30 protein-coding genes and 1 pseudogene (2 of these 31 running past the window's edge) are annotated in these 57,671 nt (G+C 40.9%); 19 read left to right on the forward strand and 12 right to left on the reverse strand.

Annotated elements, in window-relative coordinates:
- The 4 genes in view from NSTC745_RS29015 to NSTC745_RS29030 are tightly spaced (at most 35 nt apart) and all read left to right on the forward strand, a layout consistent with a single transcriptional unit that may run on beyond the window.
- A protein-coding gene (locus NSTC745_RS29015) for a sigma-70 family RNA polymerase sigma factor (RefSeq protein WP_445634090.1) crosses the window boundary here: on the forward strand, positions 1–1,551 show its 3' portion. Its footprint begins 93 nt before the window's first position; only the last 1,551 of its 1,644 coding nucleotides appear in the window; the start codon falls outside the window, past its left edge; its stop codon occupies positions 1,549–1,551.
- A 13-nt stretch (positions 1,552–1,564) separates the two neighbouring features.
- A complete protein-coding gene (locus NSTC745_RS29020) occupies positions 1,565–2,809 on the forward strand; it encodes a DUF1822 family protein (RefSeq protein ID WP_445634091.1) in 1,245 nt (414 codons plus the stop codon).
- Positions 2,810–2,844: 35 nt separating this feature from the next.
- Positions 2,845–5,166 carry a CHASE2 domain-containing protein gene (locus NSTC745_RS29025; RefSeq protein WP_445634092.1) on the forward strand — a complete coding sequence of 774 codons (2,322 nt, stop codon included), beginning with the start codon at positions 2,845–2,847 and terminating at the stop codon, positions 5,164–5,166.
- Positions 5,167–5,178: 12 nt separating this feature from the next.
- Positions 5,179–6,048 (forward strand): DUF928 domain-containing protein, encoded by an 870-nt coding sequence (locus NSTC745_RS29030; RefSeq protein WP_445634093.1) that lies wholly within the window; start codon positions 5,179–5,181, stop codon positions 6,046–6,048.
- Positions 6,049–6,647: 599 nt separating this feature from the next.
- On the opposite strand, the gene NSTC745_RS29035 is transcribed toward NSTC745_RS29030, so the two are convergent.
- The 3 genes from NSTC745_RS29035 to NSTC745_RS29045 all read right to left on the reverse strand — a co-directional run bounded on the left by NSTC745_RS29035 (position 6,648) and on the right by NSTC745_RS29045 (position 9,678).
- Positions 6,648–7,250 (reverse strand): HPP family protein, encoded by a 603-nt coding sequence (locus NSTC745_RS29035; protein WP_445634094.1) that lies wholly within the window; start codon positions 7,248–7,250, stop codon positions 6,648–6,650.
- Between the two features lie 351 nt (positions 7,251–7,601).
- Positions 7,602–8,668 (reverse strand): ISKra4 family transposase gene (locus NSTC745_RS29040; protein WP_445634095.1). Its coding sequence is split into 2 segments (ribosomal slippage): positions 7,602–8,512 and positions 8,512–8,668, totalling 1,068 coding nucleotides; the frame shifts between segments, so codons are not numbered across the junction.
- 404 nt (positions 8,669–9,072) lie between these two features.
- The gene (locus tag NSTC745_RS29045; RefSeq protein WP_445634096.1) at positions 9,073–9,678 is read right to left on the reverse strand and encodes a hypothetical protein; all 606 of its coding nucleotides are present in this window, start codon (positions 9,676–9,678) and stop codon (positions 9,073–9,075) included.
- 60 nt (positions 9,679–9,738) lie between these two features.
- Here NSTC745_RS29045 and NSTC745_RS29050 point away from each other — a divergent pair, with 60 nt between their 5' ends.
- Positions 9,739–9,870 (forward strand): hypothetical protein, encoded by a 132-nt coding sequence (locus tag NSTC745_RS29050; RefSeq protein WP_445634097.1) that lies wholly within the window; start codon positions 9,739–9,741, stop codon positions 9,868–9,870.
- Here NSTC745_RS29050 and NSTC745_RS29055 read toward each other — a convergent pair.
- The gene (locus NSTC745_RS29055; RefSeq protein ID WP_445634098.1) at positions 9,859–12,972 is read right to left on the reverse strand and encodes an ATP-binding protein; all 3,114 of its coding nucleotides are present in this window, start codon (positions 12,970–12,972) and stop codon (positions 9,859–9,861) included. The genes NSTC745_RS29050 and NSTC745_RS29055 overlap by 12 nt on opposite strands.
- Positions 12,973–13,337: 365 nt before the next feature.
- Here NSTC745_RS29055 and NSTC745_RS29060 point away from each other — a divergent pair, with 365 nt between their 5' ends.
- The 4 genes from NSTC745_RS29060 (at position 13,338) to NSTC745_RS29075 (ending at position 23,326) form a co-directional block, all read left to right on the forward strand.
- Positions 13,338–16,283, forward strand: a complete 2,946-nt coding sequence (locus NSTC745_RS29060) for an NHLP bacteriocin export ABC transporter permease/ATPase subunit (protein WP_445634099.1) — start codon at positions 13,338–13,340, stop codon at positions 16,281–16,283.
- A gap of 366 nt (positions 16,284–16,649) precedes the next feature.
- Complete coding sequence (locus NSTC745_RS29065; protein WP_445634100.1) at positions 16,650–17,630, forward strand: phytanoyl-CoA dioxygenase family protein; 981 nt, start codon at positions 16,650–16,652, stop codon at positions 17,628–17,630.
- Between the two features lie 70 nt (positions 17,631–17,700).
- Positions 17,701–19,956, forward strand: a complete 2,256-nt coding sequence (locus NSTC745_RS29070) for a hypothetical protein (RefSeq protein ID WP_445634101.1) — start codon at positions 17,701–17,703, stop codon at positions 19,954–19,956.
- Between the two features lies 1 nt (position 19,957).
- Positions 19,958–23,326, forward strand: a complete 3,369-nt coding sequence (locus tag NSTC745_RS29075) for a type 2 lanthipeptide synthetase LanM family protein (protein WP_445634102.1) — start codon at positions 19,958–19,960, stop codon at positions 23,324–23,326.
- Positions 23,327–24,019: 693 nt separating this feature from the next.
- On the opposite strand, the gene NSTC745_RS29080 is transcribed toward NSTC745_RS29075, so the two are convergent.
- Positions 24,020–24,925, reverse strand: a complete 906-nt coding sequence (locus NSTC745_RS29080; protein ID WP_445634103.1) for a hypothetical protein — start codon at positions 24,923–24,925, stop codon at positions 24,020–24,022.
- 1,201 nt (positions 24,926–26,126) lie between these two features.
- Between NSTC745_RS29080 and NSTC745_RS29085 the strand changes: the two genes are divergently transcribed.
- Positions 26,127–26,669 (forward strand): sigma-70 family RNA polymerase sigma factor, encoded by a 543-nt coding sequence (locus tag NSTC745_RS29085; RefSeq protein ID WP_445634104.1) that lies wholly within the window; start codon positions 26,127–26,129, stop codon positions 26,667–26,669.
- Between the two features lie 1,714 nt (positions 26,670–28,383).
- The gene (locus tag NSTC745_RS29090; protein WP_445634105.1) at positions 28,384–28,815 is read left to right on the forward strand and encodes a hypothetical protein; all 432 of its coding nucleotides are present in this window, start codon (positions 28,384–28,386) and stop codon (positions 28,813–28,815) included.
- A 583-nt stretch (positions 28,816–29,398) separates the two neighbouring features.
- Here the strand turns inward: NSTC745_RS29090 and NSTC745_RS29095 are convergent.
- Positions 29,399–29,611 carry a hypothetical protein gene (locus NSTC745_RS29095; RefSeq protein ID WP_445634106.1) on the reverse strand — a complete coding sequence of 71 codons (213 nt, stop codon included), beginning with the start codon at positions 29,609–29,611 and terminating at the stop codon, positions 29,399–29,401.
- 929 nt (positions 29,612–30,540) lie between these two features.
- Between NSTC745_RS29095 and NSTC745_RS29100 the strand changes: the two genes are divergently transcribed.
- Entirely contained in the window at positions 30,541–34,230 is a 3,690-nt protein-coding gene (locus tag NSTC745_RS29100; RefSeq protein WP_445634107.1) for a two-partner secretion domain-containing protein, read from the forward strand.
- Positions 34,231–34,292: 62 nt separating this feature from the next.
- Here NSTC745_RS29100 and NSTC745_RS29105 read toward each other — a convergent pair whose 3' ends face one another.
- Positions 34,293–35,600 (reverse strand): Nramp family divalent metal transporter, encoded by a 1,308-nt coding sequence (locus NSTC745_RS29105; protein WP_445638714.1) that lies wholly within the window; start codon positions 35,598–35,600, stop codon positions 34,293–34,295.
- A 265-nt stretch (positions 35,601–35,865) separates the two neighbouring features.
- On the opposite strand from NSTC745_RS29105, the gene NSTC745_RS29110 reads away from it, so the two are divergent.
- The gene (locus NSTC745_RS29110) at positions 35,866–36,777 is read left to right on the forward strand and encodes a cation diffusion facilitator family transporter (protein ID WP_445634108.1); all 912 of its coding nucleotides are present in this window, start codon (positions 35,866–35,868) and stop codon (positions 36,775–36,777) included.
- Positions 36,778–36,868: 91 nt separating this feature from the next.
- On the opposite strand, the pseudogene NSTC745_RS29115 reads toward NSTC745_RS29110, so the two are convergent.
- From NSTC745_RS29115 to NSTC745_RS29125, 3 genes and pseudogenes are all read right to left on the reverse strand, one after another.
- Positions 36,869–36,952 (reverse strand): annotated as a pseudogene (locus NSTC745_RS29115) (DUF2267 domain-containing protein); the annotation flags it as partial.
- 197 nt (positions 36,953–37,149) lie between these two features.
- A complete protein-coding gene (locus NSTC745_RS29120; protein WP_445634109.1) occupies positions 37,150–38,682 on the reverse strand; it encodes a hybrid sensor histidine kinase/response regulator in 1,533 nt (510 codons plus the stop codon).
- A 2-nt stretch (positions 38,683–38,684) separates the two neighbouring features.
- On the reverse strand, positions 38,685–44,705 hold the full coding sequence (locus NSTC745_RS29125) for an AAA family ATPase (RefSeq protein ID WP_445634110.1): 6,021 nt from the start codon (positions 44,703–44,705) through the stop codon (positions 38,685–38,687).
- 1,244 nt (positions 44,706–45,949) lie between these two features.
- Here NSTC745_RS29125 and NSTC745_RS29130 point away from each other — a divergent pair.
- The 4 genes from NSTC745_RS29130 (at position 45,950) to NSTC745_RS29145 (ending at position 50,961) form a co-directional block, all read left to right on the forward strand.
- Positions 45,950–47,068, forward strand: coding sequence for a mechanosensitive ion channel family protein (locus NSTC745_RS29130; RefSeq protein WP_445634111.1), 1,119 nt, complete (start codon positions 45,950–45,952; stop codon positions 47,066–47,068).
- Positions 47,043–47,705 carry a hypothetical protein gene (locus NSTC745_RS29135; protein WP_445634112.1) on the forward strand — a complete coding sequence of 221 codons (663 nt, stop codon included), beginning with the start codon at positions 47,043–47,045 and terminating at the stop codon, positions 47,703–47,705. The genes NSTC745_RS29130 and NSTC745_RS29135 overlap by 26 nt, the downstream gene beginning before the upstream one ends.
- Positions 47,706–47,794: 89 nt before the next feature.
- On the forward strand, positions 47,795–48,805 hold the full coding sequence (locus tag NSTC745_RS29140) for a substrate-binding domain-containing protein (RefSeq protein WP_445634113.1): 1,011 nt from the start codon (positions 47,795–47,797) through the stop codon (positions 48,803–48,805).
- A 305-nt stretch (positions 48,806–49,110) separates the two neighbouring features.
- On the forward strand, positions 49,111–50,961 hold the full coding sequence (locus NSTC745_RS29145; protein WP_445634114.1) for an iron uptake porin: 1,851 nt from the start codon (positions 49,111–49,113) through the stop codon (positions 50,959–50,961).
- 678 nt (positions 50,962–51,639) lie between these two features.
- Here NSTC745_RS29145 and NSTC745_RS29150 read toward each other — a convergent pair.
- Both NSTC745_RS29150 and NSTC745_RS29155 read right to left on the reverse strand, forming a co-directional pair.
- Positions 51,640–53,205 carry a serine hydrolase gene (locus tag NSTC745_RS29150; RefSeq protein WP_445634115.1) on the reverse strand — a complete coding sequence of 522 codons (1,566 nt, stop codon included), beginning with the start codon at positions 53,203–53,205 and terminating at the stop codon, positions 51,640–51,642.
- A gap of 171 nt (positions 53,206–53,376) precedes the next feature.
- Positions 53,377–54,117: an RNA methyltransferase gene (locus tag NSTC745_RS29155; protein ID WP_445638715.1), complete on the reverse strand. Its 741-nt coding sequence runs from the start codon at positions 54,115–54,117 to the stop codon at positions 53,377–53,379.
- A gap of 558 nt (positions 54,118–54,675) precedes the next feature.
- Between NSTC745_RS29155 and NSTC745_RS29160 the strand changes: the two genes are divergently transcribed.
- Positions 54,676–57,318 carry a penicillin acylase family protein gene (locus NSTC745_RS29160; protein WP_445634116.1) on the forward strand — a complete coding sequence of 881 codons (2,643 nt, stop codon included), beginning with the start codon at positions 54,676–54,678 and terminating at the stop codon, positions 57,316–57,318.
- Positions 57,319–57,575: 257 nt separating this feature from the next.
- Positions 57,576–57,671, forward strand: partial view of a hypothetical protein gene (locus tag NSTC745_RS29165; RefSeq protein WP_445634117.1) — the beginning only. 357 nt of this gene lie beyond the right edge of the window; 96 of the gene's 453 nt are visible here — the first part of the coding sequence; it begins with the start codon at positions 57,576–57,578; the stop codon falls past the right edge of the window.

The raw sequence follows: 57,671 nt of genomic DNA on the forward strand, positions 1-57,671 counted from the left end.
CAAAATGGTCGGTTAACACTGCAATGGAAATATCAACCTTATTTAAAACGCAACATTGAGCTATACGTACAAAAAAATGAGAAAGTTTATAGTTTATCGAGGCAACAAGATAAAGGAAATGGTCTAGCGCAGTTTTGGCATACTGTAGCTCTTAAAGAATCTCAAAAAATAGCAGAATGGGAACCAGGAAATAAACAACAACTAGCATTGGAGCATCTAGCAAGTTATTTTGAAGAAAAATGCTATTGGGCAGTTAAAAATATCTGTAAATATCAGAACCAAGAAAATTGGGAAGAATATCTCTGTTTTGCCAGAGTGATAATTTACGATCCACTGAAATTAGCAGAAATATTGTCCAAATATAATTCGCAGCAATCTAATATTGAGACGTATGTAACAACCGCCCTAGAAAACAATATTAAAGATGAAATGCGAGTTAAAAAGTTTTCTAAGTGGCGAATGTTATCTAAAAAGAGCGATAAAGAGTTAAAAGAAGCACTGCAAGTATCAGGACTGGACGAACCTAATATTTCTCAGATTCTTTTTGCTAAAAAATATTTTAAACAAGTTTATTTATTTAACAAAGTTCAAAATCCTGCTAGAAAAAATGGTCAAAAATGGCCCGATCCAGATAGAGAAGATTTTGAACAAGCTGCTCGGTGTTACAATGCAGAGAAAGTTTTGTCTTCTGCACCTCATGAGGTATCTGCTTCGACTAATATTACCGCCAAGCAGATGCAATCTTGGATGGAAAATTCTATTGCAGCATTACAAAACTATCCCAAATCTATAGTACCTCAATGGTCTCTTGATGCCTTACAAACTGCTGGATATGAAGCAAAATCTGACATCCAAGAAGAAGCTTTAGAACTGGAATGGCACGACTCAGCAGAAGAAGTAGGAGAAAGTCAGCAATTTCTTAACAAAAAAACTAGTTTGTCTTTGCGCGAACAACTAGAAGCGATGAAACCTGAATTTCAAAAACTTTTGCTGCTTTACTATGGGTTTGGGCTTAATCAACAACAGTTAGCAGCTAGATTAGAAATTAATCAAAGTACAATTTCTCGATATTTGAAAAAATCTACAATTACGCTGTTAGAAACTTTAGCAGGCATATCGCAATCTCAACAATGGGTTAATGATTATGTGACAAATTGGTTAGCGAAAGATTACACTAATCCCTTACACTCAGATTTGATTCAAGCAGCTTTAGTCTCTGCAATTAAAAAACTATCTAGGGAAGAAAAAGAAATTTTTCAACTTTGTTACGGTCAACACTTGAGTGAAATCAAAATCGCTAATCAATTAGGGATTACTCAAACTGAAGTCAAGGAAAAACTTTCTCAAACTCAGTATAAACTGCAAGCTAATTTGCTCGAACAAATAGATATTTGGGTGAAAGAGTATGTAGAAAAATGGTTGACAAAGCACTATAAATCTCTAATTAAATCAATTATAAAACAAAGAGATAATTCAGGCAAAAAGTTAGAAATAGAAGAAACAATTAATATCGTTGTTGACGCATATTTTCCCAAATCTAAGCAAATATAATTAGGTAAAATCAATGTTTAACTTAATGGAATTAGCAAGTAATAACACAAAGCATCTTTGGTTAAAGATTGCAGAAGCAGAGCAAAAAAGAGCGTGGCAATATAGCCAGCAACACCACTCTAATCCTATCGCTCGTTACAATTCATATCTCAATCATATTTGCTTGGATAGTTTTATCAGTTGGCTTGAAGATTGGCTGCAAGAAGAATCCGCGCCACAACCCTCAATTTGGACTGGAAAAGATATACCTACTATTTTAGAAGTAGTGAATGGTATAGCTATTCAATTAGGTGAAACACGATTAATACTATTACCAACTGAAACCACAGATTTAGAAGAATTATCTGTACCGCAGGAGTGGGTAGATATCCCCAGTTGGGTAGCTGACTATTATTTAGCAGTACAGGTAAATTTGGATGATGAAGATGAATGTTGGATGGCGGTACGCGGCTTTGCGACTCATCGTCAATTGAAGAATGAAGCTAGATATAATCAAAGCGATCGCACTTATTCTTTATCAGTTGATGAGTTAACAGAAAATTTTACCATACTGTTAGCGACGCTAGGACTAAATTTTCGAGAAGAAGTGCCACCTTTAGCAACTTTATCAACAGCGGAAGCTCAAAATTTGTTACGAATTTTAGCTAATCCATCTATTTATTCACCGCGTTTACATGCAGACGTATCATTTAGCCAATGGGCAGCATTAATTGGTAACGAACAATGGCGACAGCAACTTTACAATCAGCGTTTAGGTTTATTGCAAAGTGAGGTTTCACCTATTACCGATATTGTACCCAACAAAATACAAGTAAATTTGAGTCAATGGTTCGACAGAGTTTTTGAGATAGGTTGGCAGTCTATTGATACGCTAATCAATACGTCACAGTTGGGAAATTTAGCGTTTGCTACTAGAAGTTTTGATACTTCTAGGATATCTGGTGCTAATGGGGCTAAACTCATCGATTTAGGAATGCAATTAGGAGAACAATCTGTAGTACTGCTAGTTGTTCTTACCGAAGAAGCAGAAGGAAAAATTGGTGTTTTAGTGCAAGTGCATCCTGTTGGTAATCAAAAGTATTTGCTACCCCATTTAAAGCTAGTACTTTCTAGTTCAGGGGAGACTTTACAAGTAGTTGAATCTAGAACTCAAGATTACTATATTTCACTAAATCGTTTTAAATGTATGCGTGAAACTAGCTTTAGTATTCAATTGATTCTAGGTGATTTTAGCATTACAGAAGATTTTGTGGTTTGATAATTAGAAGGCAGGGAAGGGTTTAGTAATTAACGATGGGTAAGTTAGTTGTTATAAATTTAGATAAAGGTAACTTAAATGATGGCTTCTCAATTGTGAATGCACAATTGTGGGATAACAACTCTCGTCCGATGCAATTTACAGGTAGTTTACCCCCAGCCCCACAAATTGCTGAACTTTATAAACGCTATCAATTAATATATCAGGCACTCCAACAACGATTTCACGGTCGGGCTTTAATTGAAATAGAACCAGTTGGCTTGACTAATATTAGTGAAACCGATTTTAATGAAGTTTGTCAGGAATTACATCAGCAAATTAATAGTTGGTTAAACTCAAATTCATTTCGCAAAATTGACCAACAATTACGAGCCAGATTGACTTTAGATGAAGAATTTCAGGTGATTATTGAAACAAGCGATCGCCTGGTAAGAAGACTACCTTGGCATCTATGGAACTTTTTTGACGATTACCAAAAAGCAGAAGTAGCTTTAACTCCTCCAAGTTATGAGCGAGTTAAAGTATTACCTAAAAAAAATCATAGACAAGTTAGAATATTGGCGATATTAGGTAATAGCAAAGGAATTGATATCCAGAAAGACCAAACATTACTAAAGCAATTACCTAATGCATCAACAGTATTTTTAGTAGAGCCTTCACGCCAAGAATTAGATAAGTGGTTATGGGATAAACAAGGCTGGGATATTCTATTTTTTGCAGGGCATAGCCAAAGTCAAGAAGATACAGGTTTAATACATATTAACCAAACCAGCAGTTTAACCATACCAGAATTAAAAAACGCTTTAAAATATGCAGTTGCACAGGGTTTAAAACTTGCTATATTTAACTCCTGCGATGGTTTGGGATTGGCATGGCAGTTAGCCGATTTGCACATTCCCGAAGTTATTATCATGCGAGAGAATGTGCCGGATTTTGTTGCTCAAGAGTTTTTAAAGAATTTCCTCTCAGCTTTAGCAGGAGGCCAATCTTACTATTTGGCAGCACGTTACGCACGAGAAAGATTACAAGGTCTAGAAGATGAATTTCCTACTGCTTCTTGGTTGCCATTGATTTACCAAAACCCAGCAGAAGAACCGCTGACATGGAACGGGTTACGCGGACAAACACAAGCAATATCTTCTCCTTGGTTCAAAAAAAACAGACTGCAAACAGCATTAGTGGCAAGTATAGCCATCGCACTTGCAACAGCAACCCTGCGATCGCTAGGAATCATGCAGCAATGGGAACTGTCGGCTTTCGATTCGATGATGCAGATTAGACCAGATGAAGGCCCAGACCAACGCCTATTAATAGTAAAAATCACAGAAGCAGACATTCAAGCCCAAAAGCAACGGCAAAAATCCTCGTTATCAGATGAGGTATTGCAACAGTTAATGCAGAAATTGGAATTATACCAACCAAGAGCGATCGGTTTAGATCTCTATCGTGATTTTACAGTAGAACCTCAATACAAAGATTTAGCAACTCGCTTGCATAAAAGCGACAAGTTTTTTGGTATATGTAAACTCAGTGGAGACAACACACAAGCGACTGGCATTGCACCTCCGCCAGAAATTACAGGCGATCGCGTCGGTTTTAGTGATGTTGTGCTAGATAGTGATTTTGTAGTTCGCCGTCAGCTATTAGCCGTAACTCCAGACCCACAATCCCCATGTAAAACACGCTACTCCTTAAGCTGGCAACTGGCAAGTTACTATTTAGCAAAAGAAGGCATTCAATTTCAAATTAACAATCAAGGATATTTGCAACTTGGCAATGTTGTCTTTAAACCTATAGATATTCCTACAGGTGGTTATCAACAATTTGACGCAGGAGGTCATCAATTACTGCTCAATTATCGCTCCTCACGCGAGGTTGCTCGACAAGTTACTCTCGCACAAGTTCTCAAAAGTCAATTAAATCCCGATTGGGTAAGAAATCGGATTGTGCTAATCGGTGTTGATGCTGACAGTGTTAAAGATTCTTTCTTCACACCTTACAGTACAAAAACTAGACCCTACCAAGAAGTACCAGGTATAGTAATTCACGCTCACATGGTTAGCCAGATACTTAGTGCCGTTATGAATCGCCGACCATTGTTATGGGTATGGCCTGCATGGGGTGAAGTTCTCTGGCTGTGCGGTTGGTCATTAGTCGGAGGAATAATCGCTGTCTATCGTTGGCCGCGATCGCAACTAGCAGCGATAATTGCTGTTGCACTAATTACCTTATACGGCTGCTGCTTTATCCTCTTACTATTCGGTGGTTGGGTGCCGTTTGTTCCTACTGTTTTTGCTTTTATAACAACTGCTTTCGGAATTCATCTTTCTACTAAAGTTTATCAACCAAATACTTAACTAAACTCCATTATGACTAGAATAAATTTTCGATTTCCGCAGATATTAGTGTTTAGTCTTAGTTTTATAGTAGTTAGTTTTACACAACCCGCACAAACTCAACAACCACCTAACAATAACTCGAATAGTACTAAAATTCGCTTTATTCAGCCAACTTTAGAAAAAGAACCAGAAAACCGGGGTGCGCCTGGCGATCGCCAAGGAGCAGGAACGCGTGGTGATTGTCCAAATGTCAGCAAACCTCTAACTGCATTAGTACCCTTGATACCAAGAAATTTGAGTTTAAAGCAACAAACAACTACAGACAAACCCTTATCAAAATTTGTTTTAGGCTTAACAACTGCTGAATATCCTACCTTTTGGTTTTACGTTCCTTACCAAATTAAAGATATCGATGTTGTCAAGTTTGTAGTACTAGATGAAAATAATAATTCCATCACCAAAGAGCCTCTGTTAATTAACTTATCAGGAACGCCCGGAGTAATTAGCGTCCGCGTTCCCACAACAGAGAAACCACTAGAAATTGGTAAATATTATCATTGGTACTTCTTAGTTGATTGCAAATCACAAACCTCCTCTGAAGAATCAGAAGATATTGCTGTCGAAGGGTTAGTACAACGAATAGAACCGAACCCCGATTTAGTTCGTCGCTTAGGAACAGCAACACCGCAAGAACGTGTCGCCCTTTATGCTCAAGCGGGCATCTGGCAAGACGCACTGACACTTTTAAGCGAACTCCGCCTTGCTAAACCAAAAGATACCGTCCTAGCCTCTGACTGGCAAGACCTGTTAGAGTCTGTTGGCTTGGAAGACGTTGCCAGCGAAACTATTACACAGTGCTGTACTCCAATACAGGACTTACGCACTCAGGCTACTTTTTGAGGCTGGGTATTGATATCAAGTCTGGGAAATTAGTAGGACTTACACACTGTACAAATTAATCATGGTGTGCGTTTCTATGCATAGGTCGTTTCAGACCTTTATTAATCATTCTTTGATGATAAATAGACCTTGGGTGTAGGGGTACAGCACTGCTCATTGGTGTCAACTTAAGCTCAAACGCTTATCCCACATACGTTTTACCCCACCCCCAACCCCTCCCCTTGCCAAGGGGAGGGGCGGTTTTGCGTCAGCAAAGCCGGGGTGGGGTAACGCGGATCTTGATGGTAATACCATTTCACCAAATTCAAGATACAAATAATTTCTCCTCCGCTCCTCTGCTCCCCTGCCCCTCTGCTTGCCTAAATGTATCAAACTTAAAGTGAAACGGTATAACTGAGTAGAACTCGCTCATCACGTTTTCATCAGGGTTTCACGTTAAGTTGACACCTATGAGCACTGCTGTGCCCACACCTTTCCCCGCTTGCGTAGCTACCGTGTACGCACAAGTCTTTTAGAGCTGCTGTGTAAGAAACAGAAAATTAATTTTTGCTCTTCGATGCAACAAAGGTGCTGAATCAGTACGCTGTTTTCCTTTATCTTTAGATAATTTCTTTTTCTTTAAATTGCGGGGTTTTACGCATCATGCCCCATAACCAGTGTTTTGGATACGTCCTCTCTTCGGCTAAATTATTAAATATCACAGCGCATAGCACTAGAATCATCGATCCCTCAAAGGCAGGTGTTAGTAGAAATTGCCAGTCGGGTTTGGTCATCATGACGACTAATGCAACAGCACCCGAAGGTGGGTGTAGAGTTCCGGTAAGCTGCATGATTCCAATTGCACTAGATACAGCCATTCCCATTGCCAAGGGAGAAGAACCAAGAAAATGCAGAATTATCAGACTCACGATAGCAGCTAAAAGATTACCCCCAATAACATTGCGAGGTTGAGCCAAAGGACTTTCAGGAACACCAAATATCAAGACACTTGTAGCACCAAAAGGAGCCATCAGCAAAGGAGAATTAGTTTTTACAGCAAGGTAAGACGTTGCAGTGATAGCCAAGAAACTACCAATCCAACTCCAAAAAACGTGCCGATGATGAGGTCTGTCTATTGGACAGGTTAGCGGACACGATCGCCATCTGCCAAAGGTTTTAAACCAATAATTTTCCCATTTCAACCGAACTTTTTTATAGTCCATCGTGAATGAACCACTCGATAATTATGATTCCCTGAATTGACTGAGCAAGACTCGATCAAAGTTACAATAACATGACATTTCTCAAAAAAGCAGTAAAAAGTATCTAAAGATACAGATTTTTCTATTTGATTGGAAAATAGGTTAAATGGATAAATTTAATTCGCGTAAAATCAGGGCTAAAAATCTTACTGCAAACTAATTACTCAGTGAAATAAATAGACGCTTTTAGCGGCTTGTCGCTTTCCATCGCTTATTTGAAGGAAGCAATACGGGTAAGGATTGGAAGCAAGTCACCGGAGACTGTGGAAAGTTGGTGCTTGTAAAGGGGAGCATCTCAGTTTTTGAAGTACCTCAAACCGACAATAATCCATTAAGGTAGGCACAGCGATGGGCAAGGACTTGAGGCACATTTTCTCGTTTCCATTGTGCCCCGGAAATCTTTGTTCGACGGTCAACCTGTTTAACGGCAGATTCAACCGAACCAGAACCAATTGAACAAATTTGTTCAGCTTGATGATATTCGTAGTTAATAATGCGATCGCGATGCTTATCAAGATAACGGCAAAAGTTTTGTGCTTGTTTACCCTTACAATCAGTGAATAGGGCAATAGTAGCATCAACTTGCCCTTTCCATAGTAGAGCTTGTGCTTGTTTGAGGCGTTTTTGTGAACCCCCAACTTTGTGGAGGTTTTCTATCAAATGGAACCAATCAAGTACTTCTCGACGTTGCACATCAGGTGCTAGTTGGTCAATTATATTCCAGATGCCGTCATGTCCATCACCAATACAAGTGAGTGGGCTAGCCAGTGTTTGGTCATTAACCCAATCAATGACAACCTGATTATCTTGAAAGGACGTTCCAACCATTCCATTGTGATGTAAGCTAATCGCTTTATAGCCAAGCCAAGCACATATTTCACCTTCAGTAGTGCGGACACGAATGTTTCCACCATCGACGCTTAATTCTTCAACCGTCTCTTCTGGCATTGGCAATCCAAAGTTTTGACGATGCACCAATCTCTGCTGACTGCTGCGGGAAACCTGGATGCCTGTAAAATATTCGATATCTGCTGCTGCATGTTCATAGCTGACATTGGCACTCACACGTAGACAGCAAATTTCCAGATACGGACTTAGTTGATTGCTAGAAGCGACTCCCAATTGCTGCGTCTGCTTACTTGTAATTGGCAACTCTCCTAGAATACTTTTTAGTCGTCGTTGATACCCTGCACTTGTTCCCGTAACCGTTTCGATAAAAAAACCCCGACTTCTGGCATGACATGCTTTTGCATTTGACTTCGCACTGCCTCTTCAATTCCTGCAAGGCTTGTTAGTCTTTCTGGTGACGTATCTTCGTATAGTATTTTAGCGATCGCTTGAACATGTTCTTCAAGAGCTTGCTTTTGTTCTGGGGTCATCGGTAAGTAAATACACTCGTCTTACTTATCCTGACTGATTTTCGTCCTCTTTGCAAAAAACTGGGATGCTCCCCTTGTAAAGAGGGGAGGAAAACGGAAGTACAATAAGTTAATAAGAGTGCGATCGCTTGAGAACCCAGTGATGAAAGTAAGCTAAATTGCCTTATGCTTTTGGCATGGTAGAGTAAACCGACTGACGTAGATGCAATACCTTTTGAGACAGGGTTTAATTTTGAGGGTCAATCCTTGTTAGCTGTATCAAGATAGCCCCAAGCTGATTGAGTGCAGCGTTAGTGGTTCGCTGGTGCTGTTCGTGACTATCATGTAGTTCCAGCAGCAGTTCACAAAGGAGTTCGCAAACAAGTTTTAGAAGGGAATGTCGATTTTTGTGTAAAAAGATTAATTCACCCCAGCAGCCCTAGCAATATTTTGAACAATATTTCTAACTGCTCTGGCACTATGTACAAGTTTAAATCCTCATAAATTAAATTTTCTTGCTGCTGGAGAAAACCAAATCTCCAGATATTACCAATTGTTACAGCCCCATAAATTTTGGTTGCTTCCGACTCATTAATTTGTGCCAATGCTATCAATTCTACAGCTAATTGAGTAAAACCTCTGGTCAAGTCAGCATTTTTAGCTTCCACTACCAACAGTTGTTTGCTGTTTTTGATGTAGTAGTCTAATGTCCCTTTTAAGTATTCACCAGCATTCACCGGATACTCAATGTTGAGCTTAGTTTGGTAATAATCGCAGACTTCAAATAATATAGGAGCGATCGCCGCTTGTTTCCTAGCATCCTCCGTCAACAAACTAGTTAGCCGCAGATTTCTGTTGATAGTTGTATTTAACTGCTCAAAGCTACTTGGAAGGTTCTCAACAACAGGTAATTCTAATTTTTGACTAATATAATTGTAGTTAAGCTCTTTTAATATCTCTTCTATTGGAAAAGACATTTGGAAGTAATTATTAAAAGTGTAGCTTTGTCCTGGTTGTAATATTTTAGTCATCTAATTTCCTTCCTGGAGACTCCTACCATAGCTAGAAATGGGGCGTTACATAATTCAAGTGTGAATTCTAACGTTCGCTATGCAATATCCAAGGTGTACATCAACTCATATTCGGAAGAAGTGCGATCGCTTTTCTTGAGGCGATCGCTTGATTCATACTTCAATTATGTAACGCCGAATTTATTGCCCTGATGGGGTTGGATTCGGGTTGAGTTCAGCATTGATTAATGGTAGTCGAACCGTAAACGTTGCACCTCGCCCCTCTCCTTCGCTGGCTACTTCGATCGTACCGTGATGTAATTCAACCAGATGCCGGGCGATCGCCAATCCAATTCCCACTCCGCCCGGTGTATGGCGACTGGGCACTTCTGCTTGGGTAAAGCGATCGAAGACGGAGCGCAGAAAATCAGGACGAATGCCAATTCCGCTATCGCTGACCGTAATTTGAACGTAGTTAGTCATTAGTCCTTTGTCATTTGTCAAAAGTCCTTCTACCGATGACGAATGACCAGCGACCAATGACAATTTAACTTCTACCTTTCCTCCCTCTGGCGTGAATTTGATGGCGTTTTCTAGTAGGTTAGCAATAACTTGTTTAAGGCGATCGCCATCCGCAAACATATTGGTTGGCACTTCATTGGATATCGTTTCAACCAGTTTAATATTCTTTGACTTAGCCGTTTCTCGAAAGTTTGTTGTTACATACCGAATCAGAGAGGCGAGATCGATCGTTTGAGACTTCAGGCGCAGCTTGCCAGAGAGAATGCTTGCCACATCTAGCAAATTCTTGACCAGTTTGGCTTCAATCGTGGCGTTACGCTCGATCGTTGCTAACGCTCGTGCCATTGCATCGGGATCGAGGGATTGGGTTTGGAGGAATCGCACCCATCCCAAAACGATCGCCAGTGGCGATTGCAGTTCGTGTGTAACTGTCATGAGAAACTCATTTTTGAAGCGGTTGGCAGATAGTTCCTGGCGGAGTCGAGACATTTGCAGTTGAGTTTCCACCCGCGCTATTAGTTCGCGGGCTGAGAAGGGTTTGATCAGGTAATCATCGGCTCCGGCTTCTAGTCCTTCCACCGTTGCATCTTCCCCTGCTCGTGCTGACAGGAGAATAATTGGAATACTTTGGGTAATGGGATCGGCCCGCAAAATTTTGAGCAGTTGAAAGCCGTCTACTTCCGGCATCATCACATCTGCTAGCACGAGAACGGGCAGTTGTTGTTGGATCGCTTCGAGAGCGATCGCGCCATTGGCAGCCGTCTCGACCTGCCACCGTTCGCTCAGTAACCGCTTCAGGTAGTTCCGCATATCGGCATTGTCATCCACCAGCAAAATTCGGTTGGATGCAGAGGGGGGAATGTGGGTATATGTTGGTGCAAAGTTAATTTCTCTCCCTTCCTCAATTGAGACCGCTTGCGTGCTTTCATTTTCTTCGGTCAACCATCGTAACGCTTCCTCTACGTAGGGGGATGTCCCAGTTGCGGTTGATGCTAATGTGTGGGTTGCTCCAATCCGTTGGGCGGGTAAATGAGCGCAGCCAGTCGGAATGCAGACGCGAAAGCAACTGCCTTCTCCCTCAACACTGCTCACCTCAACCGTGCCTCCATGCAATTTGACCAATTCCTGTACCAGGGATAAACCAATTCCCGATCCTTCAAACGTCCGTCCCTGCGCTCCTTTGGCTCTGTAGAATCGCTCAAATAGATGTCCAATTTCTGCGGCTGGAATGCCAATGCCGGTGTCTTGTACCGCTAGTTCAACAGAGTTGCCAACCAGATGTAAACGAACCGTAATTGCGCCTGTAAATGTAAATTTAAATGCATTCGAGATTAGATTAAATACAATCTTTTCCCACATCTGGCGATCGACATAAATTGGCTCTCTCAGAGCCGGACAATCTATTACAAAGCGTAAAGAAGCTCGTTCAATTGCAGAACGGAAGACACTGGCTAACTCTGCTGTGAAGGTTGCTAAGTCTGTTGGTTCGTAAACGGCAGAGATGCGATCGCTCTCAATCCGGGAAAAATCCAAAAGCGTATTCACCAGTTTCAGCAATCGCAATCCATTCCGCTGGATTAATTTGAGCCGCTGCCGTTGATCTGGTGAAAGGGGACGATCTGAATCGCTCAACGCATCTTCAAGAGGCCCCAGCATCAGCGTTAGCGGGGTGCGAAATTCATGAGATACGTTGCTAAAGAAAGTCGTTTTGGCGCGATCGAGTTCTGCTAATGCCTCTGCTCGTTTTCGCTCTTCCTCATAGCTGCGAGCCGTAGCGATCGCACTTTCAACCTGTTGCGCCACCAGTTCCAGAAAGGAGCGGTACGCTGCATTAAACGCGAGACGGGGGCTGATTCCGGCCACCAGCAGGCATTCCACAATTTCTTTGTTGCTCGATAAGATTGGCACAATGAAAGCAGAATGGGGACTGTCGTTCCACGGTTCCATCGGTAGCGATCCGAAGCGCTCGATGACATCGGTCATCAGCAGCGGTTCACGGCTTTGCAGCACCTCCGCCAGCCGCCACCCTAAATCCGTTGAGGACAACCTACTCGCGTCAGCAGGCACGGTTAGCGCCACCGTTGCGGGGGCAGCGGCACTGTCTGGGGTTAGTCCACTGAGGGCTACCCGTTCTACCCGAGCGCCTTGAGAATGAACCTGATAAAACACGGCAAAGGGAATATCGTAAGGGTTGAGCGTAGCGGCGGCAGCGAGGCAGGCAGACTGTAGCGTTTTTGCCCCATTGCCAGCGATCGACAACTCTCGCAGGATCGTCAAGCGCCGTCGGTTCAGCACTTGCTCGGTGGTTTCATTGGTTGCAGTAGAAATTAACCCTCTGAACGTGCCTGTCTCATCCCGAATCGGGCTATTGGAGAACGTGAAATAAGCCTCCTCCAAATAGCCAGAGCGGAGGAGTTGAAAAAGTAAATCTTCCGCATAGAAAGCCTCACCCGTATCCCTGATTCCACTAAACATCGGGTTCATTTGGTCATCCCAAATTTCTGCCCAAGTCTCGCGTATGGGTTGCGCCAGTGCCTTTGGGTGATTTGCTCCATATATCGGAATGAAGCCATCGTTATAAAGCTGGAGGTAGTCATCCCCCCAAAGAATGGTCTGGGGAAAGCGAGACACGAGAATGGTGCTGACTAGCGATCGCAGCGTTGGCGGCCAGTTCTCCACGGGGCCTAAGGGCGTGCTCGACCAGTCCTTGCGTCGCATCAAAGCTCCCATTTCGCCACCGCCTGCAAGCAAAGTTTCAGATAAGGGCTTGGGAGATTCGGAAGCGATCGTCATACATGGCTATCCTCAATCGTGATGGAGTTTTAAGTAAATTCTACCGAAATTTATGGGGTTAGAGCCTTGCCCATAAGCGGGCAACTTTATCCTAAAAACGGCATTGTTGCATGAATAGGGAAAATGGTAAATTTTACTTATCCTCTATAGTGGCTAAACCTTGCACTGATTACGCAGAAATGGTTTGCAACCGTGACGTGAGAAAATAACTAAGCGGTAAATTTTTGCACCTAGCTCAAAAGCATAAATCAACCCAGGTTTTCCCAATAAAGCATATAACCAACATCAAAGAGTCAAAACAAATGCAAGAGAGCCTTGTATTTGTTTACAAACATCTTTGCATAACTTTTTAGTAGGTTAAAAAGATGCTTATTGAAAACAAAATTCCGCTACCAGGAGAGTACTATCGATTTAAAGGCAATCAACCTTTACTATTAGATGACCCCCAGACAGTTTGGATAGTGCGATCGGGTTCCATGTCGCTATTTGCCATTGCGGTTAACAATGGTAACCCAGAAGGAAAACGGCGTTACTTATTTAATGTCAAATCCGCAGAAGCGATGTTTTCAATAGCATCTGAGTTTCAAAGCCAGCAATTGCAAATTTTAGCAGTGTCCCTTGAAGAAACAGAACTGCTCAAAATCTCTCGCAAAGATTTTGAGTCGATTTTCCCAGACAAACAAGACTATGCAGTGAATTTGGTAAAGCGTTGGATATATCAATTGGGTTCGGCTGTGGCTTGCGAACCTAATCGTAACTTGAAAATTTTAAAGCCAGGAACTCAGTTCTTCTCCTTAACTCCTGGCGAAATATTCCAACCAGAACAAGGCAGCATATCTTGGGTACGAATTCAAAGTGGTTATGCTAATTTAATGGGATTTGCCGAACTAATTGTTGATGCTGCGTCTGGTCTGTTACCTGTGAGTGCTGATATGTGGTTGCAGGCAAAGAGCATATTAGAATTAGAAATTTTTCGTGCTGAAGATATCCAAGAAGCAGACACTTTAATGGTTAGTCTGGCTCAATTGCAAATGAATTTCCTGCAAATAATTAACTTGCTCTCTGAGCAAGAAATCCAGCAAGAAATCCAAAGGTGTCGGCAAAGAGAACACCTGAAGCGTCAAGTGATGAATGAAACTTTGGAGGAACTGTCATCTGTAGTGCAACCGCAGGAAACAGCCACTTCTTCACAGATAATACATGGCAATAATTCCTCAGACCAAGCTCTATTAGTTGCAGCAGGAGCAGTGGGACGTGCTTTAGGCATTGCGATTCGCCCTCCAGCTCGCTCGGAAGACCTCAAACGCCTTAAACACCCAATAGATGCGATCGCCCGTGCTTCACGAATTCGGATGCGTCGCTTGCATCTAATTGGCAACTGGTGGAAAAGTGACTGCGGCCCGATGCTGGGATACACTTTAGAAGACGAAAGTCCGGTGGCTCTGTTACCAGTTAAGAATCGTACAAGAGGTAACAGTTATGAGATTTTCGATCCCCTCAAGCAGACTCGCACTCCTGTAAACGAACAAAGTGCTGCTAGGCTCTGCACCACCGCCTATGTATTTTATCGACCTTTGCCCGACAAACACCTCAAAACCTGGGATATACTTCTATTTGCACTACAGGGCCATTTTCAGGATCTAGTTATCATCCTATTAAGCGCAATTGCTGTTTCTTTATTAGGGATGGTAACGCCCCAAGCTATTGCTATTCTCATAGATAACGCCGTTCCCGATAGCGATCGCGGACTATTGTTACAAATCGCTTTAGGTCTTTGTGCAACAGCTTTTGGAGGTACAATTTTTCAACTAGCTCAAGGGCTTGCCCTCATGAGACTAGAAACTTTTGCCGACTCATCCACTCAAACTGCGGTGTGGGACAGGCTATTGAAGCTAAGTGTATCTTTTTTTAATCAGTATTCTATCGGTGACTTAGAATCTAGGGTTTCTAGCATCAGCGAGATCCGTTCCATACTCAGTGGCACAGTTCTCAAAACTATTTTCTCTGGCGTGTTTGCCCTCTTAAACTTGGGATTGCTAATTTACTACAACGGTTCGTTAACCGCGATCGCTCTTGTTGCAGCTGTTGTAAATATTGCCCTGACTTTCTTCTCTGGTATGCTCACCCTGGGCAAGGTTCGTCCCTTATTGGAGCAACAAGGACAAATCTTTGGCGTGATGGTGCAGCTAATCAACGGGGTTGCCAAATTGCGAGTCGCAGGAGCTGAAGAACGCGCTTTTGCTTACTGGGGTAAACAGTATAGCCAGCAAATAAAATTAGTGTTGAGTACCCAAGCGATTGAAGACGTTCTCAACGTCTGCAATAAAGTTTTGCCCATATTCACATCTGGCGTGCTTTTTTGGTTTACTGCCACATTACTACAGCAGAGCCAGCAGACGGGAACTCAAGCACTATCCATTGGTACTTTCCTCGCGTTCAACTCTGCCTTTGGTACCTTTATTAGCGGTGCAACCAGCTTGAGTACAACCGTTGTCGATGTTCTGAAAGTCATACCTTTGTGGAAGCGTGCCCAGCCAATTTTGCAAGCCGAACCAGAAGTTAATAATAGTAAAGCAGACCCCGGCAGGTTATCGGGCAGAATTGTTGTAGACCATCTGGCTTTTCGCTACCGCGATGATAGACCCTTAATCTTAAATAATGTGAATATTCAAGCTGAACCTGGGGAATTTATTGCTCTGGTGGGGACTTCTGGGAGTGGGAAATCAACTTTGTTTCGCTTATTACTCGGATTTGAGACTCCGGAATCTGGCAGTATTTACTATGATGGACAGGAGTTGACAGGACTAGACATTCATGCTGTGCGCCGACAGATAGGTGTTGTCTTGCAAAATAGCCGATTAATGTCAGCTTCTATCTTTGAAAACATTGCCAGTGGTGCTTTAGTCACAATTGATGAGGCATGGGAAGCCGCGCGGATGGCGGGTTTAGCAGATGATATCCAAGCTATGCCAATGGGTATGCACACTGTTGTCAGTGAAGGAGGTGGTAATATCTCTGGCGGACAACGGCAAAGGCTGTTAATTGCTAGGGCATTAGTATTGAAACCACGGATTTTACTGTTCGATGAGGCTACCAGTGCCTTAGATAACAAAACCCAGGCTATTGTAAGTGAAAGCCTCGATCGCCTAAAGGTGACGCGCATAGTCATTGCTCACCGACTCAGTACAATCCACAATGCTGACCGTATCTATATGCTTCAGGATGGCCGGGTTGTAGAGCAGGGCAGTTTTGAGCGACTAGTCAATCAGCAAGGGCCATTCGCTCAACTGATGATGCGGCAAAAGCTATAAGCTTTATTCTCTTTTTCCTCTGCCTAGAGTGGCAAAAGAAACATATTATGACTTTTACTAAAAAAAATCTGCTCTAAAAAAGGGAGAGGCTATCGACGGCAGCCTCTCCCTTCGCTTTTTGTAGTGAATTAGTTAAGCTCATCCTACCCCTTTAAGGAGTGAAAGGGACAGTCGCTTTTGATACTCAGAGAGTTTTAATTGCCTGATGTCAGAGGTTTTCGAGCATTGTGATGCAACTGAACTATTCTTCACAATCTCAAAGGTTGCATATTTTGATTTCAGTTCTCCCAAGAAGTAATACAGAAGGCAATCAAACGATTACTTCAAACCAAATCAAACATCATTTCTCATCTAAATCTAAAATATATGCCTAACCCAAATTTGACAGACAGTGCAAACAATCCAATTGTATATGCGCCTACGCAGACTGAGCCAGCAAACAAATATGCAAATTACTCACAAGCGAGTTCAGCGTTTGATAATTCTGAGGTAGATAACTTCCCCTTGGACAGCGATTATGACCTCACAACCGAGCAAATTCATAACTTTCAGCACGATGGACATTTGCTGGTGCGCGGTGTAGTTTCTCCCAAAGAAATAGCTGTCTACAAACCTGCGTTAGTAGAAACGGTTGACCGCCACGATCGCGAACAGCAGGCGATGGAAAAGACTGTTAGCGGTCAAAGTCAAGGATGGCAGTTTGTTGAAAACCTTTACCTACTAGATTTAGTTGCCCAACGCTTTGTTTTAGCTCATCGGTTTGGCAAGATTGCTGCCGATTTATTAGGAGTTGATACTGTCCGCTTATTCCGCGACCAATCTTATTTCAAAAAACCGGGAGGCGGCAATACACCTTGGCATCAAGATGGTTACTTTATGCCCCTAGATACAACTCAAATACTCACAATGTGGATTGCTCTGTCGGAGGTTTCCCCAGAAATGGCACCGATGACTTTTGCTACCGGTTCCCACAAACAGGGCTATATCGGGGCTTCAATGCCGCTAGATGAGTCAATGGATGAGTTTGAGCAATCCATTATTAAATCGGGGTTTCAACTCAAAAATTATGGAGCAATGGCAGCCGGAGATGCGAGTTTTCATTCTGGCTGGACGCCGCACAGTTCGCGCAAAAACACAAGCGATCGCACCCGCGAAGCCTTAGTGATTGTTTATTACGCCGATGGAGCCAGGGTAACAATGCCCCCTGTACCCGCCGATGCTCTACCGCAGGAGCAGTTTGCCGCTGTAATTCGCCAACGCAACTTATCTACCTGTTTGCCAGGATTGAAACCCGGAGACTTGGCTGAAACTTCCATGAATCCAATTGTTTACCGAAGAACGACTTAAATTATTTTCTTATCTCAAACCTAGCAAAAGCCGAAACTAATCCGATCGCTTACTCATCTTTGTTTCTGTCATGGTTTACCAACGCACTAATACCTGGCTGTACTCTTTAAAAGACTCTCTGCAACCCATCAAGCCGCATCTCACCCCCCTAGTCTGCCCACAAGCGATAGAACAACTCGACTCTGTAAGCAGTTACTTTCCAGATGCGATCGCTTCCACTTATGGTTTTGAATATCGCCTGCAACCTTCTGCTCCAGTAGTTGACTTTGCTTTTCAAGTTACCGAAACCGGTCGAGAAATTTTAGCAGGCTTAAACCCCCACACACGTCTGTCGGAGGATTTTAACAAACATCTTGTTTGGCAACAAATTCAGAAGTTCTCTACCGAATGGGCAGATCCATCTTCCTTACTCCATTACTTCATTAGCGATCTTTGGTTAGAGTTTGATTTAAAGCTGGATAGCGATACTAGTGGTTTAGCAAACCAAAATTGCTGTGTAGACCCAGCAAGGGAGCAGGGGAGCAGGGGAGCAGGGGGGAATGAAGGTACTCTCTCCTCTGCCCCTCTGCCCCTCTGCCCCTCTGCTGGTCATCAGACTACTAGTACAAATAATATCCCCATACCTGCGTTATTTTTCGGAGTGACTAGCCCACCAGATAATTCAGGAATCTCCTTCAACTACTCCTGGATTTGGGAACAAGCTATGCCTTTATTATTAGGCACGCCCCTACCTCCCGCCTTAGAGAAAAAATTCATCGACTGTATCAAGCGGTTGCCTCCCCGAACCAGCATTTTTCAGGTTGGGCTGATGTTTTCCCGAAGCGTGGAAGCGATAAGACTCTGCCTTGTCGGTTCTGCCTCAGAATTGCTGCCATACTTGACTGAAATAGGCTGGACAGGACAACTTGCAGAGGTAGAAAAGCTCGTCAACTCCCTTTCTGGCTATGTTGATGGCATTATCCTCGACCTTGATATTGGCGAACAGATTTATCCGCGAATTGGCATTGAAGGAATTTTTCTCACCCGCTACCAAGCCTGCGTCAACGGACAATGGGAATCGCTCTTAGATTATCTCACTTCCCAAGGTTTATGTGCCAAAGAAACCAAGGATGCTTTGCTCAAATACTCCGGCTATAGCCTTGTAAAGCGTCTGGGCGATCGCATTTATGTCCGGGGGTTGAACCATATCAAACTCATTTATCAATCAGGGCAACCCCTAGCGAGTAAAATTTATTTTGGTGCAATGCATCAACCCCTGAGTAAAATACCTGGGCGTTCTGCTGGGACAGTAAGTACAGAGGACGCAACCAAGCAAGAACGTGGTGACGCAGACACTATCGAATCAGCCGTTACTTTTTTGCTAACTGCACGCAACTCCGAGGGGTGGTGGATTGATTTTCACCTAGCAGCTGGCTTGAGCGATGAATGGGTGACGGGTTATGTAGGAACAATGTTAGCGAATATACCCGATTCCCGCGTTCCTAAAGCTGTTTCTACAGCTTGGAATCTGCTCAATAGTCGCCGTCATCGCGTCAATGGCAAATGGGGTTACAATCGCTTGCCTCCTGGCGATGCAGATAGTACTGGTTGGGTACTCCAGCTTGCCCGCGCTATTGGTGAGAGTGATTCAGAACGGGCGTGTCAAGCGATGCAATCCCTAACAGATCATAAGCGGCCGGATGGAGGCATTTGCACCTATGAGAGTGAGGAATCGATTCGGGCTTTTATTCATGCTTCTCCTGAAATAGGATTTGCGGGTTGGTGCGGTTCCCATACTTGCGTGAGTGCGGCAATTGCAGCTTTGCCTGAATACCGCTCTCAGCTTCAGGATTATTTGCGATCGACTCAGCAAAATGATGGTAGCTGGCTGGCTTACTGGTGGCAAGATTCCGAATATGTAACGGCTCTAGCGGCTGAGGCGATCGCCGCTTGTTATCCCAATTCTGATTGTATTACCAACGCCGTGGTGTGGGGAATGAACCGCCTCAATTCCCAAGGATTTGTCGCAACTAGCGATAACCCCTCTGGTTCGCCATTTGCCACAGCTTGGTGCTTGCGACTGCTGATACTGAGACGGCAAGATACCGCAGTACAAGCAGCAATGACCAAAGCAACTGATTGGTTATTAGCACAGCAACAGCCCAATGGTTCTTGGGTTTCGTCAGCCCGGTTGCAAGTTCCATTACCGGATGACCTAAATCCCAATCAGTTTAATCAGTGGATTTACCACGGCACGATTCAAGGCAGTCTAGCGTTTGACAAGCATTGCGTCTTTACCACTGCCACCGTATTACAAGCTCTACATCGTAGTTTATTTGGTAAATAAGATGAACGCAGTTATTTCTAGTATCTCTACACAGCAATTGCCCGCGATCGCCAACCCGGTTATTTCCACAGCCCAGTTGCACAGTATCGTTACTCGCGCTAGCAGTCTGTTTGAACGACTCGATCGCCAGATTTTCTCACCCTCCGCTGAAACTGATGAAAAACTCTTGCAATCGCGTCTTGATACCTGGTGTCAGACAGTAGCGAAAGGAAATTTCGAGCATTTTCAACAATACTTGCAATGGGATGGGCTGAATTTAGAGACAGCAAAAGCCGCGATCGCACCTGTATATTTGCGCCACGATGCTCCCCTACCCAACTGGGCAAAGACACTCTCATCTGTTCTCAATCTTGCCTTTTCTCAGGCGGCAACAAATCCTGATGCGACGACTTCACGGCGCTTTTTGATTTCCCAGTCTCCCCTCCCCTTTGAAGAGATTCTCGCCCCATTTGTTCTATTTGCTCAACAAGAACTGATTGCTAGAACTGGCGAGTCTTACCAGAGATTAACCGATGAGGTTCATGGCGTGTTCGAGCGCAGCTTGCTCGGTCAGTTAATTGACATCGCCACACAGCCTTTACAGATAGCTTTTACCAGTTGGCGAGTCGCTCAACAATCTTCTTTTACCCGTCTACTGACACAGACACAAGAACTCCAAAGCCGCAGCCTCTATATCCGGTTTGTTCGGGAAATGTTGCAGGGCAAACTAACTTCTTTTTTTGTAGAATATGCTGCTTTAGCAAGGTTACTGGCTACGACAACCGAGCTTTGGGTAGAATCCCAGCTAGAATTTCTGCATCACTTGGACGCAGACTGGTCAGAAATTGCAGAGAAATTTAACAACGGCGTACCTCTTGGTCAGGTGACATCGGTGCAGCCTCTCCGATCTGACCCCCATCGGGGCAGACGCTCTGTAATTACGCTGAAAATTGAGCCAAATCTGCACTTAGTTTACAAACCCAAGCATTTAGGCATTGAACAGGCGTACAATCAGCTTTTAACTTGGTTAAACGAACAGGGTTCTCCTCTGCCTCTAAAAACCTTGCAAGTAATTAACCGCGATAGTCACGGCTGGGTGGAGTTTGTCACCTCCCAAGCCTGTGAAGATACAGCCCAAATAAAACGCCATTACCAACGGGCAGGAATGTTACTTTGTTTGGTTTACGTGCTAGATGCTACTGATTGTCACTACGAAAATATTATTGCCTCTGGAGAACATCTAGTTCTGATTGATACCGAAACTGTGATGCAGCATCGACCGAAAAACGAGTCATGGGCAAACCTACAGACTGCTCAACAACTCGCATTCCACCGCGTAGATAATTCTGTGATGCGTACTGCCCTATTACCCGTCTGGCATCCAGCATCCAATGGTAACTCAGGCTTTGATTTCAGCGGGTTAGGCAGCCACAACCAAGAGACTAGGCATTATAAAGGACTCCAGTGGTCTGGCGTGAATACAGACCAGATGGCTTTAAATCAAAAGCTGCTGGCGATCGATCCATTTTTAGCTCATGTGCCGACCTTAAATGGACAACCTGCCAATTTATCAGACTGGATTGAGGCAGTGGTAGAAGGATTTGAGCAGATGTATCGCTTTCTGCAACAGAAACAAGACCTGCTACTCTCCCCAGATAGCCTGCTGTGGACAATGGCAAAACAGCTTGTGCGCTTTGTGTTTCGCCCGACAAACACTTATTCGAGAATGTTAAACAAGCTCCGTAATTCAGAGTACTTGCGGGATGGAGTTGACCGCAGTATTGGACTGGAAATCCTCAAGTTGACAGCAGCAGGCGCAACTGAAAAACCAAAATTCTGGCCTCTTCTCCAGTCTGAACGCCAACAAATGGAGCAGTTGGATGTTCCTTTTTTCTCAATTTATCCTGATACAGATGTGTTGGAGTTATCGCCAGATAGTCGCGTTGAGGGATTTTTCCAAGGTTCTAGCTTTGAGTTAGTACTAGAGCGCATCAAGAACCTGAGCAAATCTGACTTGGCGATACAAGTTGATTTTATCCGCAACACTCTATATTTGAGAATGATTCCCGGTCAAGAGCTTGCTGCACCTGAAAAACCTGCCAATCAAACCTCTCTAAGGGTGCAGGAATCATCTGAGGTGATGCTGGATGAGTCAGATTTGGTTGCTGAGGTAATGGCAATTGCCCGTAGATTACAGGAGCGAGCGATTTACGCTCCTGATGGGTCTGTAACTTGGCTTGCTCCTCAGTTTATCGCTCAACAACAGCGATTCCAGTTTCAACCCACTGAACTCAGCCTTTTTGATGGCAAATTAGGAATTGCATTATTTCTGGCAGCATTAGAGCATATTAAAAAAGATGGAGAGTTTCGAGAACTGTGTTTGGGAGCGTTGCAAGAGTTTCGTCAGGCGTTAGCCAAAATTGAACACCCAAAAGGTGAATTCTCAAACCTGAATCTTGGCTTATCAACTGGACTGGGAGGATGGATTTACAGCCTGACTAAAATCGGTCAATTTCTGAATGACGATCGCTTGCTTGCAGATGCTCTAAATTTGGCATACTCGATAGTACCAGAAGCAATTACTAGCGATCGCAGTTTGGATATCGCTGGCGGTACAGCAGGTACGCTTTTGAGTTTATTGGCATTGTACCAAGTTGTTCGCGATCCAATTGTGCTGAAACGTGCCTGCCTGATTGGTCGTCATTTATTAACCCAAAGTGTAATAACTTCTAAAGGCAGAGCTTGGAAAACCCTGGATGGTCGATTGTTAACAGGCTTTTCCCACGGAGCAGCCGGAATTGCCTACGCCCTGCTGAAACTGGCACAGGTGACGAATGATGCTGAGTTTCGGACGGCTGCCGCAGAAGCGATCGCCTACGAACAAAGTATATTTTTACCAGAGGTAGGCAACTGGCCCGATCTGAGGGACTTTTCTAAATTTCTCCAAGCAACTGCCAAATCCGAATCTTCTTCACTGATGTCTAGTTGGTGTCACGGAGCAACTGGTATCGGTTTAGCCCGCCTTGGCGGACTGCCAATGTTAGAAACTGAAGCAATTCATCAAGATATCCAAGTCGCAATCAAAACTACCCAAAAGCAACTCACCCAGAAACGAGGGATAGTAAACCAGCTATGCTGCGGTCAGATGGGACAGATTGAATTTCTGCTATGTGCAGCCAGCCGATTGGGAAAACCAGATTTATTGACAAATGCCAGATTCCATGCAATACAGGTTGTGCGGCAAGCAAGGCAGAAAGGGTATTATCTCGAACCCGCCTTACACTCAAGCGTATACGTTCCTGGCTTGTTCCGGGGAGAGGTTGGTATTGGCTATACTTTGCTGCGCCTAACTCATCTGGAACAACTACCTTCAATTCTGTTATGGGAATAGCAGCTTTTGAATTTACCGCGACGCGATCCTACGCATTACGTTGCGGTAAGCTGTTTCTTTTTGTCACAATTGGTTTTGCAGTTGTATTCGTCTTGAGTTTCTTTTCTTTCTAAACCAGTTTGCAGCACCCGATCGCTGTTCCAGTTTCACTATTGATGTTGTCACTTTAAGTCTTAAGCTGTTACGCATTGAAATTGCACATTAACTATCATTTACTGCCAAAGAGCGATCGCTAATCTGATTTTTCAGTACAAAAATATATTAACTACATATTATCTAGTATTAATATTTAAAAAATACCGAATATCTATAGAATAGCGAAGGGCGTTTAAATTACGATAAAGCAATAGATAAAAAACTACCTATTGGGAGCGGTGCAACTGAGAGTTTTATCTGCAAAGTTGTTAATTTAATAATCAAGAATAACAGTAAATTTTGGTTACAAAATAATGCAAAAATTATGTTACACCTTCGTTGTCAATGGATAGCTAAAAGTTGAGATAGTTTTTGTAATTATATCTTTAATTTATTTATCAAAACCCAAACCGCTTGATAACTTTTATACTTACAGCGTTAAGTTTTATTAATTTATTGTAATAATAAATACTTGTTATTGATGGAGTGAAAATGGTGTATGATAAGCGACTGCTTCTTCTTTCCCAGACTTTTTTGATTTACTGTATAAATAATTTCTTATTCTATAATTTTTAATGCACTTAATTGACGTGCTTCTATAACATTGTTTAAATCTTGAAAAATCTCTTTTTCCATCAATATTTTTATACTTGAGAGTTTTTCAAAAACTTTCTCATGGTTACCGAGAGGATAAAAGCCTAATATTAAATTAATTATATTAGTACGCTTGTCAGGGGAAACGTCTATTTCCAACCAGATGATAGAAAAAAACTTCTCGGCAATTTTAGACGTTAATTCTGCTAATGTTCCTGCTTGATTATTTATAACAACTTGATATCCAATCATGCAATTAATATTTGTAACTATGGATTGACTACTATAAAACTCTAGTAGATACTCCTTTAAAAGCTCTTCTTCACTGGAGTCTTCGTTGGATTTTTTATTTTTCTGTTTTACTGTCTTAGTTTCAGCTTTTATTCTTTCTTTATAGAAAATATAATTTTCTCTTGCTTTTGTACTTAAAGCTGATAATAATTTTTCTAACTTGTTGTATTCATTATAATTTATAATTCTTTCAACATTTATTTCTTGTAAAGAATTAAACAGTTCAATTAAACTGTGTCGTTTATGTGTTTTTTGATTTTTGATTTCTTCTGGTATATGTACAATGAGTTGGATCGCATTACTATGTTCTTTTGATTTTGCTTGAAAAATATTGACTCCAAAATTAGCTAGCTTATTAGCTATCTCAGCTATGGTTCCATTTAAATTTGATAATACTGTTATTTCTAATTGAACTAATGGAACACATTGTAGCTCTGACTCTACAGGAGACTTTTTCTTAATCTCTAAGTATCCATTAGCAATTTTAGATAGAAGCTTGCTAATACTTGGCTTTCCATGATACTCACATTTATTTTCCTCTGCTAATTGTTTCAATTTTTGCTCGACATCTTCAGACATTCGTATTCGCTTTACTTGAGTTGCACTTGTCATTTTCAAAATTAAATACTTCAAATGTTTACTACCTTAGCTTGTATGTACCACACTTTTGCCATTAAATACCACACTTATTTGAATATATTAAAATTTATAATGATTTTTTTTCGGCTTTATACCACAGAAGTGTGTTATTCTTTTGTTACTTCCTTCTAATGCCCGTAAGTCTATAGGGAAATAGTAGAAAGTACTATGCAATATGGCAATGTTTGGGAAAAAGCTGCTGTAATTGGGGGTAAATGAGCAACCGATACTGTTGGCGAAAATGTTACATTTGCACTACAAAAGTATTATGCTTAAACACCACAACTACGGATTGAGGGTTTAGACTTTCGTAATACTTTAACTTACAAATATATATTACATTTGCTAGTAGTATCAGCAACGGTAAATAAAGTTATGCTAATGCTGAAAATATTACTGGACAAGCATTTTGCAAATTATTTTTTGCATTTTTGAAAATAATATTTATGTAGCCTCACTGGATGTGACAGTTAATAAACCGACTGCAAAAATAATGTTAATAGAATAGTCACATTTTAACCATCTAAGGTACTTAAAATAAATACCACAATTTCAAGGAGAAAGTAAAAAAAAGTAACCGTTCACGGGGGTGAGTAAAAAATGTCTGATATGAAATCATACGAAATCGGTATGAAAACCAGTCTAGATTGTATTTTTAACCGATAATTTCGAGTATTCAAAACTCATACATTAGTCTGCAAATTGTCTTTTAGAGATTTAAAGTACGATTATCCAGATCGTAGATTATTCCAAAGCATTGTACCGCAATAGCTTTAGCTTTTAGGCAAATTATTTATCCCCTCCTACCCGCGAACAATCGCAAAAAAATACACAAAACTGCAAATTGTTGCTGTGTTATTTCTATCTATTGGTAGGTCACATTTTTCAATTTGCAGATACTGATTGATTGTGATGACATTTTGAGGAGATAGAGCAAGCGCAGGGATTAATTTAGTTCTCTAACTATTGATGTGATGGATTACAAATCATTATTGTTTTACTAATGGCGATAATTACTCTTCAAAAGTTAGATGGATTTGATACAACGGTAATACTTAATTATTCCATAAATCAATCCCCAGAAATTTTGCGATCCATAACAATGTGACGAATTTAACAACAATTAAAATCAGCAAAAGAAATGACTCACGAACAACATTACCCTGAAGTTTTGCAGGTGATGCAATCTCAGCCGCTTTCTGCTCATATCAAATATCGTCTCGGTAGATTAAAACCAAAACCGAACGTGTCTCACGAAGATGTACTCCACCACGTGATTTTGTCTCTGATTAAAGCAATAAAATCGGGCAGGGAAGTCAGAAATCCAGTTGCATGGAGTAGATGTGTTGCCGGACGCTATATCACAAAGCAATATGAACTTTGCCGCCAAAGCATATTGGTAGAGTCCGGTACGCTCGAATTTCTGGATAATCGCGAGCAAAAGCCTTCTTCAGCATTCGATACAGACGATCTAGCACATCTCCATTCCCAAATTGCGCGGCTAAAAGATTCCGATCGCCAACTTATTCAGTGGCGATTTTTCGAGAATTTCTCCTGGAGCCAAATCGCTGACCTCCTTTCTAGCCAAACGAAAGTTGTCACCGAACAAGCTGCTCGTCAAAGGGGAAAACGTGCTCTCGATGCATTACGCTCTCTATACGTAAATGACTCGGCAAATTACTGATAGCAATTTTGCTTTTGTAAGGTGCGATTTGAAATTACCGTTCCCATAACACTGCTGACGCACTCAACCCAAGCAAGAGCTTTACATTTATACTTTTATTTTATAGTATAAATGTACTAATTGTCAAATGAGCAACCACTAATTGGTAGGTTTTAATTTCCCTAAATGAATGATTTCGGTCATAGTAGGCATCACCGTGCTAGTACGCGTAGTGCAGCCTACTACTTATCTAAATTCTGCTTTTTAATTACCTCCTGGTTCTCAGGACTGTTAAGCCAGTACTCTATAGCCTCAGCGATACAATTGCTGAGGTTTTTGTCTTTGAAGGCTACTACTGCTCGAAACAATCGGTTTAACTCTGGAGAAACATAGCCCCGCAGTTCCTTAGACCTCTTGCTTTCATTGCTTTTTGCACTCTTGTGGGAAAAGGGACTCATCTTTATTGGGGAAAGGGAAAATACCAAACCTTTCCCCCTTTCCCCCGCCCCTTATCCCCTTCAGGGGCCCCACCTTCCCCTTTTCCCGACTTCTGCAAGAAGTCTCTTCTTCTCACATATTGGATGGAGAAGGCAGCTAGCTATGCAGGAGGCAGAGGGCAGAAGGTTCTTTTCACAAGGGGATTCAAACCTCTCCTGAAAAGAAGCCACCAAATTTTCAATTTGGTGGGAGTCTTAAACCCTTGCTCCCTAGCGTCGCAAGAGATGGTTTGGGCACTCAGGTGAAGGGATAAATCCATAAAAGCCTTCTGCCTTCTGCCTTTGTCGATCAAAATTTTGCACAGTAATACCTTGCTTTCATCACTTTTCGTCCCTTGCACTTGCCCATTAATGAGCTTTTTAGGGATGTTTTCACAACAGAGGACACGCTCATCACTGATAGTTAAGATAATCTTACTTATCTCAATTAGAAATTATGCTGAAAATTTTGAAAAAACAGAGGTATTAAGTTAACTTTTGTACTAAACTTATGGGTCAAGAATGAATCATGCGTTCAAGATGACGCGATCGCCTGCTCAAAAATTCTGTTTCCAACCCCGATTTCAGCAATATTTTAAGTACTATTGCTTATTGCCAAACGATATCGAACCTTAACCTCTCCCGAATGGGACACGCTCAATCCGGTATTGAAACAACGTTCAATCAAAGGTTTTAAACATCTGCGTTACATATCTTTACAACAAATCACACTTTTGCAGGTATCTCGGCGACCAGCCTATAGCCTAATCTTTCGTATGTTTGCGATTATAGCTCTAATGCTTACATAGACAGCATTTACAGATATTAGTTCGAGGAAAATAAGACATGGAAATAGACTCAATTCTATAAGAACGTCACATTTTTTTTTGAAAAATGTCACGTCTGGATTGTTCGAGGCACAACTATATACGAATAAGACATTGTACTTCTTTGCTAAAATAATGAATTGTCATCAATTAAAACCTAAGTTGTTAGTAACCGTTCGCGGGGAGATGAAAAAAATGTTCGATATGAAATCAGACGTAAACAGTACGAAAAAAGTCTAAATATGATTTTTTTCGGTTAATTTTGAATATTCAAAAGTGCTACACTGGTCTGACAATTGTGTTTTAGACATTTTAGGACTATTAGCACAGACTAGAAATTCACCCAAACCCTTGCTAAACAATAACTTTAGCATTTAGGTGAATGATCTACCCCCCCTGTGAAAGGTTACAGTTGTTATTAATGGAAACAAAATGAAACGCATTCATGACATACCGGAAAGAGAAATGTTGCACTCTTCAAATCATCTAGTTCAACAATATCTGAAATTAGTTGTAATCCAGTCTCCTTCTGATGACGAACTCAATGAAATTGACCATATTTTAGAACTTGCAATATACGATGATGAATTAAATGATTTAATCAACAAAATAGACCGAGAACTGGAATGCAATGTAGTTCAAGAATCCAGAATTTTAAAATCAGAAATAACTGATATTAGTAATACTTTAGGTGAAGATGAAGGCGATTTATCAGAACAAAATAATAATTGTGTAACGCATTACGATGCATCTCAAAAAAGCCAAGAAGCTCATCCACTATCTGAAAAAACACTATTAGGAGATAGCCAAGCTTTTATTAGCTCAAGTAAATTTTTCTTAGTTGGTGGATTGTTTTTGACTTAGCACTTTACTGGCGTACACAAGCAAAAAGATGTCTTAAATAATCTGAACAATGGTCAGATTTAGCCCAAAATTCAGTAGCTATAGTCAAACAACTATAGGAATGGGTTTTGTAATAAAGTAGAAAACTTTTACTCTCTATTTACGTGACTAAAAAAGCTGCGATGGCGAGTATTCAAGAGGTATAAGACATAAGTAGTCGGACATAATTATTTTCAAAAACTATTGTCGTAGGGTAATAGTTTAGATTTCGATTGCATGTAATTTTGACTAACTACTTCTGCTCAGACTCTTACTTTTGTTGTAATTATACCTCAGCCCAAATCTACTAGGCATAGAGTTAGGTTAAGGGGGAGATAATATTCCCCCTTAACCTAACTCAACTTCTATTTCGGCATAGTCATTTTTTAGTCATCGCAATCGCAATCCTCTTAAATATGATATTTTAATTGGGAAGCTGACTGCGATCGCGCACCCTACAGTTAAGCTGTCGCGCATTTAATTTGCACAACCAGGACGGGCAAGATACCGACCACACAAGAGATTCATTTTTTTGAGGATGCAAATTAAAATATTTTTAGCTTCCCTAGTTCTCATCGCCCTTATCCTCATTCTTGTCTTTATCTTTCTTCTTCAGTCCCAATATCAAAGGGGTTGCAGCAGTAATCAGCACCGGGATTAAAGCCAAGTAATCGTAGGTTGTTGATGGTTGCCCAACTTGGGGAGTAGGAATATTAGATGCTGGTGGAACAGCAATGTAACTTCCAGAGGAGATTTCTTGAGAATTATTTGTTAGCATTGAGATATCTTTGAATTTGATATTTCTGCCTTTACTAAGTGCATTAGTAAGTGCAGATGAATAATTGACCCAACAGTGAGTGCAAATCATTGTTGGGTTATTCTATTAGTCGCTTTTTCAAGCTTCAATAATTTAGTACTAATTCTGACTCAACCGTGACCCTATTGCGAGCGCCAGGGGTAAAATTGTATCAATTGAAGTTTCTAAAATTTAAGGGCTTCAAACCCTATGAAAAGTGGAACTACGTAAACTTTTATATTTTTGGAAAGACAACAACTAAAAACCAGTTATAGCAAGATTTTTAGTGTTATTTAACGCAGTCCAATCACCAGAAGGGACAAACTTTTTTCTTACTAACGCCGATTTTCATAAGTTAACGCCTAATAAATGTGAAACTATTATTAATTTAAATCTATGTCTCATTTTTTCTCTTCATTCCCCCTGATAAGTAGCAATGGAACGTGCATCTCGAAATCGCATATTCCATTGCTGCTCGCTGGCGTATCTTAAGTTTTTACACTTTCCTTAGGGTGATGCGGTAAGTTGCGATTCCCCCTGGCGTTGCTGCGATCGCTATCTATGGGGTTTTCTCACCAAAATAGATAAAAATTTCAGTAGATCGAAAACTTTTGTCAGAGGATGTTTTAAACAGTCGAAGCCAGTCAAAAATCATGCCAGTCATCTGACCATAATACGAATCATGACAATATGAATGAATGTCTTTGAGGTTTCAGGTAGTCTTTTATAATCCTTTATTTAGATTAAAAACTTGGTGAATTTGACGAAATAATCGGGTTTCAGCCGATGATGTTGGAAAGAGCGATCGCTTTATTCGTTTATCTAATACTAGGTACTTGAAAATCAGATTATACAGTAATTTTGTGTCTACTAACTGTAATTGAGTAACGGCTACCTACTTTGAGGGTGTAATGGCTAAAATAAGTATGGGTGAAAACTGGTTTTTAAAGCTAGGGATGGTTGCGGTTAATGTCAGACATTTAGATTGGTTACTTACATTAGGAATAGCGATCGCATTTCACCCAAATATCGCCATTGGACAAATCACCCCAGATACAACATTACCGAATAATAGCAATGTAAATACACTAAATAACATTACAAATATTACTGGTGGTACACAAGCAGGAACTAATCTGTTTCATAGTTTCAGCGATTTTTCTGTTCTCAAAGATACTACAGCTTACTTTAATAATCCTCCAGATATTCAAAATATTATTAGTCGAGTTACAGGTGGTTTGCAATCAAAAATAGACGGAATTTTGCGGGCGAACGCTACAGCGAATTTATTTTTAATTAATCCTAACGGCATTATTTTTGGAGAAAATGCCCGCTTAGATATTGGCGGTTCATTTATTGCTAGCACAGCAAGTAGCATCAAATTTGCTAATGGTTTTGAGTTCAGTGCTACGACTCCTGAATCTACACCTTTACTAACGATAAATACACCTATTGGCTTGCAATATAAAGTCAATCCAGGCACTATTGAGGTCAAAGGCAACGGTCAAGGTGTAAGGCTCACAGATGAATTGATTGATACAACAAACGCACTGCGAGTGCCAGCCAATCAAACTTTAGCCTTGGTGGGTGGGGATATTTTCTTAGAGGGAGCAACGCTAAAGACAGCAGGGGGAAGAATAGAGTTAGGCAGTGTAGGGGAAGGGGATAACAGTTTAGTTAGTCTCACACCGATAACTAAAGGTTTTGCCTTGAGCTACGATGGAGTGCAAAACTTTGGCAATATTCAACTATCAAAACTTTCAGCGGTAGATGCCAGTGGCGCAGGTAGCGGTGACATCCAAATCCAGAGTCGGCGTGTCACCATAGCCGATGGTTCCCAGATAGAAGCAAGTACTCTGTTAGAAGAACAAGGTGGAAATTTAGTAGTCAATGCTACTGAATTAGTAGAGCTAATTAGTACATCTGCTGATGGTTACTTTTCCAGTGGCTTGCTTGCTTCTACTTACTCAACTGGGGATGCTGGAGACTTGACAATTAATACTCAAAATTTGGTAGTACGCGATGGGGCACAAGTAAGTACAGCTACATTTGGTACGGGTAAGGGCGCTTCTTTAACTGTCAATGCTCAAGACGTGCAACTGATTGGCACTACTGCCGATGGCCTATTTCCCAGTGGCTTGTTTGTTTCTACTCAATCAACTGGAAATGGCGGAGACTTGACAATTAATACCCAAAATTTGCTGGCGATCGATGGGGCACAAGTAGCTGCATATACATCGGATGCAGGTAAGGCGGGTTCTTTAACTGTCAATGCTAAAGATGTGCAAATGATTGGTACTGCTAATAGTCAGTTTCCCAGCGGCTTGTTCAATTATGCCTACTCAATTGGGGATGCCGGAGACTTGACGATTAATACCCAAAATTTGCTTGTGCGCGATGGGGCCAATGTTGCTACGCAGACATATAGTGCAGGTAAGACGGGTTCTATAACTGTCAATGCTCAAGATATACAACTAATTGGTAGGAGTGCAAATGGTGACTTTGCCAGCGACTTATCTGTTGACGCTGGTTTAGGGTCAACTGGCGATGCCGGAAATTTGACGATTAATACCCAACGTTTGCTCGTGCGCGATGGGGCATACGTCGATGCCAGCATATATGGTACAGGTAAAGGGGGTGCTTTAACTGTTACTGCTAATGATATACAACTGATTGGTACTTCTACTGACGGTAGCTATAGGAGTGGCTTGTTTACTCAAGCTTATTCAGGGATAACTGGAGATGCCGGAGATTTGACGATTAATACCCAACGTTTGCTTTTGCTAGATGGCGCACAAATAGATGCAGAGACGTATGGTACGGGTAAAGGGGGTTTTTTGAATGTCACTGCTAAAGAAATACAACTGATTGGTAGCTCTAGTGACGATCGCTTTCCTAGCGGCTTGTTGACTTCTACTCACTCAACCGGAGATGCAGGAAACTTAAAAATTGATACCCAACAGTTGCTTGTGCGCGATGGGGCGCTGATAAATACCAGCACATCGGGTACAGGTAAGGGAGGTTCTTTAACTGTCACTGCTAACGATGTGCAACTAATTGGTGAGTCTAGTGATAGTGTCCTCAAGAGTCGCTTGTTTACTACTGCCGTCATAGGAATAACTGGCGATGCAGGAGACTTGACAATTAATACGCAGAATTTGCTTGTCCGCGATGGGGCATTTGTTGATGCCAGCACAGAAGGTACGGGTAAAGCGGGTTCTTTAACTGTCAATGCTAAAGATGTGCAACTGATTGGTGTCTCTAGTGATGGGCGTTCTGGCAGTGGCTTAAGTACATCTGCTAAGTTAGGGTCAACTGGCGATGCAGGAGATTTGACGATTAATACTCAACACTTACTTGTGCGCGATGGGGCACAGATAGGTGCAGCCACATCGGGTGCAGGCAAAGGGGGTTCTTTAACTCTCAATGCTAAAAATATGCAATTAATTGGTACTACTGCTGACAGTCGCTTTCCCAGTGGCTTCTTTACCACTGCTTACATAGCGGCAACTGGGGATGCAGGAAACTTGACGATTAATACCCAACAATTGCTTGTACGCGATGGGGCAAAAATAAGCGCAGGAACACAGAGTGCAGGTAAAGGCGGTTCTTTAACTCTCAATGCTAAAGATGTGCAATTAATTGGTAGGTCTGCTGATGGTAGCTCTAGTAGTGGCTTGTTCGCTTCTACTGACTCAACTGGGGATGCAGGAGATTTGAAGATTAGTAGCGATAAATTACTCGTTCAAGATGGCGCGATAATCACTGTGAGCAGCTTAGGTAAAGGAATTGCAGGGAATTTAAATATTAATGCTGACTTTATTCGTTTGAACAACAACGCCTCTGTTGGTGCTAATACCCAAGCTGTCAATACTGACCCAAGTAAAGAACAAGCTACTATTACTGTGCGCTCTCAAGATTTACTATTGCTTCATAACAGCAACATCACCACTAACGCTTCTGGAGAAAACGTCATCGGTGGCAATATCAATATTAATACTGATATTTTAGTTGCATTTGACAATAGTGATATCAGTGCAAATTCTACTGACTTTCGAGGAGGTCAGGTGACAATCAATGCCAAAGGAGTACTCGGCACTCAATTTCGCGATGTACCGACCCCAAATAGCGATATTACTGCTACAGGAGCTAATCAGCAGTTGAATGGTACAGTGCAACTCAATACGCCACAACAAGATCCGACAAATGGTTTAGAGGAATTGCCACTAGAAGTAGTGGATGCCTCACAATTAATTAACCAAAACTTCTGTGCCAAAAGAGGTAATAGTAGCTTCACGATCGCTGGACGTGGTGGTTTACCTTCTTCCCCCAACACTGTACTTAACAATAATACAGTTTGGGAAGATTGGCGAGTCACTGCTGTGCCAACACAAACAGGAGAGTACAGCAGTAAAAGAGATATTGAGAAAAGTTCAGCACTCAGTACACAGATTGTAGAAGCTCAGGGGTGGGTAGTGAATGCTAAAGGTGAAGTGATACTGACCGCTGCTGCACCGACCCCAACACCCCACAGCTTGAGGAATTTATCCTTTGGATGTCAGTTGCATGAGTCGAGGGAGCAAAGCGATTTATCGTTATGATTGTAAGTTCTCTGATGGAGACAAAAAAGTGTAGGATTCCCTTTGAGTAAAGGTTTTGAAATTTAACCTAAAATACTTTGTAATAGCAACCAAACATTTAGTCCAACGATAATAATAGCAACTCCCCAAGCTAAAGATTTGAGCCATAAGGGATTGACAAACTCACCCATTAAGCGACGGTTACTCGTAAACATTACCAATGGAATCACAGCAAAGGGTAACTGCAAACTGAGGATAACTTGACTTAGAACTATGAGGCGGCTTGTGCTATGTTCCCCAAAGATAATAATTGTAATCAACGCTGGAATGATAGCAAGCAGACGGGTAACTAAACGGCGTAACCAAGAAGGAAAACGAAATTGTAAAAAGCCTTCCATCACAATCTGCCCAGCTAAGGTTGCAGTCAGTGTTGAACTTTGACCAGAGGCAAGTAAGGCGATACCAAATATGGCGCTAGCAGCACTGACTCCTAATAATGGTGAAAGCAGTTTGTAAGCCGATTGTATTTCTTCCACATTATGATTTCCAGAAAAATGAAACGTGGCGGCAGATACAATTAAAATGGCTGAGTTGATAAATAGTGCTAATGACAGAGCAAAAGTTGAATCAATTGTGCCAAACTTAATCGCTTCCCATCTTGTTTCAGTACTAGGTTGCCAATCACGGGTTTGCACAATAGATGAGTGTAAATATAAGTTGTGAGGCATCACTGTTGCACCTAAAATGCCGATGGCAATGTAGAGCATTTCTGGGTTTTGTAAAATTTCTTTCTTGGGGAGATATCCTAATAAAATCCCCCCAATATCAGGTTGGGAGAACACAATTTCCGCTGTGAAACACAAGCCTACGGTTGCTACCAGCATTATTACTAAGGCTTCTGTATAGCGAAAGCCTTTATGTTGCAGGAATAGCAATACCAAGACATCCAGCGCAGTGATACACACACCCCATACTAAGGGAATACCGAATAAAAGTTGCAGGGCGATCGCACTTCCTAGTAGTTCTGCCAAGTCACAGGCTGCAATGGCAATCTCACACAGTACCCACAAACAAAAGCTTACCCTTTGACCGAAATAGTCCCGGCAAGCCTGTGCCAAATCTCGCCCTGTAGCAACACCTAAACGTACACATAGCGATTGCAGTAATATCGCCATCAGGTTCGACAGCAAAATGACTGTTAACAAGGTGTAGCCAAACTTTGCTCCCCCAGCAATGTCTGTAGCCCAGTTTCCAGGGTCTATGTATCCCACTGAAACCAAATATCCTGGCCCCGCATAAGCCAGCATTTTGCGCCAAAAGTTATTGCTGTTGGGGATTTTGATGCTGCGGTGAACTTCGCTTAAGCTGGGTTTCTTTTTTGGGATAGTCATCAATTCTGCCGGAAATTTTTTCATATTTCTCTCATAATGTCAAAAAATCTGGCAAAAATATCAATCTACTTAATGTAGATATTTATGTATGCACACAGGCATAAGCTGTTAAGCACCTTTGTCAAAAACAAAGACGCGTGACTTCTAATCATGCGAGGTTCAATAGGCTCTCAGGAATACCTGTATAAAAATCTCAGGGTTGATGGCAGCCGGGGCAAAGTTTGTTACTGTAATAAATTTGAATTACTATACTTACTAAATGAACGTGCTTGCTAATCAAACAGCTCGCTTCTACGCTTTCTTGTCGATTGCAGCGGCGATCGCTACAATTGTCCTCAAGTTTGGGGCTTACTTGCTAACTGGCTCGGTAGGGCTGCTTTCAGATGCCATCGAGTCATGTGTAAATCTTGTGGCAGCATTGGTGGCACTGTGGGCATTAACTTATGCTGCGAAACCAGCCGATGCAGAACACGCCTTTGGGCATTCCAAAGCAGAATACTTTTCCAGTGGGGCAGAAGGTATGTTGATTGTATTGGCAGCAATCATCATTGCTATCGAAGCTTGGGGACGCTTGTTACATCCAGAACCGTTAACACAGCTAGGGTTAGGATTAGCACTCTCACTGTTGGCAACAGCAGTCAACGGCGTTGTTGCCTTTGTCTTACTGCGTGCAGGACGGCGATTACGTTCGATTACGCTAAGGGCTGATGCTCACCACTTATTTACCGATGTATGGACTTCAGGCGGTGTGGTACTCGGTATTCTTTTGGTTAAGGTAACAGGCATTCTAGTGCTTGACCCGATTATTGCACTCTTGGTTGCAGCAAATATTATTTGGACAGGATTTCGTTTGTTGCGAGAAACTGGTTCCGGGCTACTAGATGCTGCCTTGCCTTTTGAAGAAATTAACGTAATTACCACAATCCTAAATCAATACAAAGGCCAAAGTATCGAGTTTCATGCACTACGAACTCGGATTGCTGGAACCCGTCGCTTTGTTTCTTTCCATGTATTAGTACCTGGAGCTTGGACAGTCCGGCAAGGACATGATTTATGCGAGGAGATTGAGCTTGCCATCATTAAGGCATTGCCTTCAACCAGCGTGACAACACACTTGGAACCGTTAGAAGACCCCACCTCTTGGCAGGACTTAGAGTTAGAGCGGATGAGTAACTAATTGCAAAAACGATTGGATAACTACTATTGAAGTAGAATTACAACACATTATTGGTATTGATGTAGGGGTTAGGGGGAATCGGGTTTCAGGTTTCAGTGGCGATCGCAGTTCGAGAATCTTCAATCTCCGTTGGGTCAACTTCAGGAATATTTGTTCTAAATGTTCGATCGGGCATTGTTTTTCCCTATACTCTTTAACATTGAGTTTTTATGCTTACCTAATATTATTAGCAAATAAGATGTGTTCGCTCTTGGGAGCAGAGGGAGCAAGAAAAATGATTTGTATCAAAAATTTCGTGAAATGGTATGACACTAAGCGGCTTTTAAGGGTCTTTCTTGCTACTATAATTCAAAATTCTCTGCGTCCGCACGTTTACCGACAATGAACCCTGTTTGAAATAGAACAGGCTAGTTCAGGCGATCGCACTTGTAGAGGAATTGTAATAGTAAACTCTGCCCCTTGTCCAGGTGCAGAAATACATTGCATAGTACCGCCATGTTTAGCAACAATTTGATAGCTAATACTCAATCCTAAACCCGTCCCTTTACCCACAGGCTTTGTCGTAAAAAATGGGTCGAAAAGATATTGCAGTACTTCTTCAGTCATCCCTGGGCCGTTATCTGCAATTTGAATAGCAACATATTCATTGTTAATGGCTCTAGTGCGAATCCAAATTTGGCTGCGGCAAGATTGAAAATTTTGCGGAGGTTGTTCTTTTTCATACTCTTCCAAAGCATCAATCGCATTAGCAATGATATTCATAAATACTTGATTTAATTGCCCAGGATAACAAGATACTAGCGGCAAATCTCCGTATTCTTTGATTACTTCAATGCATGAAGAATTTGCACTAGTTTTGAGCCGACTGTGCAAAATTAAGAGTGTACTATCTAAACCATCGTGAATATCAACTGGTTTTACTTCTGCTTCGTCAAGCCGCGAAAAATTCCTTAATGATTGAATAATCTCGCGGATGCGTTCTGCACCAATTTGCATAGAAGATAGCAGTTTTGGCAAGTCTTGAGTGAGAAAATATAAATCGATTACTTCTATGTGTTCCTGAATTTCTAGTGACGGCTCAGGAGTATTTTTTTCATACAAATATAAAAGATAGAGCAGATCTTGAATATATTGTTTTGCATGAGTTAAGTTGCCATAAATGAAATTCACAGGGTTATTAATTTCGTGGGCTACTCCTGCTACGAGTTGTCCTAAACTAGACATTTTTTCACTTTGGACTAGCTGACTTTGAGTTTCTTTCAATTGACGAAAAGCAACTTCTAGCTGATTGGCTTGTTCTCGATAACGAGTTTCTGATTGCTGCAAAGCTTGTGTTGTTAAGATACGCTCTTGAATTTCTTGGTGCAATTGCTGATTTGCTGCTTGTAGTTCAGATGTCCTGATTTCTACACGTTTTTCTAATTCAGCAGTTAATTGCAAAAGCTCTTGTTCTGCTTTAAATCGTTCTTGAATCTCTTGTTCTAAACGCAGAGAACGATCTTGCAATTTTTTGGTCAAATTTCGCAGACTTAAATGAATTTTGACACGAGCTAATACTTCTTCATGCTGCAATGGCTTGGTGATATAGTCTACAGCCCCAAGACTCAATCCTTTGACTTTATCGACTGTTTCTGAAAGTGCCGTCATGAAAATTATCGGAATATCTTTTGTACTTTCCTGAGCTTTTAAATAACGGCAAGTTTCAAAGCCATCGATCCCTGGCATAATTACATCTAACAAAATTAGATCGGGTACAGCATATTCTAATTGTTCAATTGCATCTTCACCATCTTGGGCAACTAAAACTTGAAACCCTGCATTTGCTAATAAATCGAACAAAACTCCTAAATTAGTTGGGGTATCATCAACAATTAAAATAACGTTGTTATCATTTTCAAAATTCATAATTATTTGCCTGCATTTATCAGAAATTCACGGATTTTTTTAACTTGAAAGCCTTTAGCTAATTGTTGTATCTCTTGAGAGAAGTTAATATATTCAAGATTTGATTTTTGTAAGCGAGATACTTGCTCAATAATTCCCTTAAGATCGCCTTTTTTAGCTAAATTCAACAGAGCAGCTATTTCTTCAGGTGGAGGAAAGACTAAAGTTTGTTCCCCAGCACTACATGGAGAATCAGAAATATTTTCTAACTTCTCCTCATATATCCATTGCAAGTTTAAATAAACTTGCAATTTTGCTAATAATTCTGATGTTCGGATAGGCTTAGGAATAAAGTCATTACATCCGATTTCTTTACTTTTTTCTCGATCGAAATCAAAAACACTAGCAGAAGTTCCCAAAATTATTATATCTTTAATTTCTGGCGATCGCCTGATTCGCCGAGTCGCTTCTAAACCGCTCAATGTGGGCATCATCAAATCCATTAATATACAATCAGGCTGCAATTCGATTGCTTTATTTAAACAATCTTGTCCATCCACTGCCTCTACAATTTCAAATCCAAAGTGAGTTAAAATTTTACCTAAAACTGAGCGATTTTCTAAGCGATCGTCAGCAACAATTATTGTGTGCTTTTTACCTTGATAACCAATAATATTTTGTGCTGCTCCCTTCATAGACTCTGGAGATTGTTCGACTTCTGTCAAATCAATATCAAACCAGAAAATACTGCCTTTACCTAAAGTACTTGTAACCTGAATTTCTCCTCCCATCATTTGTACTAATTTGCGACTTATGGATAGTCCCAATCCCGTACCTTCTACTTTGTGATTGTGCTCGCCTACTTGGTGAAAGGGTAAAAAGATTTCTTCTAATTGTTCGGGAGCCATACCCACACCTGTATCTTCCACCTGAAACCTAATTTTGTGATTGTGATAGCCTACTTTTAATTTGACTTCACCTACCTCTGTAAATTTCACCGCATTACCGAGTAAATTAATTAAAACTTGTCGCAAACGTTTTTCATCCGCTTTTACTCCTTTAGGCAAATTACTTGTTGCCTGATAAATTAAAGTAATACCTTTTTGTTGAGCGCGAATCTGGCAAATTTCTGCAATTCCTTCGAGTAATTCGGGAAAATTAAACTCTGTTGGGTATAATTCCATTTTTCGCGCTTCAATTTTGGAAAGATCCAAAACTTCATTAATCAAATTTAAAAGATGGTCGCCACACTGATAAATTATATTTAGTCCATCTTTTTGAGACTTTGTAGCATCTTTATCTCGTTGTAAAATTTGGGCGTAACCTAAAATGCCATTCAAAGGTGTACGAAGTTCGTGGCTCATATTTGCTAAAAACTCACTCTTCGCTTGATTAGCAGATTGCGCTACTGCTTCAGCTTTTTGCAAATGCACATTCTTTTCTTGTAATTCTTGGGTTCGCTCTTGTACCTTTGCTTCTAAAGTGGCGTTAGCTGTTGCTAAATCGCTATAAAGACGAGCATTTTCAATGGAAATTGCTGCTTGAGAAGACAAAAGTTTTAAGATTTCTAATCTATCTGGGGTAAAAGCTTCAGTTGTGAGATTGTTTTCTAAGTAGAGAATGCCAGCTAATTTTCCTTGATGTAGGAGGGGAGTGCATAATAATGACTTGGGTTTGTAGGTAACGATATAAGGATCTGTGGCAAAAATGCTCTCACAAGTTGTATTGCTACATAGAACGTTTTCTTGCGTTCTGGCTACATAATTAATGACAAAAATAGGTAACTCATGGCTAGTAGCTAGTGGCTCTGATTGCATAACAATTACTTCTTTTTGTTCCACGGTAGCTTTTGCTTCTATGAGTAAATTGCCATCTATTTCTAAAATTAAGTATCCAGTTTGTGCGCCAGCATTTTCTAGTACAATTTGCATTAATTTAGCCAGCAATTTACTCAAAACAATTTCGCCAGAAAGAGCTTGAGAAGCTTTCATCACCGTCATTAAGTCGAGATTGCCAGTGTCTTCAATGATGGTAGGATGTATTTGAGTAAGTTCTTTGTTGTTTGCATCTGACTTTTGGATACTTGGCAATGTCTCACGAAAATCCACCTCACGCCTTTGCATAATCAATTGAGGATAGCGAGCTTGTAAATCCTTGACTTTAGCCATAGCTCCCCAATGTAAGTAGGCATAATAGGCATTAGTCATGTAAGTTTGAGCAATAGTTTCTTTACCCCATGACAGATAAAACTTGGCAGCTAATTCATGGGCGAGGGCTTCTTCGTTGAGGTACTCGTTTTCTTTAGCAAGTGCGATCGCTTTTTCGTAATTTTCTATTGCCTCAATATTTTGGTTAAGTACTCGATGTTTTTCTGCCTCCACAAGATAAAATTTGTGCAGATGATTCATTGGGGCATAATGCGCCCATTTTTGCATTTTTGCTTGATTACTTTGTACGCGATCGAGAATGCCCTGCTGCTCAGACTCTAGATTATTCCCATACATCGCCAGCCAAATTAAAGAATCGTAGAAATAGAAAATAACAAAAACTATCTGCCCTGCTGCTGCACTCAAATAATTTTCTGCTTGATTGAGGTTTTCCAGCGCTTGGGAATAGTTTTCAAACAGATAACAAAGCTTTAGCTGTTCTAAGTAGACAAAATAAATTGGTATAAGATCGTTGTTTGTGTGGTGCAAAGGAAGCATTTTCTCCCGATCGTAAGCTTCACCTTGTAAAATGCAGGGATTTTGGTTATTGCCCATCATGTTTAAGACGGCTTGCCAAAAAATTTCGTGATAATGAAGTACTATTTCTTGCTTGATTTTATTAATAGCATCCCAGTAGGTTGCCATTTCTTGTTCAACAGAAGCTAGTTGTTTGCCTACTAAATATTGTTGACAGCAATATTCCAATGCACCATAAGCAGCATACTCCAAATCTCCAGTTTCTAAACCCCTAGAGTAATTCGATCGAAAAGTTTCTATGGTATTGCTAACATGTTCTTTCCAATGTTGAATAAATATATATACCATTTGGTGTGTCTTAGCACTGACTTGTTTGGCATTTAATTTTGAAAGCAAATCTAAAGCTAATTGCCCAAATTGATAGCCTCGTTCGATATCTCCCACAACCCCACACAAAAGAAAACCATAAAGGGAATATGTATGGGGAGACACAGAAGCATTGCCATACTCAACGCATAAATTAACTTGTTTACATACCAATAGAGGTACGAGTTCTGGAGCGCCTAAGTAGGCGGGAATAGATAGACTTGACAGTAACCTCAACACTGCCACTTTATCGGGGTTAGTCATTTGAGGTAAGTAGAGCAAGTCCGAGGGTTCTTTCCCACTTAAAATGAATGCTGTTTCTTCTAATGCTTGCTCAATATCTGAAGGGTTCACTGTTTCGGGAAACTTCACCCCCAACAGTTTTAAAACTTGTAATCCTATATTAATCGCTTCCGGCAGCTTATTCTGCCCCATATAAGCTTGAATCTGGACTTCGTATACCTTCACTTTGTCCAATAGCGAGGTGGCGCAGTTTTGCACTACGGTAAAAAATCTCTGCATCAGGTCGAAATTACCGCTTAAAAAAGCTGCCTCTGTTGCTTCCTCATACAGCATTAATGTCAGTTCATACTGTTTTTCCCAACTATCTTCTGCAAGCAATCCCAAACCCACCTGCAAATATTTGACAGCGGAATCGTGCGCTGTTGCTGCTTTTGCTTTCTGACCTGCTATCAGGTTGAGTTGAGCTAGTTCATATTTTTCTGACTCAGATGTGAGTAGTTCACTACCGTAATTTAGTTGATTAACTAATGCAAATATATTATCTTTACGTTCTTCTGGCGTTGTATTTTGCAGCAGTAATTGACCAATTCGCAGATGCGTTGCTTTCTTTTGCTCATCAGGTATCAGTGAATAAGCTGCTTGCTGTACTCGGTCATGCAAGAATCTATATGCGATGGTTTGATGAGTATCATTTAATATTAGTTCTGCTGGGCTAGCGTAATTTGTTATTTCTTTTTGGTCAAATACTAAGGGTATTTTATAGGAGTTATTTAAGGGTAAAATTAAACCTGCTTGCAGCGCTGTCCATAAATCTGCGGCGGTTTCTGATTGACTTTTTTTATTAACAGTTGCTAATACCTGTAAGGTAAATTTGTCTCCTATACAAGCGGCTATTTTTAAAACATTAATTGTCTCCGGTGACAGCTTTTGAATCTGTCCTACCATTAATTCAACAACATTATCCGTAATATTAATTAGTTGTAACTGTTCAATATCCCATCGCCATCTACTTTGAGAAAAATTAAAGTCTAATAAGTTTTCTTGATAAAGATATTTGAGTAGTTGAGTTAAGAAAAAGGGATTACCCTGAGTTTTGTGAAAAATCAATTCAGTTAGTGGTTTAACCGTTAAATTACTGCTACATAGAGTATCGGCAACTAACTGATTTATGCAGTCAATATCCAAGTTTTTCAGAACAATATTAGTGATATTACCTCTAACTTTTTGAATCTGCTCTAGTGTGTGAACTAAGGGATGAGTAGCACTGACTTCGTTATCGCGGTAAGCTCCAATTAATAATAAATATTCGCTGTCACTATCGGTAATAATTAGCTCGATTAATTTTAAAGAAGCTGAATCTGCCCATTGTAAATCATCTAAAAATAAAACTAGAGGATGTTCTCGTTTAGTAAAGACATGAATAAATTGTTGAAATACCCGATTGAAACGATTTTGTGATTCTGCTGCACCTAATTTTTGTATCGCAGGCTGACAGCCAATAATTCGTTCTATTTCTGGTATTACATCTATGATGATTTGACCATTTTCACCAAGTGCTGCTAATAGTTTAGATTGCCAATCTTTTAAAGATTCAGCACTTTCTGTTAAAAGTTGCCGCATTAATTCTTGAAAAGCTTGAATTAATGAAGCATAAGGAATATTACGTTTAAATTGATCGAATTTACCAGAGATAAAGTATCCTCTCTGGCCAACAATTGGCTTATGAATTTCATTCACCAAAGAAGATTTGCCAATTCCCGAATATCCCGACACGAGCATCATCTCTGTTTGACCGTTGCCGATTCGCTCAAAAGCATTTAATAATGTATTAACTTCTGTTTCCCTACCATACAGTTTTTGAGGAATGATAAATTGGCTAGATAAATCTAATCGCCCAATAGCAAAATTACTAATTTTGCCGTTGTTTTCTAACTGCTGGAGACATAATTGTAAATCTGCTTTCAAACCCAAGGCGCTTTGATATCTATCTTCAGCCATTTTGGCTAAAAGTTTCATAGTTATCTCAGAAATTGCTAGCGGAATTTCTGAATTAATTTCCTGAGGGTAAACGGGAGTTTTTGCAATGTGGGAATGAATTATTTCTAGCGGATCGTTGTTATCAAAAGGTAGCAAACCAGTGAGCATTTGATAAAAGGTGACTCCTAAAGAATAAAAATCAGTACGATAATCAAGTGACCGATTCATTCTGCCAGTTTGCTCAGGAGACATATAGGCAAGAGTGCCTTCGATTAAGTTAGGATTGCTGAGGGTTTGATTTTCTCTAGATAAGTGCGAGGCAATACTAAAGTCGATGATTTTAACAGTAATATCTTGAGGATTAATAATAATATTTTGAGGTTTTATATCTTTATGAATAAATTGTTTTTGATGAATATTTGCTAAACCTGATGCTAATTGAGTGGCTATAATAAGGAAGTTTTTTAGCGATAATTTATCGGTATTGGTAAAATGCTTGAGCGATATGGCATTAAAATCTTCTATAACTAAAGCTAGTCTATTTTGATATTTTTCTAAAGCTAAAGGATTAATAACTTCCTTAACATCTATTAAACTATTAAGGACTTTATATTCATGTTTGATTTTAGTTAACTCTTTTAGGCTGGGATATTCTGCTTTAAGGGCTTTAATAATGACTGAAGTTTTATCTACCTGTCTGATGGCGCGATAAACAAAGCTATCAACGCCTTCGTTCAAGGTTTCTATAAAAGAATAGCCAGGAAGAGTTAACATAATTTGTGCTGCGTTCAAAAATCAGTAGGTTGAACTGGCGTGTCTTTAAGTGTTTGAAAGCAAAACCCTTAAATTCACAAAATATTAGATTTGTATATTAATAATGCCCAGCCAAATTAATATTATTGTTAAAGTTTAAGAAACTAAATATTTAGTGATGTAACAATATCTTCTAATATTTACAAAACTGAGTAGGCGGCAAATCATATCCTGTCCGGTTGAAGACCGATCGCTAGGACTGAGACTGAGACAGGAAGATGCGAGGAGGCGGAGAAATTTTTTGATAAGTGATTAGGCGGATTACGATCTTACTAGCCACTTCAAGTGAGAAATTTCTGACATAGTTTTTGTTCGATAACGCAATCCCCAATCCGCAGTTAGCTTTACCTAGATTTATATTTAAAACCCGCGATCGCTCTGGTTCATTTTGTACTTACCAGTTTTTGAGAATCCGCGATTCGACTATTTGCTTAACGCTGACGAATTCTTTTCCCTGAGGAATAAATTAAGTAGAAATGGCGATCGACAGAGTTTTTGAGTCAGAAATGGTTGTTTGGCTGTCCATTCTAAAATCTCTTTGAATACGGTTGTAGGATTTGCAGATTTTCCCACCAGTCCAGATGCTAAAGCTTGACTTTCAGATAACTCAAATTCCCTCAGTTCAATTGCCCGACCAATGTTGAAGGGGGCAGAATGCTGGTCTTGAATTAAATCTGAGGGAGACTAAAATAACGCTAATTGGGAGTTATTAACATTATTGTATCATGCCCTTTGACTCATCACTAATATTATTTATTATGAATGAGCTATAGCTTTATTAAATTTTTGTTAAATATCTTCTTAACTGTCTTATCTGTCTTATCTGTCCTTGTGTTTTAATCAAAATTTTGAAAGATTGTTGATTAGCACTAGCCACACCGAATAGTCAAACACCACGGCTGATACAACAGTATAACGGAGATGAAATATGCCTCTTGCTGAACCTAAAGATTTACTCGATCGGAAATTCGACGTTTGTTTTACTCATGGCAACATTAATGGTAACGGCTAGAGCCAGTCGGCGCGTTGGCTCTAGAAAGCCGTATTGCTCGAAAATCCCACAGTCATTTCGCGACTGCCTTATCTGAATGCTATCTGCTAAGACATTTTACGAATGTTTTCCCCAGAGTAGTTAAAAAGCCGATTGAACTTCAAGGAAAACTTTTGACGTTGTTCCTCTCTTAAGAGACAGAAATGACCAATCTATGGAAGCAGTTTGGAACATAATAAAAAATATCAACTATTCTGGCGTTCCTGTCACCAAAATTATAGTTACGATCGTTATCTTGACGCTAACACAGTTGTTAAGACGGTTGTTTATTGCTGTAATCATTAAGAGCATTGAGCGTTTTACTAGCAAAACTAAAAATACACTTGATGATGAATTGATTGCAGTTCTCAAACCCTCACTAGGTTGGCTAATTTTAATTGGTGGAATATGGTTATCAAAAGTCATTTTGGCAGATAACTTAGGGCCTCAGTTAAATGAAGCAATAGGGAAGACGCTCAACTTAATAGTGATTTTTATCGTTGCCTATATTGTGTACCGAGGCTCATCTATCTTTGGGCAGTTAATTGCTAATGTGGTACTGCACACCGAGACTGAACTTGATGAGTTACTCCGACCTTTAATGCCAAAGATTTTTCAAGCAGTAGCAATTATTGTTCTAGCAATTAAACTCAGTGAGATATTTCTAGGACAATCAGCAGGTGCATTGGTTGGGCTATTAGGTGGTGCTGGTATTACTTTAGGTTTGCTGCTTAAAGACATTGTTTTTGATTGGTTTTGTACTTTGATTATCTACTCTGATAATCTCTATCGAGAAGGTGACTGGGTGGGAGTATCAGGAGTAGATGGTTTTGTCCAAATATTAAATATTGGATTCAGAACTACAACATTGCATATAGTTAAGTGGGGTTCTATTATAAAAATGCCTAATTCCAAAATGATTACTGGAATTGTAGAAAATTGGTCACAAAATCCTGGCAAAGAGTTAAGATGGGGCATTAATTTAACTCTCAAAATAGATTTTATCTCAGCACAACAAACTACTAAAATTTGCAATAGCATTCAAGAAATGCCACAATCTATTGCTGGTTTGTCTCCATCATGTACGGTTCGGTTCAGCAAAATTGAACAGAATGCTCGCGTGATTGAAATTATGGCATTTGTAAATGATGATAATCTCTACTTTGAAGCTGAGAAGAACTTAAATCTAGCCATACTAGAATTACTCGAACAAGAAGGAATTGATTTTCTGTATGTGAAATTAGAAACAAGTCCAGAAAGATATAAAAATGACCCACAGCTATCCAATAATTGAAAAAATCAATTCAATTGGTTCCGTGACAATTTTTATCAACACGTCGGTTTTAGAATTGTTCAAAATATCAAGCATTAACACAAATATCATGTCTTACACCAATAATTTGCTGTGCAGAATACTAATAGTTGCAGGGATGGCAGTTTTTACCTCCTCCATTTCTCCCTGTAATGCTCAGGCTCAATCTTTAACTGAGAAAGGCAACATATTACTAGCCCAAAATTTAGGGGGAATAGTCCGAAAAATTCCTCTAGAAGAAGTACCAGCTACAGCTATATCTGCTGCCAAAACAGTGACAAATGCTCAATTCAACCAAGCCCGAATTGAAATGAAATCTGATGGTTCCTTAATATACATAGTCAGAGGAAAAAATCAACAAGGCTTTGAAGTTGAAGCACAAGTTAGTCCCAATGGCACTATTACGCAAGTTGACGAGCAAATAGACTCCAGCGGAGTTCCGGAAATTGCTGTGAAAGCTTTTAAACGATGGGCACCAAATGACCAATTAGTTAGCATTTGGCGGAGTACCCGTCTGGGAGAACTTTATTATCAATTTGTTATTCAGGATTTTTGGTTAGAAGTTGCTCCTGATGCTAATAAGGTCATAATTTACCGCAAAAAAATTAATATCAGCTAGAGAATGTGCTTGAGAATTTAGATTTGGAACCTTTCCTATCTAAATTCTAAAATTAATGCTTTTTTTGCAAAAAAATACTGGCGAGTAAGGTGAAAATCATTAAATATCCACAAATTTTTACTACTACATTAGTAGCTGCCACAACATTTCATTTCACCACCAATGCTGCTTTTGCTCAGTTACTCAGAGGCGCTGGTGATTCTTTTGCTCAACCTCTGATAGAACGCTACAGCCAAGAATACGAAAAAGAAACAGGTGAAAAATTTAAATATAGCGCTGTTGGCAGTGGTGGTGGTATTCGGTTGTTCGCGAGAAACTCTGTAGACTTTGGCGCTACTACTTTAATTCCTACCCCAATTGAAATCAATGAAATGGAAGATGGGTTGTTAACAGTGCCAATGGCTGGGGGTACATTAGCTATCGTTTATTACCTCAAAGAAGTAAGTAGCGATGTCAAGTTATCTCGCGAGCAATTAGCAAAAATATTCACAGGTAAAATTAGTAATTGGCAACAAATTAATTCTCGATTTCCTAATAAAAAAATCCAAGTTGTAGTTAATTCGGAAAATTCCGGTACTAGCTTTATTCTCACCAAATACTTGCAGAAAATTACCGGAGGGAAAATCCTAGCTAGTAGAAAACCAGAATGGGGATTTCGGGTATATGCGGCTTTGAGTCAAGATAGTGAAATCGCTGGAGAAGTCCGAAGAGTTGATGGTGCGATTGGCTATGTGCAAACAAACGTTGCTCTGGCAAATAAACTAGCGATCGCCAGTATTGAAAATCAAGCTGGTAATTATATCAAACCAACTTTAGAAGAAACCAAAAAAGCTCTAGCAAATATCAAATTTCAACAGGACTTCACAACAGAAGATATCCAACCAGAAAATGGCTATCCCTTAGTAAGTTTAACTTGGCTGCTGGTGCATAAAAAGTATCCCAACCAAGATATTCTGCAAAAAACTCAAAATTTGCTGACATGGATCTTGACTAAAGGACAAAGCTTGAATGAGGATTTGGGATATACCAAAGTTCCTGAGAATGCTACTCCCAAATTAATTGAAGCTGTCAAGAATGAAGTGAAACTTCAACCTTATTAAAGGGCAGAATTTAAGATTGTAGAATGTGTCAATCAGACAACAACTTTGGGTATCGATGAATTATTAAGCTGTTACGCAAATAAGATTGCACATCAACTGGTCAGGTTGTCCTAAGTCAATTGTCCTTTGTCCTTGGTAAACACAAATGACTAATGACTAATGACTAATGACGGTCTACATGGAGTTTGTGCAATATGTAGGCGCGTTAGCTTATTAATTATACAGCCTAAAGCTGTGGCATTTTTGCTTGAAAAATATCTTACTTTAGAATTTTTGTTTGTGTGAGGATAATTCAGAGAAAAATAATGAAAAAATCGAATGTTTCCGTTACTCTTACTTCACTAATTCTTAGTGGAAGCTTACTAACTTCATTGCCAGTTTTAGCTCAAATACATTTAAATTCTAATTCTTTAAAAAAAGAAGACTTAAATAATACGAACGATTTTCGACTCTCATCTGAAAATCAATCAAACTTAGTTACTGTTGATTCCACGCCCGAAATTACAGAAAATTTAACGCCAAACCTAAACCCCCAATCTCCTTCTCTGTTGAATAATAGGGAAAATTCAAAGCTTCTCAAAAAGCAGGAGAGCAGTTTTAGAGATTACGTAGAAAGTCAAGAACTTGGACAAATTCCGGTAGCTCAAAGCGAACAACTATATAGTAATTCTCCTCCAGAATTAGAGCAAATCATCAATGTTAATCAATTACAAGATGTAACTCCCGACCATTGGGCTTATGAAGCGTTGAGTAACTTAGTCGAAAAATACCAATGTATTAGCGGTGATGGTCAAGGTAATTTTAATGGGAAACGGGCGATGACCCGTTATGAATTTGCCGCCGCCCTAGAAAATTGTTTGCTAAAAGTTACACGTTCAGTTTCCAGCTTAAACAATAAATTTGCTACTCAAGAAGACTTGGCAACTTTCCAAAGATTGCAAGAAGAATTTGCTGGAGAACTGCAAAGTATTAATGCCAAAATAGGTAACTTAGAAAGAAAGACAGAGTTAATTGCACAGCGTCAGTTTAGCACCACTACAGTTTTAAGAGGTGCAGTACTCTTGAATGTAATTAGTGGCTTTGGCGATAGAAAAGCAGTTCCTCCTGGTAGTAATCCCACAGAAGACTTAAATGTAAATACTACCTTCTCTGCACTAACAAATTTGACTTTAGATACCAGTTTTACAGGGAAAGATAGATTACGAACTCAACTTTTAGCAGGGAATATTAATGATTTAGGCACTGGTGTCACGGGCACAAATATGACTAGTTTGGTAGGTGCAGTAAACACTGGCAATAATGTCATATTAAGCTCGCTATTTTATGAATTTCCCATAGGCGATCGCGGTATCATAGCCATTGCCCCAACAGCAGACTTTCCCACTCGCATTTTTCCAGCTTTGAATCCTGTGAGTTCAATTTCTACCTTTGGTGCAGAAAGTCCGATCTATTCCTTTGCTTTTGGCGGTGGTGCAATAGCTTACTATCAATTCACAGACCAAATAGCCGCAGGTATTAGTTATTTAAGCAGTTCTGCTAGCGCTCCCGATCGAGGATTATTTAACGGTCAATATACTGCTTTGACTCAGGTAACCTATACTCCATCAGATAAAATCGGAATTGCTTTTACCTACGGTCATTACTATGCTCCAACACCTGGTACAGCTTTTAATAACATCACAGGGAGGAAAGGTAGTCAATTTGCTCAATTACCATTCGGGGGAAATACACCTACTTCCTCCGATGCTTTTGGTTTACAATTCACATACAAATTGACTGATAAATTAACTTTAGGTGGTTGGACTAGCTACTTTAACGCTCAAGCTGAGGGTTCACCTACTGTTAGTAATCTCAACGGTTCGCGAGGTGCTGATGCAGATATCTGGAGTTGGGCTGTTACCGCATCACTAACAGATTTGGGCAAATTAGGCAGTCAATTAAGTTTTGTCTTTGGAATGCCTCCGAAAGTGACGAGTAATGATGTTATTGAACGCCGCGATCCAGATACATCTTTACATTTTGAATTATCTTATCGCTACCCCCTGACTGACAGAATTTTGATTACTCCGGGTTTTTTAATGATTACAAATCCCGAACATAACGCAGCAAACGATACAATTTGGGTTGGATTAATGCGAACTACCTTTGTATTTTAATAGCAACTTGACACTCCCCCTGCTCTGCTTCGCGGTTATCAGGGGGATTCTTGGTTTATCCAGCCCAATATGGTTTAGTTAAAGGTTAATTGTACAAAATTCTGGGTTTATGAGACGCGACGCCAGTCGCTACAACGGGGGGAACCCCAACGCGAGTTGTTCATGGGGGAAACCCCCAAGACCACACTCGCTCCGCAACGCGCTGGCTCATAAATCGCCGTCTCTACAAGTGTTTTGGTCTTATCTGAACTGTATCTAGACAGAGGTCGTTCTGTCCCCAAGATTTTTTCGTTGGTTCTTAACTTTCGTTGCGATCGAGAGTTATTTTAGATACGGCCGCCCTGATATTTGTATGGACCTTAAACTGAAACAGTATTAACTGAAATTGCACACAAAACAATAATAGGGTGCGTTGCTATAAGGCGTAACACACCCTACATCTGCATTAGTATTGAGCTAAATTTAGATTAAAACTACATTAATTTCACTACAATTCCAGCAAAAATTAAATTTTGGGGGTGGTAGATGCCAGGATAAATGCAAAATTAAAAATTCAAAAATCCCAAATTAGATAACTCCAAAAAACAAATTATCCAAATTTATGGACTCAATACAATTGTTCCTCCCCTTTGCTCCCCTGCGCCAAGGCGATGGGATATTTTTTTATTTGCAAGTCCCTTATCTTGGGGGATAATATTGCGGATTCATAACTGGAGCTTGATAACTATTTGTTGGTAAAGTATTTCCCATACCATTGGGTAAAGGACTGATAATCGGAGCTTGATAACCAGTCATGGGTACGGTGGTTGTGGTGGTGTTGGGTAAAACAGGATTGGCAATCTGCGGTTGATAACCGTTGGGAGGTACAGTGCTTGTAGTATTGCTTGGTGTAACTGGATTTTGGCTAAACTCTTGGTAAGCAGCGCGAGAAATCGAGCTAATGACTTTTTCGGCGCGGGGGTCGTTGTTGGGGCGTTGTACCATCACAGCAGCCACGTAGCGCTTACCAGTGGGAACAATAATTAAACCTGCGTCTGCCAACATTGTGCCGATATCACCTGTTTTGTGATATACTCTAGCGCCTGTTCCCAAACCGGATGGCAACAATGAGTCTCGCTGGGTGCGGCGCAAAATATCCAGCATTAAATCGCGTGATGGCATACTGACTAAATTTCCCTGGCTGACAATTGCCATCAAATTCCCTAGTTCCTTGGGGCTAGTGGTGTTTGTCCCTTGCAAATCTGGCAGTTGATTGCGAATGGCTGTGGTTGTTAATCCCCAACTGCGGAAACGCTGGTTTAAAGCATCGATGCCTCCCAGTCGGGTAATTAGCATGTTTGTGGCTGTGTTGTCGCTGATGGTAATCATTTTAGTGGCGACTTCCAAAGCAGCATACTGGGTTCCGGCTGCTTTGTATTGCAGATTTCCCGAACCGCCTGCGATCGCCTCTTGCTGCATGGTCAGCATTTCATCAAGGCGAATTTTCCCGGCATCTACATCTTGAAAAAAGGCAATTAAAATCGGTACTTTGATTGTGCTAGCCGCAGGAAAACTGGTAGAGGCATTAATATCTACATAATTACCAGTATCCAAATCTACTAAGAAAACTCCGGGCGTGAGATTTGGGTTGCTGGTGGCTAAATTTTGTACCGTATTTTTTAAGGAGATAATTTCCTGAGATAAAAGTAGGGTTGAAGATGTCACTGGGGGAGTAGGGGTTGGTTGCGTCTGCGATCGCGTCACATTACTATTACTAGTTTGGGGCGCTGAACTTGTGGTGATGCGATTAGCGGGGTCTAATACTGACAAGGCCGTGCCTACGATTGCGCCCATCCCAACACCGACAATCAACAAGCGCAGTACATACAATATGGTTTTGGCCATTGGCTTTAACCGCGTCTTCCGCGATGAACGCCTCCCAATTTTTGGCTTTTCCATCCGCACCGTTTTAACTGTTGCAACACCCGATTGCGAGGGAGGAATTCTTACTTTCGCAGTCGGTATAGGTTTAACTGCCGCTGGCATGACTAACTCCGATTTTACCCGGCGTGTAGTCGCTGGGGTTTGCCCAGAAACCATGCGATTTTTTGGGCGTGCTAGCGCCGCTTTACCAGCAACAACTTGCTGCTGGCTGTTAGCTTTCACTTTCTTTGCTGCCACTTTTTGAACCTTTTGTGGACGCTGGCGGCGGTTTAAGGGTTGACGCCGCGAGAAAGCTGTTAGTTCGCCACTTGACTCTGACACTGCTACTCCTTGTGACCCACTGGACTGTTTTCTTGCAGACTCCTGACCCAAAACTTAACCTTCAAGCAATATTTATGCTCAAATTCCACTTTGCTACTAAGTAGCATTTTTGTGTTTAGTTTAATATTAAATATTTTGGGGGGGGTGATTGCGTATATATTAAACGAATTATTACAAGTTTTCACCATCCCTCTCGTTTTTCAGTGCCCATTCTACCTGCCGCAAAATTCCCCGTAGCATAGCTACTTCACCAGTTTGTAGCCCTGCGCGATTATACAGTTGGCGAAATTTTTCCATGCGACTAGTTGCGGTATGTGGATACAGATAACCAATTTTCAGTAGTAATGATTCTAATTGCTGGTAGTATGTTTCCACAACATCTAAAGGCGCGAGTTCGCTTTGGGGTAAAACTTGAGTTTCTGGTTGCTGGGTACATTGTGACAATTCATAACAACAGATTGCCACAGCAGTAGCCAAATTTAAGGATAAATAATTCTGATTTGTGGGAATAAAAACAAAGCGCTGAGCGTAATTTAATTCTTCATTGCTTAATCCCCGGTCTTCCCTGCCAAAAATTAAAGCTGCGGGTTTTTCTGGTTCCTCAAGTAGCCAGGGTAGGGCAGTGCGGGGGTTTTCTAAAGGTATTTCCCAACTGCTAAGCCGACCTGTGGTAGCGATCGCTCTGACACATCCATGCAATGCTTCTAGTAAAGTTGCCACTACTACCGCAGATTCTAAAATTTCTTTGGCATGAACAGCCATTTTTAAAGCTTCTGGCGACAAAGGATCGCATTGGGGATTTACTAATATTAAGTTATGTAGTCCGAAATTTTTCATTACCCTGGCGATCGCGCCGACATTCAAAGGCCCAGCTGGCTCTACCAACACAATTCTTAATCCAGCTAAGCTCATTTTTTGTCTCCAGCGATCGTACTCGAAAATACTTTTAGGCTTGTTCAAAGTATTCTTCAGATTATTGTAGCTGTGTCAGTAAATTCCTACGTCAAGTTTGAAGAGTTATTCGCCTTTGTTTTTTCCATTGATTCAAAAAATTGCGAAATCTCTTTAGTCGAGCGTAGGTGATAAACACTTTTGGTGCTTTGAGCTTGCTTAATATACTCGCGATATTTGGGTGCGATCGCTAGCAAATCTTTTTCAGGATTTACGCAAAAATCACGAAAAAGCTTAATTTATCGAACCGCCTTCGCGTAGCGTCTCGCAGAGAAGACGCCAAGAACGCCTTTCCTGCGGAACGCTTCGCGAACGCGCAGCGTCTCGTAGAGAAGAATTGATAGAGTGTGCGTAAGTCCTATTTTTGAGAAACTACAGCTTCTATTGCGCCGGCTACGTATCGAAGATCGTATTGTTCTTAGGCGATGAGAAAGACTTGAATAATTAAGTGTCATAGTTAACCTGAAAGCGAATCTGTAATGTTTTAAGCTGTATGATGTCGCGCGATCTGACCCAAAAATGTTACGGCAAGCCCAAATAAAAAGCTTTACGAAACCTTGGTTTCTTGAGATTCTCAAAAGAACTTTAATTTTCCTGTTAGTCTTGGGGTTATTTTTCATGGGGCTTGTCACTCACATTGTGCGCCAATCGTTTCCCCAAGAAAGTGGCACAATTCAACTAACTGGACTGAAAGCCGAAGTAAGTGTTGAGCGCGATAAATGGGGAGTACCCCATATTTATGCTGCCAACTCCCACGATTTATTCATGGCTCAAGGTTATATTCACGCCCAAGACCGCTTTTGGCAAATGGATTTTTGGCGACACATTGGTTCTGGGCGACTCTCAGAAATGTTTGGTTCCTCCCAAGTTGAGACTGACAAATATCTGCGAACAATGGGTTGGGCGAGGGTGGCGCAACAAGAAATCCCGCAAATCAACGATCAAATGAGGGGATATCTGGAAGCTTATGCGGATGGTGTCAACGCTTATTTGGCGAAACATCAAGGCAGTACCTTGAGTTTAGAATACGCTGTATTAAAATTTCTCAATCCTGGATATCAGCCAGAACCTTGGCAAATACTCCATTCTCTAACTTGGGGTAAGGTGATGGCTTACGACTTGGGCAGAAATTTTCAAAGCGAAATCGAACGTGCAATACTGCTTAAAACTCTCACCCCTGCCGAAGTTGAAGAACTTTTTCCGCCCTATCCTCAAGATTTACCGGTGATTTTGCCGGAGTTCGGGAAGAAAGCGGACAAGGGGACAAGGAGAGAAGTTGGAGCGGAGGAAACCTCCGCTCCAAACTTCGGAGGACAAGGTGACATGGGGAAAGAGGACAGGGAGAATTCTTTGTTTGCGTCGTTGCGTCTCTCCGTCCCCGCGTCTTCTTCCCTCTTCTCTGCTTTAGAGTCAATTAATCAGCCGATGATGGCTTTGGAAAAACTAATTGGTTCTACGGGAATTGGTGTTGGTTCAAATAACTGGGTGATATCTGGTAAACGCACGGCTACAGGTAAGCCGATTTTGGCGAACGATCCGCATTTGGGCGTGCAAATTCCCTCGATTTGGTATGAGGTTGGTTTGCATTGTACGTCTGAGAGTGCGGAATGTCCTTACAATGTTGCTGGCTTTTCTTTTGCAGGCACGATTGGGGTAATTATCGGTCATAGCGATCGCATTGCTTGGGGTGTGACTAATGTTCAATCTGATGTGATGGATTTATACATCGAGAAAATCAACCCGAAAAACCCCAACCAATATGAGGTCAATGGCAAATGGGTTGATATGGAACTTGTGAAAGAAACGATTCAAGTTGCCGGAAGTCAGCCAATTGTGCAAACGGTTCGCTATACCAGACACGGGCCGATTCTCTCTGATGTTTCGCCAAATCTCCAGCAGTTCCAACCCAGTCAGGCGCTAGAATTGCCGCAAAATTACGCCGTAGCTTTGTGCTGGACGGCATTAGCGCCTTCTAAGTTAGGCTATGCTATTCCCGAAATCAATCGCGCCCAAAATTGGCAGGAATTTCGCGCTGCTGCCAAAAACTATGATGTTCCCGCTCAGAATTTGGTCTACGCTGACATTGATGGCAACATTGGCTACCAAATGCCCGGTAAATTCCCCATCAGAGCCAAGGGAGATGGGCGTTATCCGGTTCCTGGTTGGACGGATGAATACGAATGGCAAGGCTATATTGATTTTGAGGAACTGCCCAAAAGTTTCAATCCGACCGAAGGTTTTATTGCTAGTGCTAATAATTTAGTTTCCCGTGAATATCCGTATTTAATTACCGGAGACTGGGTTTATGGCTATCGGGCAAAGCAAATTGTTGAGATGATTTCGCAACAAACTAAGGCGATTTCTTTGAAGGATGTGCAGCAGATACAAGGGAGCGATCGCAATCTCAATGCCCAAACACTAGTACCATTACTACAAGCGATCGCAGTCGATACACCCCGTTTGCAAGCAGCCCAAAAACTCCTAGAAAATTGGGATTTGGAGTTGGGAACGACATCACAGGCTGCGGCTTTGTTTGAAGTATTCTGGAAACACTTACTAGCAAACACATTTCACGACCAGTTGCCTAAAAGATACTTTCCTGATGGTGGCGATCGCTGGTATGCTGTGGTGGCAAATCTGGTGAAACAACCCAATAGTTCTTGGTGGGACAATCGCAACACCCCAAAAGTTGAGAACCGCGACCAAATCCTTCAAGAATCCTTGACAAAAGCGGTGGATGAACTAGAACGCATTCAAGGTAAAGACTCGAAAAACTGGAATTGGGGCAAACTACATACCGTCACTTTTCGCCATGCCACCTTGGGTAAATCTGGAGTTGCACCCATTGAAGCTATGTTTAATCGCGGTGGCTTTGCCACGGCTGGGAACGGCGAAACAGTGAATGCTAACCGTTGGCGGGCGGATAAATCCTTTGAAGTGACAGATATTCCTTCATTGCGGATGATTGTAGATTTGGGAAATTTAGATAATTCATTGGCAATTCACACTCCCGGACAATCAGGTCATGCGTTCCATAGACATTATAAAGATATGGCCGATCCCTGGTGTCGGATTGAATACCACCCCATACTGTGGCAAAAAACGAATGTTGCAGCAAATACTACTGCCATATTGAAGTTAATGCCAAAATCGGCAGAATAATTTTATTACATTCAGTGTAATTACATACACATCTGCAAAAAAATGGAGTATAAAGTAGCAGGAATACAAAAGTCATATCATGTCCGATTGAATACTTATTGTTTAGACTGATGCCCTGAAGCACAGAGATTTGAATCATAAGCGATCGACCAGACCTGATATCAGGAGCAGAAATAGAGATTTTTGAAAAAAAGAAAAGTATTTTTGCTGACTATGAATTTCCTTGGCCCAACGTTAGCAAAATATAGTCGGAGATTATGGAACCTATGCAATATGTAGTTAAGAAAAGTTTTATACTTTCAGCCACAACTGCGATCGCATTATTATTTGCAAGTTGTGGAGAAAGTAAAGTT

The organism is Nostoc sp. DSM 114161, from assembly GCF_052692665.1.

Coding starts and splice junctions, on each gene's coding strand:
- NSTC745_RS29020 (WP_445634091.1), top strand. CDS start 1,565: ATGTTTAACTTAATGGAATTAGCAAGTAATAACACAAAGCATCTTTGG.
- NSTC745_RS29025 (WP_445634092.1), top strand. CDS start 2,845: ATGGGTAAGTTAGTTGTTATAAATTTAGATAAAGGTAACTTAAATGAT.
- NSTC745_RS29030 (WP_445634093.1), top strand. CDS start 5,179: ATGACTAGAATAAATTTTCGATTTCCGCAGATATTAGTGTTTAGTCTT.
- NSTC745_RS29035 (WP_445634094.1), bottom strand. CDS start 7,250: ATGGACTATAAAAAAGTTCGGTTGAAATGGGAAAATTATTGGTTTAAA.
- NSTC745_RS29045 (WP_445634096.1), bottom strand. CDS start 9,678: ATGACTAAAATATTACAACCAGGACAAAGCTACACTTTTAATAATTAC.
- NSTC745_RS29055 (WP_445634098.1), bottom strand. CDS start 12,972: ATGACGATCGCTTCCGAATCTCCCAAGCCCTTATCTGAAACTTTGCTT.
- NSTC745_RS29060 (WP_445634099.1), top strand. CDS start 13,338: ATGCTTATTGAAAACAAAATTCCGCTACCAGGAGAGTACTATCGATTT.
- NSTC745_RS29065 (WP_445634100.1), top strand. CDS start 16,650: ATGCCTAACCCAAATTTGACAGACAGTGCAAACAATCCAATTGTATAT.
- NSTC745_RS29070 (WP_445634101.1), top strand. CDS start 17,701: ATGGTTTACCAACGCACTAATACCTGGCTGTACTCTTTAAAAGACTCT.
- NSTC745_RS29075 (WP_445634102.1), top strand. CDS start 19,958: ATGAACGCAGTTATTTCTAGTATCTCTACACAGCAATTGCCCGCGATC.
- NSTC745_RS29080 (WP_445634103.1), bottom strand. CDS start 24,925: ATGTCTGAAGATGTCGAGCAAAAATTGAAACAATTAGCAGAGGAAAAT.
- NSTC745_RS29085 (WP_445634104.1), top strand. CDS start 26,127: ATGACTCACGAACAACATTACCCTGAAGTTTTGCAGGTGATGCAATCT.
- NSTC745_RS29090 (WP_445634105.1), top strand. CDS start 28,384: ATGAAACGCATTCATGACATACCGGAAAGAGAAATGTTGCACTCTTCA.
- NSTC745_RS29095 (WP_445634106.1), bottom strand. CDS start 29,611: ATGCTAACAAATAATTCTCAAGAAATCTCCTCTGGAAGTTACATTGCT.
- NSTC745_RS29100 (WP_445634107.1), top strand. CDS start 30,541: ATGGCTAAAATAAGTATGGGTGAAAACTGGTTTTTAAAGCTAGGGATG.
- NSTC745_RS29105 (WP_445638714.1), bottom strand. CDS start 35,600: ATGACTATCCCAAAAAAGAAACCCAGCTTAAGCGAAGTTCACCGCAGC.
- NSTC745_RS29120 (WP_445634109.1), bottom strand. CDS start 38,682: ATGAATTTTGAAAATGATAACAACGTTATTTTAATTGTTGATGATACC.
- NSTC745_RS29125 (WP_445634110.1), bottom strand. CDS start 44,705: ATGTTAACTCTTCCTGGCTATTCTTTTATAGAAACCTTGAACGAAGGC.
- NSTC745_RS29130 (WP_445634111.1), top strand. CDS start 45,950: ATGGAAGCAGTTTGGAACATAATAAAAAATATCAACTATTCTGGCGTT.
- NSTC745_RS29135 (WP_445634112.1), top strand. CDS start 47,043: ATGACCCACAGCTATCCAATAATTGAAAAAATCAATTCAATTGGTTCC.
- NSTC745_RS29145 (WP_445634114.1), top strand. CDS start 49,111: ATGAAAAAATCGAATGTTTCCGTTACTCTTACTTCACTAATTCTTAGT.
- NSTC745_RS29155 (WP_445638715.1), bottom strand. CDS start 54,117: ATGAGCTTAGCTGGATTAAGAATTGTGTTGGTAGAGCCAGCTGGGCCT.
- NSTC745_RS29160 (WP_445634116.1), top strand. CDS start 54,676: ATGTTACGGCAAGCCCAAATAAAAAGCTTTACGAAACCTTGGTTTCTT.